General features: G+C 72.4%; 54 protein-coding genes and 7 tRNA genes (2 of these 61 running past the window's edge). 38 read left to right on the forward strand and 23 right to left on the reverse strand.

Annotated features, from left to right (window positions below; all coding sequences use genetic code 11):
• On the forward strand, positions 1-294 hold the 3' portion of the coding sequence (locus ACFYXK_RS16405) for a TrmH family RNA methyltransferase (protein ID WP_389411735.1). The gene continues 552 nt to the left of window position 1, outside the view; only the last 294 of its 846 coding nucleotides appear in the window; the start codon falls outside the window, past its left edge; the stop codon is at positions 292-294.
• A gap of 28 nt (positions 295-322) precedes the next feature.
• Here ACFYXK_RS16405 and ACFYXK_RS16410 read toward each other — a convergent pair whose 3' ends face one another.
• Positions 323-1564, reverse strand: coding sequence for a serine/threonine-protein kinase (locus tag ACFYXK_RS16410; protein WP_389411736.1), 1242 nt, complete (start codon positions 1562-1564; stop codon positions 323-325).
• A gap of 563 nt (positions 1565-2127) precedes the next feature.
• Here ACFYXK_RS16410 and ACFYXK_RS16415 point away from each other — a divergent pair.
• The 3 genes from ACFYXK_RS16415 to ACFYXK_RS16425 all read left to right on the forward strand — a co-directional run bounded on the left by ACFYXK_RS16415 (position 2128) and on the right by ACFYXK_RS16425 (position 3970).
• Entirely contained in the window at positions 2128-2313 is a 186-nt protein-coding gene (locus tag ACFYXK_RS16415; protein WP_030294485.1) for a hypothetical protein, read from the forward strand.
• Positions 2314-2516: 203 nt separating this feature from the next.
• On the forward strand, positions 2517-3599 hold the full coding sequence (locus ACFYXK_RS16420; protein WP_389411737.1) for a phosphotransferase family protein: 1083 nt from the start codon (positions 2517-2519) through the stop codon (positions 3597-3599).
• 65 nt (positions 3600-3664) lie between these two features.
• Positions 3665-3970: a zf-TFIIB domain-containing protein gene (locus tag ACFYXK_RS16425; RefSeq protein ID WP_030157333.1), complete on the forward strand. Its 306-nt coding sequence runs from the start codon at positions 3665-3667 to the stop codon at positions 3968-3970.
• A gap of 54 nt (positions 3971-4024) precedes the next feature.
• On the opposite strand, the gene ACFYXK_RS16430 is transcribed toward ACFYXK_RS16425, so the two are convergent.
• From ACFYXK_RS16430 to ACFYXK_RS16450, 5 genes are all read right to left on the reverse strand, one after another.
• Positions 4025-4099, reverse strand: a tRNA-Val gene (locus ACFYXK_RS16430).
• A gap of 39 nt (positions 4100-4138) precedes the next feature.
• Positions 4139-4210: transfer RNA gene (locus tag ACFYXK_RS16435), tRNA-Val, on the reverse strand.
• A 21-nt stretch (positions 4211-4231) separates the two neighbouring features.
• A tRNA-Val gene (locus tag ACFYXK_RS16440) sits at positions 4232-4303 on the reverse strand.
• 1 nt (position 4304) lies between these two features.
• A tRNA-Cys gene (locus tag ACFYXK_RS16445) sits at positions 4305-4378 on the reverse strand.
• 38 nt (positions 4379-4416) lie between these two features.
• Positions 4417-4489: transfer RNA gene (locus ACFYXK_RS16450), tRNA-Gly, on the reverse strand.
• A 180-nt stretch (positions 4490-4669) separates the two neighbouring features.
• Here ACFYXK_RS16450 and ACFYXK_RS16455 point away from each other — a divergent pair.
• The 3 genes from ACFYXK_RS16455 (at position 4670) to ACFYXK_RS16465 (ending at position 7486) form a co-directional block, all read left to right on the forward strand.
• Complete coding sequence (locus tag ACFYXK_RS16455; RefSeq protein WP_389411738.1) at positions 4670-5725, forward strand: chorismate-binding protein; 1056 nt, start codon at positions 4670-4672, stop codon at positions 5723-5725.
• Between the two features lie 16 nt (positions 5726-5741).
• A complete protein-coding gene (locus ACFYXK_RS16460) occupies positions 5742-6566 on the forward strand; it encodes an aminotransferase class IV (protein WP_389411739.1) in 825 nt (274 codons plus the stop codon).
• Between the two features lie 95 nt (positions 6567-6661).
• The gene (locus ACFYXK_RS16465) at positions 6662-7486 is read left to right on the forward strand and encodes a GNAT family N-acetyltransferase (RefSeq protein ID WP_389411740.1); all 825 of its coding nucleotides are present in this window, start codon (positions 6662-6664) and stop codon (positions 7484-7486) included.
• Here the strand turns inward: ACFYXK_RS16465 and ACFYXK_RS16470 are convergent.
• Positions 7483-7986 carry a DsbA family protein gene (locus ACFYXK_RS16470; RefSeq protein ID WP_389411741.1) on the reverse strand — a complete coding sequence of 168 codons (504 nt, stop codon included), beginning with the start codon at positions 7984-7986 and terminating at the stop codon, positions 7483-7485. The two genes, ACFYXK_RS16465 and ACFYXK_RS16470, sit on opposite strands and share 4 nt — an antisense overlap.
• A 179-nt stretch (positions 7987-8165) precedes the next feature.
• Here ACFYXK_RS16470 and ACFYXK_RS16475 point away from each other — a divergent pair, with 179 nt between their 5' ends.
• Both ACFYXK_RS16475 and ACFYXK_RS16480 read left to right on the forward strand, forming a co-directional pair.
• Positions 8166-8633: a hypothetical protein gene (locus ACFYXK_RS16475; RefSeq protein ID WP_389411742.1), complete on the forward strand. Its 468-nt coding sequence runs from the start codon at positions 8166-8168 to the stop codon at positions 8631-8633.
• A 109-nt stretch (positions 8634-8742) separates the two neighbouring features.
• A complete protein-coding gene (locus ACFYXK_RS16480; RefSeq protein WP_389411743.1) occupies positions 8743-8928 on the forward strand; it encodes a hypothetical protein in 186 nt (61 codons plus the stop codon).
• On the opposite strand, the gene ACFYXK_RS16485 is transcribed toward ACFYXK_RS16480, so the two are convergent.
• Positions 8869-9489: a CGNR zinc finger domain-containing protein gene (locus ACFYXK_RS16485; protein ID WP_383512104.1), complete on the reverse strand. Its 621-nt coding sequence runs from the start codon at positions 9487-9489 to the stop codon at positions 8869-8871. The genes ACFYXK_RS16480 and ACFYXK_RS16485 overlap by 60 nt on opposite strands.
• Positions 9490-9754: 265 nt before the next feature.
• Entirely contained in the window at positions 9755-10168 is a 414-nt protein-coding gene (locus tag ACFYXK_RS16490) for an SsgA family sporulation/cell division regulator (protein ID WP_030011909.1), read from the reverse strand.
• A 177-nt stretch (positions 10169-10345) separates the two neighbouring features.
• Here ACFYXK_RS16490 and ACFYXK_RS16495 point away from each other — a divergent pair, with 177 nt between their 5' ends.
• Positions 10346-10795, forward strand: a complete 450-nt coding sequence (locus tag ACFYXK_RS16495; protein ID WP_389411744.1) for a TIGR02611 family protein — start codon at positions 10346-10348, stop codon at positions 10793-10795.
• 46 nt (positions 10796-10841) lie between these two features.
• Positions 10842-10913, forward strand: a tRNA-Val gene (locus ACFYXK_RS16500).
• A 66-nt stretch (positions 10914-10979) separates the two neighbouring features.
• On the opposite strand, the gene ACFYXK_RS16505 is transcribed toward ACFYXK_RS16500, so the two are convergent.
• A complete protein-coding gene (locus ACFYXK_RS16505; protein ID WP_389411745.1) occupies positions 10980-13331 on the reverse strand; it encodes an SCO7613 C-terminal domain-containing membrane protein in 2352 nt (783 codons plus the stop codon).
• Positions 13332-13463: 132 nt separating this feature from the next.
• Between ACFYXK_RS16505 and ACFYXK_RS16510 the strand changes: the two genes are divergently transcribed.
• Entirely contained in the window at positions 13464-13976 is a 513-nt protein-coding gene (locus ACFYXK_RS16510) for an SRPBCC family protein (RefSeq protein WP_389411746.1), read from the forward strand.
• 39 nt (positions 13977-14015) lie between these two features.
• A tRNA-Val gene (locus ACFYXK_RS16515) sits at positions 14016-14087 on the forward strand.
• A gap of 82 nt (positions 14088-14169) precedes the next feature.
• Here the strand turns inward: ACFYXK_RS16515 and ACFYXK_RS16520 are convergent.
• Entirely contained in the window at positions 14170-14895 is a 726-nt protein-coding gene (locus ACFYXK_RS16520) for a 3'-5' exonuclease (protein ID WP_389411747.1), read from the reverse strand.
• 222 nt (positions 14896-15117) lie between these two features.
• On the opposite strand from ACFYXK_RS16520, the gene ACFYXK_RS16525 reads away from it, so the two are divergent.
• Both ACFYXK_RS16525 and ACFYXK_RS16530 read left to right on the forward strand, forming a co-directional pair.
• Positions 15118-15708 carry a DUF4365 domain-containing protein gene (locus ACFYXK_RS16525; protein ID WP_389411748.1) on the forward strand — a complete coding sequence of 197 codons (591 nt, stop codon included), beginning with the start codon at positions 15118-15120 and terminating at the stop codon, positions 15706-15708.
• Positions 15708-16952: a hypothetical protein gene (locus ACFYXK_RS16530; protein ID WP_389411749.1), complete on the forward strand. Its 1245-nt coding sequence runs from the start codon at positions 15708-15710 to the stop codon at positions 16950-16952. The genes ACFYXK_RS16525 and ACFYXK_RS16530 overlap by 1 nt, the downstream gene beginning before the upstream one ends.
• 131 nt (positions 16953-17083) lie before the next feature.
• Here the strand turns inward: ACFYXK_RS16530 and ACFYXK_RS16535 are convergent, their stop codons facing one another.
• Positions 17084-17578: a GNAT family N-acetyltransferase gene (locus tag ACFYXK_RS16535; protein ID WP_389411750.1), complete on the reverse strand. Its 495-nt coding sequence runs from the start codon at positions 17576-17578 to the stop codon at positions 17084-17086.
• A 186-nt stretch (positions 17579-17764) separates the two neighbouring features.
• Here ACFYXK_RS16535 and thrS point away from each other — a divergent pair, with 186 nt between their 5' ends.
• Entirely contained in the window at positions 17765-19741 is a 1977-nt protein-coding gene (thrS, locus tag ACFYXK_RS16540) for a threonine--tRNA ligase (protein WP_389411751.1), read from the forward strand.
• Positions 19742-19757: 16 nt separating this feature from the next.
• Here thrS and ACFYXK_RS16545 read toward each other — a convergent pair whose 3' ends face one another.
• Positions 19758-20444, reverse strand: coding sequence for a potassium channel family protein (locus ACFYXK_RS16545; RefSeq protein WP_389411752.1), 687 nt, complete (start codon positions 20442-20444; stop codon positions 19758-19760).
• Positions 20445-20511: 67 nt separating this feature from the next.
• Here ACFYXK_RS16545 and ACFYXK_RS16550 point away from each other — a divergent pair, with 67 nt between their 5' ends.
• The gene (locus ACFYXK_RS16550; protein WP_389411753.1) at positions 20512-21072 is read left to right on the forward strand and encodes an HIT family protein; all 561 of its coding nucleotides are present in this window, start codon (positions 20512-20514) and stop codon (positions 21070-21072) included.
• 47 nt (positions 21073-21119) lie between these two features.
• Here the strand turns inward: ACFYXK_RS16550 and ACFYXK_RS16555 are convergent, their stop codons facing one another.
• Together ACFYXK_RS16555 and ACFYXK_RS16560 are read right to left on the reverse strand one after the other, a co-directional pair.
• Positions 21120-22787 (reverse strand): hypothetical protein, encoded by a 1668-nt coding sequence (locus ACFYXK_RS16555; RefSeq protein WP_389411754.1) that lies wholly within the window; start codon positions 22785-22787, stop codon positions 21120-21122.
• Positions 22788-22925: 138 nt separating this feature from the next.
• On the reverse strand, positions 22926-25121 hold the full coding sequence (locus ACFYXK_RS16560) for an elongation factor G-like protein EF-G2 (protein ID WP_389411755.1): 2196 nt from the start codon (positions 25119-25121) through the stop codon (positions 22926-22928).
• Positions 25122-25363: 242 nt separating this feature from the next.
• Here ACFYXK_RS16560 and pgsA point away from each other — a divergent pair, with 242 nt between their 5' ends.
• The 15 genes from pgsA to ACFYXK_RS16635 all read left to right on the forward strand — a co-directional run bounded on the left by pgsA (position 25364) and on the right by ACFYXK_RS16635 (position 40765).
• Positions 25364-26029: a phosphatidylinositol phosphate synthase gene (gene pgsA / locus ACFYXK_RS16565; RefSeq protein WP_030294522.1), complete on the forward strand. Its 666-nt coding sequence runs from the start codon at positions 25364-25366 to the stop codon at positions 26027-26029.
• Positions 26029-26934 carry a phosphatidylinositol mannoside acyltransferase gene (locus ACFYXK_RS16570; protein ID WP_389411756.1) on the forward strand — a complete coding sequence of 302 codons (906 nt, stop codon included), beginning with the start codon at positions 26029-26031 and terminating at the stop codon, positions 26932-26934. The genes pgsA and ACFYXK_RS16570 overlap by 1 nt, the downstream gene beginning before the upstream one ends.
• Complete coding sequence (locus ACFYXK_RS16575) at positions 26931-28100, forward strand: glycosyltransferase family 4 protein (RefSeq protein WP_389411757.1); 1170 nt, start codon at positions 26931-26933, stop codon at positions 28098-28100. The genes ACFYXK_RS16570 and ACFYXK_RS16575 overlap by 4 nt, the downstream gene beginning before the upstream one ends.
• Positions 28101-28194: 94 nt before the next feature.
• On the forward strand, positions 28195-28734 hold the full coding sequence (locus tag ACFYXK_RS16580; RefSeq protein ID WP_266631008.1) for a hypothetical protein: 540 nt from the start codon (positions 28195-28197) through the stop codon (positions 28732-28734).
• A 172-nt stretch (positions 28735-28906) separates the two neighbouring features.
• Positions 28907-29824 (forward strand): pyridoxal 5'-phosphate synthase lyase subunit PdxS, encoded by a 918-nt coding sequence (gene pdxS, locus ACFYXK_RS16585; RefSeq protein WP_030294529.1) that lies wholly within the window; start codon positions 28907-28909, stop codon positions 29822-29824.
• Between the two features lie 5 nt (positions 29825-29829).
• Entirely contained in the window at positions 29830-30420 is a 591-nt protein-coding gene (pdxT, locus tag ACFYXK_RS16590; RefSeq protein ID WP_389411758.1) for a pyridoxal 5'-phosphate synthase glutaminase subunit PdxT, read from the forward strand.
• Between the two features lie 57 nt (positions 30421-30477).
• Positions 30478-31230 (forward strand): YebC/PmpR family DNA-binding transcriptional regulator, encoded by a 753-nt coding sequence (locus ACFYXK_RS16595; protein WP_053786045.1) that lies wholly within the window; start codon positions 30478-30480, stop codon positions 31228-31230.
• 321 nt (positions 31231-31551) lie between these two features.
• A complete protein-coding gene (gene ruvC / locus ACFYXK_RS16600; protein ID WP_389411759.1) occupies positions 31552-32082 on the forward strand; it encodes a crossover junction endodeoxyribonuclease RuvC in 531 nt (176 codons plus the stop codon).
• On the forward strand, positions 32079-32699 hold the full coding sequence (ruvA, locus tag ACFYXK_RS16605; protein ID WP_389411760.1) for a Holliday junction branch migration protein RuvA: 621 nt from the start codon (positions 32079-32081) through the stop codon (positions 32697-32699). Before ruvC ends, ruvA begins: the two co-directional genes overlap by 4 nt.
• 109 nt (positions 32700-32808) lie before the next feature.
• On the forward strand, positions 32809-33870 hold the full coding sequence (gene ruvB, locus ACFYXK_RS16610; protein WP_389411761.1) for a Holliday junction branch migration DNA helicase RuvB: 1062 nt from the start codon (positions 32809-32811) through the stop codon (positions 33868-33870).
• A 164-nt stretch (positions 33871-34034) separates the two neighbouring features.
• Positions 34035-34523, forward strand: a complete 489-nt coding sequence (yajC, locus tag ACFYXK_RS16615) for a preprotein translocase subunit YajC (RefSeq protein WP_389411762.1) — start codon at positions 34035-34037, stop codon at positions 34521-34523.
• A gap of 155 nt (positions 34524-34678) precedes the next feature.
• Positions 34679-36469, forward strand: coding sequence for a protein translocase subunit SecD (gene secD, locus ACFYXK_RS16620; protein ID WP_389411763.1), 1791 nt, complete (start codon positions 34679-34681; stop codon positions 36467-36469).
• Positions 36470-36472: 3 nt separating this feature from the next.
• Positions 36473-37531, forward strand: coding sequence for a protein translocase subunit SecF (gene secF, locus ACFYXK_RS16625; RefSeq protein WP_389411764.1), 1059 nt, complete (start codon positions 36473-36475; stop codon positions 37529-37531).
• Positions 37528-38079, forward strand: coding sequence for an adenine phosphoribosyltransferase (locus tag ACFYXK_RS16630; protein ID WP_389411765.1), 552 nt, complete (start codon positions 37528-37530; stop codon positions 38077-38079). Before secF ends, ACFYXK_RS16630 begins: the two co-directional genes overlap by 4 nt.
• Positions 38080-38326: 247 nt before the next feature.
• Positions 38327-40765, forward strand: coding sequence for a RelA/SpoT family protein (locus ACFYXK_RS16635; RefSeq protein ID WP_389411766.1), 2439 nt, complete (start codon positions 38327-38329; stop codon positions 40763-40765).
• Between the two features lie 68 nt (positions 40766-40833).
• Here ACFYXK_RS16635 and ACFYXK_RS16640 read toward each other — a convergent pair whose 3' ends face one another.
• A complete protein-coding gene (locus tag ACFYXK_RS16640; protein WP_383512079.1) occupies positions 40834-42063 on the reverse strand; it encodes a DUF349 domain-containing protein in 1230 nt (409 codons plus the stop codon).
• Positions 42064-42253: 190 nt separating this feature from the next.
• A complete protein-coding gene (locus tag ACFYXK_RS16645) occupies positions 42254-43036 on the reverse strand; it encodes a peptidylprolyl isomerase (protein WP_389411767.1) in 783 nt (260 codons plus the stop codon).
• Positions 43037-43200: 164 nt separating this feature from the next.
• On the opposite strand from ACFYXK_RS16645, the gene ACFYXK_RS16650 reads away from it, so the two are divergent.
• Positions 43201-43911: an MBL fold metallo-hydrolase gene (locus ACFYXK_RS16650; protein ID WP_383512077.1), complete on the forward strand. Its 711-nt coding sequence runs from the start codon at positions 43201-43203 to the stop codon at positions 43909-43911.
• Between the two features lie 10 nt (positions 43912-43921).
• A complete protein-coding gene (hisS, locus tag ACFYXK_RS16655) occupies positions 43922-45181 on the forward strand; it encodes a histidine--tRNA ligase (protein ID WP_383512076.1) in 1260 nt (419 codons plus the stop codon).
• 63 nt (positions 45182-45244) lie between these two features.
• Here hisS and ACFYXK_RS16660 read toward each other — a convergent pair whose 3' ends face one another.
• Genes ACFYXK_RS16660 through ACFYXK_RS16675 form a run of 4 tightly spaced genes read right to left on the reverse strand, consistent with a single transcriptional unit; the run spans position 45245 to position 48831 of the window.
• The gene (locus ACFYXK_RS16660) at positions 45245-45874 is read right to left on the reverse strand and encodes a response regulator (RefSeq protein ID WP_389411768.1); all 630 of its coding nucleotides are present in this window, start codon (positions 45872-45874) and stop codon (positions 45245-45247) included.
• A 13-nt stretch (positions 45875-45887) separates the two neighbouring features.
• A complete protein-coding gene (locus tag ACFYXK_RS16665; RefSeq protein ID WP_389411769.1) occupies positions 45888-47138 on the reverse strand; it encodes a sensor histidine kinase in 1251 nt (416 codons plus the stop codon).
• Positions 47096-47953, reverse strand: a complete 858-nt coding sequence (locus ACFYXK_RS16670; protein WP_389411770.1) for an ABC transporter permease — start codon at positions 47951-47953, stop codon at positions 47096-47098. Before ACFYXK_RS16670 ends, ACFYXK_RS16665 begins: the two co-directional genes overlap by 43 nt.
• A complete protein-coding gene (locus tag ACFYXK_RS16675) occupies positions 47950-48831 on the reverse strand; it encodes an ABC transporter ATP-binding protein (RefSeq protein ID WP_389411771.1) in 882 nt (293 codons plus the stop codon). Before ACFYXK_RS16675 ends, ACFYXK_RS16670 begins: the two co-directional genes overlap by 4 nt.
• Positions 48832-48967: 136 nt before the next feature.
• On the opposite strand from ACFYXK_RS16675, the gene ACFYXK_RS16680 reads away from it, so the two are divergent.
• Both ACFYXK_RS16680 and ACFYXK_RS16685 read left to right on the forward strand, forming a co-directional pair.
• Positions 48968-49582: a vitamin K epoxide reductase family protein gene (locus tag ACFYXK_RS16680; RefSeq protein WP_383512071.1), complete on the forward strand. Its 615-nt coding sequence runs from the start codon at positions 48968-48970 to the stop codon at positions 49580-49582.
• A gap of 66 nt (positions 49583-49648) precedes the next feature.
• The gene (locus ACFYXK_RS16685) at positions 49649-51013 is read left to right on the forward strand and encodes a replication-associated recombination protein A (protein ID WP_389411772.1); all 1365 of its coding nucleotides are present in this window, start codon (positions 49649-49651) and stop codon (positions 51011-51013) included.
• Between the two features lie 113 nt (positions 51014-51126).
• Here ACFYXK_RS16685 and ACFYXK_RS16690 read toward each other — a convergent pair whose 3' ends face one another.
• On the reverse strand, positions 51127-51777 hold the full coding sequence (locus ACFYXK_RS16690) for a DUF2470 domain-containing protein (protein WP_389411773.1): 651 nt from the start codon (positions 51775-51777) through the stop codon (positions 51127-51129).
• 295 nt (positions 51778-52072) lie between these two features.
• On the opposite strand from ACFYXK_RS16690, the gene rpsD reads away from it, so the two are divergent.
• Positions 52073-52684 carry a 30S ribosomal protein S4 gene (rpsD, locus tag ACFYXK_RS16695; protein WP_030294564.1) on the forward strand — a complete coding sequence of 204 codons (612 nt, stop codon included), beginning with the start codon at positions 52073-52075 and terminating at the stop codon, positions 52682-52684.
• Between the two features lie 27 nt (positions 52685-52711).
• Here rpsD and ACFYXK_RS16700 read toward each other — a convergent pair whose 3' ends face one another.
• A complete protein-coding gene (locus ACFYXK_RS16700) occupies positions 52712-54949 on the reverse strand; it encodes an ATP-binding protein (RefSeq protein WP_389411774.1) in 2238 nt (745 codons plus the stop codon).
• 147 nt (positions 54950-55096) lie between these two features.
• Here ACFYXK_RS16700 and ACFYXK_RS16705 point away from each other — a divergent pair, with 147 nt between their 5' ends.
• A protein-coding gene (locus tag ACFYXK_RS16705) for a DUF948 domain-containing protein (protein ID WP_389411775.1) crosses the window boundary here: on the forward strand, positions 55097-55486 show its 5' portion. The gene runs 42 nt beyond the window's last position; 390 of the gene's 432 nt are visible here — the first part of the coding sequence; the start codon lies at positions 55097-55099; its stop codon lies off the right edge, out of view.

The raw sequence follows: 55486 nt of genomic DNA on the forward strand, positions 1-55486 counted from the left end.
CCCGCCGACCTCGAGAAGGTCCGCGAGGCGGGCTACCGGATCCTGGCCATGACGCCGAGCCCGAAGGCCACGCCGCTGGACCAGGTGCCGCCGGAGCGCTTCGAGCGTTCCGCGATCATGCTCGGGTCCGAGGGGCACGGCCTGTCCACGTACGCACTGCGGGCCGCCGACGAGTGGGTCCGCATCCCCATGGCGGAGGGGATCGACTCGCTGAACGTGGCCGCCGCCTCGGCGGTGGCCTTCTACGCGACCCGCCCGCCCGGGTCCCCGGCGCCCACCGGGCCGGAGCTCTAGGACTCCGGCCCGTCAGGACTCCGGGACCTCAGAACTTCTGGGCCGCGGCGATGCCCAGCGCGACGATCAGCGTCACCACGACGAACACGATCAGCCGCTGCCGCATCAGCCTGGGGTCCGGGCGTGACGACCGCCGCCCCGTGCCCGTCGTACGCGGGGCCGGGCGGCCGCCCGTACGCCCCGCGGTCGGCCGGGAGGACGGCCCGCCCGGGTTCCGCGAGGACGAGGGCCGGGAGGACGCGGGCCGTGCGCCGGAGGGCCGGGAGTGCGGTCCGCTGTCCGGGCCCTGGCCCCGGCCCTGCCCCTGGTTCGGCGCCTGGGGTACGGGCGTGCCGCCCGTACGGCGCTCCGTGCGCTGGTCGGCGTACCCGTCGGACCGCTCCGCCGGCCGCCCGGTGGGCCGCTCGGTCCGCGCACGCTGTACCGGCGGGCGCCCGTCGGACAGCCCCTGCGCCTCGCGCGCCGCGATCTCCTTCAGCCGCATCGACAGCTGCAGCGTGCTGGGCCGCTCCTCGGGATCCTTGGCCAGGCAGGCCTGTACGAGAGGTGCGAGCGCGTCGGGGACCCCGACCAGATGCGGCTCCTCGTGCACCACGCGGTACAGCATGACCTCGGAACTGCCGTGCCCGAAGGGCGAGTCGGCGGTCGCCGCGTAGGCGAGGGTGGCGCCCAGCGCGAAGACGTCGGTGGCCGGGGTGACGGCGGCCCCGCGCACCTGCTCGGGCGCGAGGAAGCCGGGGGAGCCGACGGCCGTGCCCACATGGGTGAGGGTGCTCGCCCCGGTGGCCCAGGCGATCCCGAAGTCGATGATCCGGGGGCCCTTGGGAGACAGAAGAATGTTCGAGGGCTTGAGATCGCGGTGGACGACGCCCGCCTCGTGCACGGCGACCAGTCCCTCGGAGAGGGCGGCGCCGATCGCGGCGATCTGCGCGGCCGTGAGCGGACCCTCCTCGGCCACCTTGTCGTGCAGGGACGGGCCGGGTACGTACTGCGTGGCGAACCACGGCCGCTCCGCCTCCAGGTCCGCGGCCACCAGGCGCGCGGTGCACCCGCCGCGGATCCGCCGCGCGGCGGACACCTCGCGCGCGAAGCGCGAGCGGAACTCCTGGTCCTCGGCCAGATCCGGCCGGATCACCTTGAGCGCGACACGCTGGCCGCGCCGGTCGGATCCCAGGTAGACCACGCCCATACCGCCGGCACCGAGCCGTCGGTGCAGCCTGAATGAGCCGACGACACGCGGGTCCTCGCGCCGGAGCCGCATCATCGCCATGTCCACCCCGCTGACCGGTCGTCCTGTTGACGTGCCACAGCTTACGGACCATCCGCCACGAGCGCTCAGAGGCCGCGCCCTCGCCCGAGGATTCGATTGTCAGTGCGGCACAGCCCACTTGAGGGTTTCTCACCCGCACGGACCCCTGTCCGTACGGCACTTGCCGGTACGGCCAAACGGCCCTGGCGCCAAGGGGATTGAGACACCCGCAGGAGTGGTGCGTGGGGCGCACGGCGGGCGGGGGGCGCGTGCGCGGGGCCGGCGGGCGGGGGGATCTTGTCCGTACCCCGTGGGCGGACACGCATGCGCGGGGAGTGACGGAAGTGAGCGAAGTCACTACCCTCCGGTCATCCCCTCCGGGAAGACCCCCAATGCGGGGGAGCGGTCTCCACCCAGGGGAGTACACGAGAGGTGGCCCCGTCATCCTCCTGGAGGCCTGCCAAAGGGTACGAGGGCAGGAGGCCAGGGGCCGTGCGCCCGCCTAGTGTTGAAGACAAGCGGCGGGTGGCGCACTCGTCCCCCGAGGTCACGAACCCGCCGCTGCAACCGACAGGGAGAGGACCATGGCGGACATCGCACGGCAAGGACGCAAGGCATTCGCGTTCAACGGCCATGAGTCCGGCACGCGCCACCCACTGGTGGCCGCGGCCATGGTGCTCCCCCTGGCCGCCCTCCTGCTCTTCCTCTTCGGAGGATTCGACCAGGTGGCGGTACAGGCGTCGTCCGTGGGCGTGATGCTGGGGCGCTGAGCGGCGCCCCGGGTCCGGGAGAGCGGCCCGGACCGGGACATCGGCCTGTTGCACCCCGTGGGGACGGGGGCGCGACGGACGGCAGGAGAAGGGTGCTGCCCGTCCGACTGGGGAGTCGGACGGGCAGCACCCTTTTTCATGCCGTCCCGCAGTTCCGTAACCTGCTCCCGAGACGCCAGCGCGACGGGAGCCGTGGAGCCGCGATGAACCAGGAGCCACTGCCCGCCGCCCTCGCGGCGTACGCCGGCGCGGGGGAGCAGGGCGCCCCGTACGAACTCCTCGCCGAGCGGGAGGACGGGACCGTCGTGCGCTGCGGCGAGATCGTCGCCAAGGCGCACGCGGGGGACAGCGACCGCGAAGGCCTCGCCGTACGGATGCGGATCGCCGCGGACGAGGCGCTGGCCGGGGTGCTGCTGGCCCCGCTGCGCCCCGAGGTCGGCTACCTCGGGGGCCGGCCCGTGTCCCTGTGGCCGTACGGGGCCCCGGTCGACCCGGAGCGCCCCGAGGACGCCCCCTGGGAGGCGGCAGGCCGGCTGCTGGCGGCCCTGCACCAGGTACCCGTCCACCGGCTGCCGGGCCCGGTCCCGCCGATGCGCGGCCCGGCCAAACTCGCCCGGGCCCTGCGCCGCCTGGCGCGGGCGACGGCTCCCGGCCGGGCTGCCGGCGGTGGCGGCGCCGGTCCCGCAGGGGCGAACGGGCCCGTGGGCGTTCCCGCTGCCGGCGGTGCGGCCGGTTCCGCCGGCCCGGGCGGGTCCCGTACCGGTTCCGCCCTCGTGCCCGGCCCCGCCGAGGGCCGCCCCGCAGGCGACCTCGTACGGGCCGCCGCGCGGACCCTGCCCGCCTGGGTGCGGGGAGAGGCGCCGGCGCCCCGGGGCGGGGCGCTGTGCCACGGGGACCTGCACCTGGGGCAGTTGGTCCGGGGCCCGGGACCCGACGGGGGCTGGCGGCTCATCGACGTCGACGACCTCGGGATCGGGACCCCCGCCTGGGATCTGGCCCGGCCCGCCGCCTGGTACGCCGCCGGGCTCCTCGACACCGGCACCTGGGCCCGCTTCCTCGACTCCTACCGCGCGGCCGGAGGCCCCGCGGCCGGGCCGTCGGGCTCCGACCCCTGGCCGGAACTGGACCTCGCCGCCCGGGCCCTGACCGTGCAGACCGCAGCCTTGGCTCTGGCCAAATCGGTAGAAAACCACCGCCGACTCGACGACGTGGAACGGCTGATGGTGGACTCCTGTGCCCGAATCGCCACCCTCCCGCCCGACTTGGAGCCGCAGGCTCCGTCGTAGGGTGAGCTTCACGCCACCGGGCATGCATCCGGTGACGAAGCAGACGGCGAGGAGTTGATCCGGTCATGCAGTGTCCGAAGTGTCACGCGATGATGCACACCTACAACCGCAACGGTGTCCAGATCGAGCAGTGCAGCAACTGCCGCGGCATCTTCCTCGACTACGGCGAGCTGGAGGCGCTGACCCGCCTGGAGTCCCAGTACACCGGCGGCCAGTACGGCCAGGTCCCGCCGCCCGCCGCGCCCCCGGCCCCCTACCCGGCCGCGCACGCCCCCGCCCCCGCCTGGGGCGCCCCGCACCACGGCGGCCACGGCCACGGTCACCACGGCCACCACAAGGGCGGCTTCGGCCGGATGCTCTTCTCCTCCTGAGCCGTCCCGGCAACGCAGAAGCCCCGGCCGTGGGAACGGCCGGGGCTTCCGGAGTGGTGCGCGATACTGGGATTGAACCAGTGACCTCTTCCGTGTCAGGGAAGCGCTCTCCCGCTGAGCTAATCGCGCGGGACCGCGGTGTAAACCGCAGGTGGTGCGTGTACTGCGTGCGCGATACTGGGATTGAACCAGTGACCTCTTCCGTGTCAGGGAAGCGCTCTCCCGCTGAGCTAATCGCGCGGGGAATCCTTGCGGATCCAGTGGACGATACTGGGATTGAACCAGTGACCTCTTCCGTGTCAGGGAAGCGCTCTCCCGCTGAGCTAATCGTCCTTGGAGGTGGAGACGGGATTTGAACCCGTGTAGACGGCTTTGCAGGCCGTTGCCTCGCCTCTCGGCCACTCCACCCGGAGCTGCAGGGGTTCTCGGGAAGATCCCCCACTTCGAGCGGACGACGAGACTCGAACTCGCGACATCCACCTTGGCAAGGTGGTGCTCTACCAACTGAGCTACGTCCGCAGGTCACCGTGTTCGCTCCGGGGTTTTCCCCCTTCGCTCCCTGGCGACGTGTTGAACTCTAGCGGATTCCCGGGCCAGCTCAAAAACGCGTTTCCGCAGCGTGCTGCCGCTCGATCACCACCGGTCACCCGGCAGTCACCTCACCGGCGCCGCGGCGTCACCGGTCATAGACTCGCAGCCGTGCACGACCTGCTCCCCCTGGCCCGCTTCGGCGGCCTCCTCGCGACCGACCTCCGAGACGTCACCAGCGACCCCTCCGCCCTCGACTCCACCGGCTTCTGGGCGGTGTCCGCAGATTTCGAGGGGCGTCTGGTCTGCGCTCGCTTCGGCGACATACGCCCCGACCCCGTCCCGGCGCCCGTCGCGGGAGCCTGGCGCGGGCCCGCCGCCGACCGGTGGTCCTCCTCCCTGGACCGCGCCGCCTACACGGCCGGCGTACGCCGCATCCGCGAGCACATCGCCGCCGGGGAGGTCTACCAGGCCAACCTCTGCCGCGTGATGTCCGCGCCGCTGCCCGACCCGGACCGCGCCGACGTCGACGCCCTCACGGCGCTGCTCGCGCGCGGCAACCCGGCCCCGTATGCAGGAACGATTCGCCTCCCGGCCCACGGCGTCGAGATCGCCACCGCGTCCCCGGAGCTGTACCTGCGCCGGGCCGGCCGCCACGTGGAGTCCGGCCCCATCAAGGGCACCGGCCGCACCGCCGCCGACCTCCTGCCCAAGGACCACGCCGAGAACGTCATGATCGTGGACCTCGTACGCAACGACCTCGGCCGGGTCTGCGCCACCGGCTCCGTCGCCGTGCCCGAACTGTGCGCCGTCGAGGAGCACCCGGGCCTGGTCCACCTCGTCTCCACCGTCAGCGGCGAACTCGCCGAGGGCGCCGGCTGGCCCGAGCTGCTCGCCGCCACCTTCCCGCCCGGCTCCGTCACCGGCGCCCCCAAGTCCTCCGCGCTGCGGATCATCGAGTCCCTCGAGACCGCCCCCCGGGGCCCCTACTGCGGGGGCATCGGCTGGGTCGACGCCGACCGCGGCACCGCCGAGCTCGCCGTCGGCATCCGCACCTTCTGGATCGACCGCCAGGGCCCGGGCGGGCCGCGCCTGCTCTTCGGCACCGGGGCCGGCATCACCTGGGGCTCCGACCCCGAGCGCGAATGGGCCGAGACCGAACTGAAGGCCGCCCGGCTGCTCCGGGTAGCGTCAGGAGCCCATGAGGTGACTGGTACCCCTGGGTGAGCGGAGGGATCGTACGGTGAGGATCTGGCTCGACGGCGCGCTGCGGGACGCCGACAGCGCACAGGTGTCCGTGTTCGACCACGGGCTGACCGTGGGCGACGGTGTGTTCGAGACGCTGAAGGCGGAGCAGGGCACGGCCTTCGCGCTCACCCGGCATCTGGACCGGCTGACCCGCTCGGCCCGCGGACTCGGGCTGCCCGACCCCGACCTCGACGAGGTGCGCCGGGCCTGCGCGGCCGTCCTGGAGGCCAATCCGATGCCGCTCGGCCGGCTGCGCATCACGTACACCGGCGGCGTCTCGCCGCTCGGCTCCGACCGCGGGGAGTCCGGCCCCACGCTGGTCGTGGCCGTCGGCGAGACCGCCCGCCGGCCGGACACCACCGCCGTGGTCACCGTTCCCTGGGTGCGCAACGAGCGCTCCGCCGTGACCGGCCTGAAGACCACCTCGTACGCGGAGAACGTCGTCGCGCTGGCCGTCGCCCACCGGGCCGGGGCCTCCGAGGCCCTGTTCGCGAACACCGTCGGGCGGCTCTGCGAGGGCACCGGCTCCAACGTGTTCGTCGTACTCGACGGGGAGCTGCACACGCCGCCCGTCGCCTCCGGCTGCCTGGCCGGCATCACCCGCGCCCTCGTCGTGGAGTGGGCGGGAGCCAAGGAGACGGACCTGCCCTTCGAGGCGCTCGAGCAGGCCGAGGAGATCTTCCTGACCTCCACGCTGCGCGATGTGCAGGCCGTCCACCGGGTCGACGACCGTACGACGGCCGCGCAGGTGCCGGGACCCGTCACGGCCGAGGCGATGCGGATCTTCGACGCGCGCTCGGGCGAGGACCTGGACCCGTGAGCTCCGTGCCGCCCGCGGCACCGTGAGGCGGGCGGCGCCCGGACTGTCCCGTCAAAGGCTGTCGCACGGGCCGCAGGGCGGGTAGAACTCGATTGATGACCACCACCCTGCGGCCGAGCGGGCCGCTTCAGCAGAGCACCGGGGGGGCGCGGTCGCGCCCGTACGAGATCCGGGTCAACAGCAGGCGCGTCGGCGCGCTGCTGATCGCCTGTGACACCCCTTTCGGGCCGACCGTCGGGGAGATCCGCGACCTCTCCGTCGACGAACCCGACCGGCGGCGCGGCCGGGCCACGGTCGGGGCGCTCGCCGCCGAGGAGGTGCTGCGCGGCTGGGGGTGCCGCCGTGTGCGGGTCTCCGTGCCCGCCGCCTCGGCGGGCGGCCTGCGGATGGCGCAGGCGCTCGGGTACGCCGAGTACAGCCGCATCATGGCCAAGGAGCTCCCCGCGGAGCCGCCCGAGCTCCGGGAGGGGGTGCTCGGCCGCCCCATGACGGAGGCCGAGTACCGGGTCTGGCTCGTCGACGCGATCGACGGCTACACCGCCGACTGGACCAGCCGGGGCATGCCGGAGGAGGCCGCGCGGGCGAAGTCGGTGGCCGACCACGAGCGCCAGCTGCCCCGCGGGCTGGCCACGGAGGGCACCACCCTCTGCGTCCTGGAGGCGGCGGGGGCCCCGGTCGGCCACCTGTGGGTAGCTCCGGCCGGGGAGGGCGCGTACGTCTTCGACGTCGCGGTCGCCGAGGAGCACCGGGGCCGGGGACACGGCCGCGACCTGATGCTGCTCGCCGAACGCGAGGCCCTCGCGGCGGGCCACCGCAGCCTCGGGCTCCAGGTCTTCGCGGGCAACACGCCGGCCCTGCGGCTCTATGAGTCCCTCGGCTACCGGACGACCGACGTCAACTACGCCAAGGACCTGCTCTAGGGAGTGTCGTCGGCCAGCAGGCGGTCCGCGATCTCCTCGATGCGGGCGCGCAGGCCCTCCTGGCTCTTGCCGCCGTCCAGGCGCTCGCCGCCGATCACGTACGTCGGGGTGCCGGTGACGCCGATCGCCTTGCCCTCGGCCTGGTCGGCGTCGACGATCAGGATGTGCCGGCCGTCGATGAGGGCGGTGTCGAACTCCTCGGCGTCGAGGCCGAGTTCACGCGCCGCGTCCAGCAGTACGGCCTCGCCGCGCTCGCCGAGCTCCGCGGTGCGGGCCAGTACGGCCTCCACGTACGGCCAGGCCCGGCCCTGCTCCGCGGCCTCCTCGGCGGCCTGCGCCGCGGCGAAGGCGTGCTTGTGCTTCTCCAGCGGGAAGTGGCGCAGCCGGATGTCCAGCCGGTCGCCGTAGCGGGCCCGCAGGGCGTGTACGTCGCCCAGGGCGCGGTGGCAGTCCGGGCACTGGAGTTCGCACCAGACGTCGAGGATCACGGAATCGGTCATACGGACAGTCTCCCAGCCGCCGGGCGCCGCCACCGAAACCCACCCCCTGCCGCCCCTGAGGAGGAGGCGCGACCCCGAGATCTCCCGGAGATCGGTCCGGGAACCGCTCGGGACATGGCCGCTGCCGCCGCGCCCGGTGCAGGATGGAAGGGACAGTTCGCCCACCCCTGGAGGACCGCATGCTTGCCGAGACCATATGTTCCGCGGTGTCCGCGGCGGGCCTGGGCGTCGCCGCGGTGACCGCGTACCGCAAGCGCTTCCTCGCCGCCACGCGCATCGCGGCGTACGCGCTGGTGCCGGTCGCCCTGGTGCTGACGGGCTTCGTGGAGTGGGTGTCCGGGATGGTCTTCGATCCGACCGTCTGGGCGGGCTTTGGACTGCTCGGGCTGTCCTGGGTGCTGTTCATGACCACGCGGGCGATCGAGCGCCGCAGCCTCGGTGCCGGGGAGAAGCCGGCCGGGGCCGTCAAGCCGGCGAAGGCCGCCAAGGGGAGGCCCGCGCAGGAGGCCGTGGCCCCGGCCGCGTCCGCCCCCTCGCTCGGAGCGGGCGCCCGTCCGCAGCCGGAGCCCGGCCGCAGCGCCGCCCCCGCCACTCCTGCGGATGACTTCTCCGACATCGAAGCGATTCTGAAGAAGCACGGAATCTGAGGTCCGCGCACGAAAACGCCCCCGGCCTGACGAGAAGGGGTGAACTCCCGGGCGGAGCCTGGCGTGTTGAGGGCCCGGTCGGGGCGCCTTGGTCCATCATCGCCCCGACATGCTCGACACATCGCAGAGTGAGCCGACGGTTCCCGCGCCGACGGCCACGACGGCCCCCGCCCCCGTTGCCGAGGAGCCGCGAGGCTGCCTCTTCGCGCTCTCCCAGCCGCCCCTGATGATCTTCCTAGGGGTGATCGGCACCCTGTTGCTGCTGGCCGCCGTGCATGACCTCTTCCTGCTCTGACGGTCCCGCGTCGGCTTCCTTGCGCCGGGCCCGGTACGCCGCCACGTGCAGCCGGTTCCCGCAGGTCCGGCTGTCGCAGTAGCGCCGCGAGCGGTTCCGCGAGAGGTCCACGAAGGCCCGCCGGCAGTCGGGGGCCTCGCAGCGGCGCAGCCGCTCCTGCTCCCCGGAGACCACGATGAAGGCCAGCGCCATGCCGCCGTCGGCCGCGAGGTGGTCGCCGAGCGAGGCGCCCGGCGCGAAGTAGTGGACGTGCCAGTCGTAGCCGTCGTGGTCGGTCAGCTGCGGGGTGGTGCCGGCGGTCGCCACGAGCTCGTTGATCAGTCCGGCCGCGGTCCGGGGATTGGCGGCTCCGAACACCTGGGCGAATTTGCCGCGGACGGTGCGGACCCCGGCGAGATCGCGGGCGCCGAGCTCGCCGACGTCGCTGATCTCGTACTCGCGCACGAAAGCGCGTAGTGAGCCGACGTCCGCCAGCCCGTCGGGCTGGTCCGTCTCGGCCGCGGTGTTCACCAGCGCGACGACGACGTCGAGCGCGCGACGGGTGTCGTGGGGAATCTGCACGTTGGTCGCTCCCTGGGGGCCGGGCCTGCGGCGACGGACCAGTGCCGCCGCTGGGGGCCGACTCTAGTCGTCCCCGGGCGGCACCGGGAGGTACCTCTGCTGCGACTGCGTCACGCACACCGGCGCCGCCCTCGCGGGTGGCTTCCGCAAGAACAGCGCCGGCACTGCCGTATGGGGTTTTCGTCCAGCCCGCACCGTCGCCCCGAGTCGGACGGTGCGGAGTGGCTCCCGGCGCATGCCGGAAGGTGCTCCCTGCGAGCCTGGTTCAGCTTTCGGCCAGGATGTGGGAGAGCTCTTTGTCGAGGTCGAAGTGCCGGTGTTCGGTCCCGGGTGGAACCGCGGCGTCCGTCCGCTTGAGGAACGACTCGAGTGCGCGGGCGGGTGCTTCGAGCAGTGCTTCTCCCTCCGGTGAGCTCAGGGCGATGCAGACGACGCCCTGACCGTGGCTGCGGGACGGCCAGACGCGGACGTCTCCGGTTCCGGTGGGCCGGTGGAGGCCCTCAGCGAGGAGGTCTCGGGCGAATACCCACTCGACCGTCTCCTCGGCGCCGGTGTGGAAGGTGGCGTGCACGGCGTAGGGATCGGCCGTGTCATACCGCAGGCCCGCCGGGACAGGCAGTGAGGACTCGCTCGACACAACGAGGCGCAGGTGCAGCTCGCAGCTGACCGTGGTGTTCATAAGCGCCAGGGCCTTTCGCTCAGTGTGCGCTCGGGGATTCGCACGTCGGCGAAATCGACATGCCACCTACGGTGCCGTTGTAAACCCCTCTGACCGTTTTGCGGACCTCTGGGTCCCTCGGACGGCGGATCCAAACCACCATTCACGTGTGCTTCCGGCTCCGGTAGATTCGGGCCCATGAATACGGGGAGTGACCGCGGGACGGAAGCGTCCGCAGCCGACGACACCAGCACTCAGCAGACCACGGAAGAACCGCCACACGTATCGAAGGCTCCCGCCTTCATCAAGTCGCGCCGCACCCTGCACCTCAGCTGGCAGGTCGGCGTCTTCGTCGTCGGTCTCGCCGTCATCGGCGCCGGCGTCGCCATGCTCGTCCTGCCCGGCCCCGGCTGGGTCGCGATCTTCGCGGGCCTCGCGATCTGGGCCACCGAGTTCGCCTGGGCTTCGCTCGTGCTCCGCTGGACCAAGCGCAAGGTCACCGAGGCCGCGCAGAAGGCCCTGGACCCGAAGGTCCGCCGCCGCAACATCATCCTGACCAGCGTCGGACTCGTGATCGCAGGCGCGCTGATCGGCTTCTACCTCTGGAAGTACGGCCTCACGCCGCCCTGGGACCTCAAGGACCAGTGATGGTCGGGAACCACCGCTGACATGGGGTAATGTTTGCGGTGCGTCCGGGCGATTAGCTCAGTGGGAGAGCACTTCGTTCACACCGAAGGGGTCACTGGTTCGAACCCAGTATCGCCCACCCGGACCAAGGGCCCGGAGACTTTCACCGTCTCCGGGCCCTTGGCGTTTTTGCCCTTCCCGGCCGTCACCCGAGCCGGCCCAGGGCCGCCCGCAGGCGGCGCGCGTCCCGCAGCCGCTTCTCGTACGTCGCCCCCACCACCAGGAGCAGCAGCCCCGCCAGCGCCGGCGGCAGCCAGCGCGGCAGCGCGTCGACCACCTGGACCACGTACGGGGCCAGCTCGTGCAGGGCCACCGCCGCAAGGGCACCGCCGCCGAGCAGCAGCGGGGCCTGGAGCCGCCGGTGCGCGCCGAGCAGCGTCACCGCGAGCGCCGCGAGGCCCAGCAGCAGTGGCCGCAGCCAGTACGGGTCGCCCCAGGCCGCGACCAGGCTCGGCAGCAGCGTCGCCCCCAGCCCCGGCCCGTACGCCGTCCACGACGAGGCCTGTGCATCCCTCCGGCGGCGCAGCAGGCCCACCGCGAGGGCGAGCACCGTCACCGGCAGCGTGTACGCCTCGGGCGCCGCCACCCCGGACGCCGCGAGCCGGATCCAGGTCGCCGCCACGAACAGGGCCCCGGCCGCCCAGCCGAGCCCGCGCCGGTCCGCCCGCAGCGCCGCGCCCGCGCAGACCACCCCGGCCAGCGCGCACACCAGCGCCGACAGCGCCGACTCCCGCACGGGGAGGAGCAGCGCCGCCGCGCCGACCACGGCCGCAGCGCACTCCGCCGGGATCCGCACCCGGCCCAGGCGCGGGCCGAGCGCCGCCACCGCCGCCGGGACCGCCAGCAGCGGCAGCGCCCACCAGGACACCGCGAGCCCCCACAGCGCCCCCAGCGCCGCCACCGTGCCCGCCGCGTACCCGACGCCCAGCACCGCCCCGCCGGCCCGTGTGGGCGGCGCGGCGGGCCCGTACGCCGCCCCTGCCGCGCAGCCCGCACCCAGCAGCCCGAACACCGCGAAGGTGGCCGTGCGGCCGTCCAGCGCGGCCACCGACAGGTTCAGCGCCCCCAACGCGGCGCACACCGCAGCCGCGTACCCCGGGCCGCGGCCGATCCGCAGTGCGCACACCCCGGCCGCGGCCGTCACCGCCAGCTGGCCCGCGAGCACCGCCGCGACCGGCAGCCCGTACGCCATCGGCGCCGTGAACAGGCCCGCCCAGGCCAGGACCACCGCGATCACGCCCGGCTCCGGGCGGCGCAGCGCCCGCGCCAGCCACCCGGCGGCCGCCGCCGCGACCAGCAGCGTCACCGCAGCCGCCGGGCCCGGCCCGTACGCGCCCCGGGGCGGGGTCGTCGCCGCCCACACCTCGCCCAGCACCCCGATCCGGAACACCAGCGAGCCCACCGCGGGCAGCAGCGCCGACACCGCGGCCAGGGCCGCCACCCCCGCCCCGGCCCGGGCCAGGCCGCGGCGGACCGCCGCCGGGAGCCCGCCCGCCCGTACCGCCGCCAGCAGCGGCAGCGCGAGCAGCAGGAACACCACCACCGTCCACTCCCGCGACAGCGCGGGACGGGCCGGGCCGCCGAGCGCCGCCACCGCCGCCAGCGCGCCGGCGACCGCGGCCGCCATCGCCGAGGGCTCCCGCCAGGCCACCGCCACCCCCAGCGCCGCGCAGGCCGCCAGCAGCAGCGCCGGACCGGCCGCCGCGGCCGCCGAGCCGGCCTGCGCCGACTGCGACAGCCCGGCCAGCAGGGCCCCGGCCGCGAGGACGGCCGCGCTCACCGCCGCCGGACCGAACACCGAGGCCCGCGCGCGGACCCCCGGCGCGAGCAGCACGAGCGCAGCATCCAGCGCCGCCGTCGCCAGCAGCGCCCAGCCGACCCCCACCGGGTCCGCCGCCGAGGCCACCGCCGCCAGCGGCAGCGGGAGCTGCGCCGTCAGCACCGACACCGGCAGCGGGATCAGCAGCCCCGGCAGCGCCCGGGCATACCCCGCCCACAGCGCCGCCAGCACGGCCGCCGCCCCCGCCGCATACGCGACGGCGTCCACCCCCGGGGCCGCGACCACGTACACCGCGTACGCGTCCAGCACCGTCAGCAGCAGCGCCACCGCCGCCACCGACTCGGCCGTCGACCGCAGCCCGCGCCGCAACAGCGGCGCCGGCGCGCCCAGCGCGGCCGCCGTCACCACGGCCAGCACCGCACTGCGCCCGGCGATCCCCATGGACCCCCAACTGACCAGCGTGAACGCGAGGGCAGCCACCGCCAGCAGCACCGCGCCCAAGGTGAGCAGCACGTTCTGCGCACTCGGGGCCGAGGCCTCCCGAGGGCGGGCGGGCACGCCCGGCGCCACCCACCCGCCGGGCGCCGGAAGCCGCAGCAGCCAGTCCCGGCGGGCCAGCAGATATCCGCGCCGCGCGTCGAGTTGGGCCAGTTCACGCTCGATGAGCACGAGCTCCCGGTCGGGCGGGAGGGGGGAGCCGGGTGGTGGAGTCGCCATGTTCCGGAGTGTGGTGCCCGTCACGCCGTCAGGACATGGGCGTGCGTACTCAGATCCGCCCTGAGTACGCACGGAAGGGTGGATGTGCGAGAGCGGGCCCCCGGGGTGGGCCCGCCGGTCCAGACTGGAGCCATGGACCACAGCCGCGCAGGGACCACGAACCGCCGCCCCCTGGGCCGCTGGAACCACTACCGCTTCCGCAGCGTGTGGGACCTCGACGCCCCGCCCGCCCGGGTCTACGCCGTGCTCGAACAGACCGGGGACTACCCGCGCTGGTGGCCCCAGGTCCGCGCCGTCGAGCAGATCGACGGACACAGCGGCACCCTGCACATCCGCTCCGTCCTCCCGTACGAGATCCGCACGACCGCCACCGAACTCCTCCGCGACCCCGGCCGGGGCCTCCTGGAGGCCGCCCTGCACGGCGACATCGAAGGCTGGGCGCGGTGGACCGTACGAGCCCGCCGGGGCGGCGGCGGGCTCGGGACACGGGCCCTGTACGAGCAGGAGGTCGAGGTGCGCAGCCCCCTGCTGCGCCGCCTCGCGGTCCCCGCGCGGCCCGCGTTCCGGCTCAACCACGCCCTGATGATGCGGGCCGGCCGGCACGCCCTCGCGGCCCGTCTGGCGGCCTCGCCGGAAGCGGTTTGAACCAGACCCCGTGCCTCTTGTATGGTTCAACTCGTTCCCGGGCGATTAGCTCAGCGGGAGAGCACTTCGTTCACACCGAAGGGGTCACTGGTTCGATCCCAGTATCGCCCACCGGGTCAGGCCGGTCCGTCGTACGACGGACCGGCCTTCCGCATCTCCGGGCGCCGTTGGCCGCCGGCCGGTCGCCGTCGCGCTACGCCGCCGCCGGCAGCTCCGGCCGCAGCGGCCAGTGCGGATCCACCGACTCCGGCGTCCCCTGGCGCGCGAACCACGCCTGCAGCCCGCGCGCCTGCGCCGCATGCCACACCGCCTGCAGCGTGTGCAGCTCCGCCGGCGTCAGCCGCTCCAGCCGCGCCGCGAACCGGCGCCCCACCGCCCGTACGACCTCCATCGAGGCCAACGCGTCCACCGCCGCGTCGTGCGCCCCCTCCAGCTCTATCCCGTAGTGCGCGCACAGATCCGTCAGCGTCCGGCGGCCCTTGCGGTACCGGTCCAGGTGCTTGTCCAGCACCCGCGGATCCAGCACCGTCAGCGGCCGGTTGTCCAGATAGCGGGCCAGCGTCGACGCCCGGTGCCTGCGCAACTCCCGGTCCAGCAGCGTCAGGTCGAACGGCGCGTTCATCACCACCACCGGCCGGCCCGCCACCTGCTGCTCCCCGAGCGCACGGGCTATCTCCTCCACGACCGGCGCGGGCCACCGCCCGTTGCGCTGGAGGTGGTCATCGGTCAGGCCGTGCACTTCCGTGGCGCCCGGGGGCACCGGAATCCCGGGATTGACCAGCCAGCGGGTGGAGCGGACCCGGCCGCCCGCACACTCCTGCACGACGAGAGCGGCGGACACGATCCGGTCCTGCTCCACGTCCACCCCGGTCGTCTCCGTGTCGAATGCGGCCAGCGGGCCCTCGTACCAGCGCGTCATGGCGAACTCCTCGTTCCCGATCGGCAGTCGGGTGCAACCGGGCGCCGCCGCCTCGGAACGTGCCACCCCTGCCCGCATCGGTGATACCCGGCCCGTTTGCGCCGTACGCCGTTTGCGGGCCCTCTGGTACGGAGACAACTTCCCTGGGGGACCGCACACATGACCGGTCATCACCCCGTCCACCCTCATTCGCCAGAGCCCGGAAGGCATGGGGAGCCGGCCATGGCGCTCGCGCAGCCCGAACCGGGCGGGATGCTGCAGGGGCGGACCGATCCGCGGATCGAGGCGCGGACCGGACCGCTGCGCGGCACGCTCGCCACCACCGCCTGCATGGAGACCCTCCAGGTGGGATACCTGCACGCCGTCGCCGCCGCGGCCGGCTGCTCGCTCTCCCAGCCCTTTCCGGACAACGGCATCGACTGGCAGGTCAACCACGGCGCGCCCGACCACGTCGTCGACGACGAGGTCACCATCAAGGTGCAGCTGAAGGCGACCTACCAGATACCGCCCGGACCGGCCGGGCCCACCTTCGCGTTCACCCTCGACAACGAGCACCTGGTGAAGCTGGCCCGGACGCCGGTCGCCGTCCACAAGATCCTCGTCGTGATGCTCGTCCCGCGAGAACGCGACCAGTGGCTGGCCGCCGGCCACGACGGGCTCGACCTGCGGCACTGCTGCTACTGGACCAACCTCGCCGGGCACCCCGTGACCGGCCGGCGCCGGACCACCGTACGGATCCCCACCACGCGGATCTTCGACGACCGGGCGCTGTGCGAGATCATGACCCGGGTCGGGTCGGGAGGGACACCTTGATGCACTGGCACTCACCGAACCTCGAACCGCTGACGTCCCCGTCCGAGTACGGGGACTTCTCCGACTCGGGGACGCCCGATCCCGCACACGTCGACCCCGCCGTGCTGGGGGCCCTGCTGCACCGGCACGGCTGGCAGCGCCGGGGCGGGGCCGCCGGGCGGTACGGGCGCTGGACGCCGCCGGCGCCCCACGGGCCGGCCGGCGGGGGCACCAGCCTCCTCGTCCCGGAGAGCCGGGCCTTCCCCGACAGCCACGACCTGCTGGAGGAGGCCCTGAGCGCGCTCGCGCACAGCGCGCTGCCGTCCGCGCGGGAGGTGCTGTACGGACTGAGCGTGCCCAGCGACGAGATCCGCTGGGACCGGCGGATCCCGGAGGGCCCCGAAGGACCGTACGGGCCCCGGGGCGCGGCGGCGTGGACCGTGCAGGAACAGCTCCGCTCGGCCGCCCGGCAGCTCCTGCTCGCCGGGGCCCTCGCGGACCGGGCCAGGGCCGGGTACTACGGGGCCCGCCACCGCGGACAGGCCGAACGCGCGCTGGACGGGGTGCTGGTGGGGCCGGCTCCCGGCGGGCGCAGGCTCACCGCGTACGTCCCGGTGGACGGCGGGCGGGGCACCATGACCCGGCTGCACCACGCCCTGCACGCGGCGCGGGAGGCCGTGGACTACCGGCGGGCCACCGGCGGCATGGAGGCCTTCGACGCGGCGGTCGAGGCCGGGGTCAGCCGGGAGCTGGCCGATGCGCTGATCGCACTGGTGCGGGGCTCGGAAGGGGCCCGCATCGCCCTGGCCTGGGCGCCGGCGGCCGGGGTCCCGGCGGGGTGCGCGGCCCGGCCGGAGCCGGTGGAGTTCTCGCCGGGGGACCTGCCGGTCCTCCGGGAGGCGGCGGCGCGCTACACCCGGGACGAACCGGCGGTTCCCGTGCGGGTGGCGGGCGCGGTGGTCCGGATGCGGCGCTCGGCGCCGGGCGGCGGGGGCACGATCCGGCTGCGGGTCCTCGCCGGGGCGGAGATCCCGTACGTACGGGCCGTCCTCGACGAGGAGGCGTACCGGGTGGCGGGCCATGCGCATCTGGTGGGGCTGCCGATCCGGGTCAGCGGGCGGTTGCAGCGCCGGGGCGGGTTCCGGCGGCTGACCGATGCCACGGACGTGACGCCGGTGCCGCTGGACGAGGTCGAACGGGACCGGCTGATGAAGTCGCTGGACGAAGCGCTCGACCCGACGGACGTCCTGCCGTCCGACGAGTAGGTCGTGCCGACGCCGATGCCGACGCCGACACCGGCCTCCTCGGCCACCGCGTCCAGGGGCAGATGGGCGAAACCGTCCGACGCGAGCAGGCGCCGAGCGGCCGGGTGGGCGAGCGGGCCGGGCCCGCACGCCTACGGCGCCCCGGCCTCCGCGGCGCGCGTGAAGGAGGCCATCGTGAGGCCCGGGACGGGGGAGAAGTCCGGGCCGCGGCCGAAGCCCAGGCGGGTGTACAGGGTCAGCGCGGGGGTGTTCGCCGCGCCCGTCGTGACCGTGACCGTGCGGGCGGGGAGGACCTCGGACAGGAGGTGGCGCAGCAGGAGCGAGGCGGCGCCGCGGCGGAACCAGGCCGGGGACACGCAGAGACGGTCGATGCAGGCGCTGCCGTCCGGCTCCTCCTGCCACGCCAGGAAGCCGGCGATCGCGCCGTCCCGGGCGACCGCGCCGAGCCAGTGCAGCGGCTGCTCCCGCATCCGTACGAGGCTCTCGCGCAGCGCCGGGATGCCGTCGAAGCCGATCAGCTCGGCCTCCACGGCGTACGCCGCCCGGCCGATCCGGTGCACCGCCGTCGCCGTGGCGTCCTCGGCCAGGTCCAGCGGCCGGACGTCGAGCGGGCTCGGCACGTTCACGATTCCTCCGGGGCGGCGGGTGGGGGTGCGGCCGCTCCACCGTAACGAACCCGGCTGCGAACCCGGCAGAGCACAACCGTTTCGCGGCGGAGCCTCTCGGCTCGGTACGATTCAGGCGCGCAGCGTTCGCTCGCGCATCCCTCCCCCAGCTGCGCTGGGAGGGACCCCCAGAGTCAGGAGAGACCGGTGTCAGACGTCCGTGTGATCATCCAACGCGATTCCGAGCGGGACGAGCGCGTGGTGGCCACGGGCACTATGGCGGCCGAGCTGTTCGCCGGCGAGCGCACCATCGTCGCCGCGCGGGTCGCGGGCGAGCTCAAGGACCTCGCGTACGTCGTCGGGGACGGGGAGATCGTCGAGCCCGTCGAGATCTCCTCCGAGGACGGCCTGAACATCCTGCGCCACTCGACCGCGCACGTCATGGCGCAGGCCGTGCAGGAGCTGTTCCCCGAGGCCAAGCTGGGCATCGGTCCGCCGGTCCAGAACGGCTTCTACTACGACTTCGACGTGGCCCGGCCCTTCACCCCGGAGGACCTGAAGGCCATCGAGAAGAAGATGCAGGAGATCCAGAAGCGCGGGCAGAAGTTCTCCCGCCGCGTCGTCACCGACGAGGCGGCCCGCGAGGAGCTCGCCGACGAGCCGTACAAGCTCGAGCTCATCGGCATCAAGGGCTCCGCTTCGACCGACGACGGTGCGAACGTCGAGGTGGGCGGCGGCGAGCTGACCATCTACGACAACCTGGACGCCAAGACCGGCGAGCTGTGCTGGAAGGACCTGTGCCGCGGTCCCCACCTGCCCACCACCCGCAACATCCCGGCGTTCAAGCTGATGCGCAACGCGGCCGCCTACTGGCGCGGCAGCGAGAAGAACCCGATGCTCCAGCGCATCTACGGCACCGCGTGGCCGTCGAAGGACGAGCTGAAGGCCCACCTCGACTTCCTGGCCGAGGCCGAGAAGCGCGACCACCGCAAGCTCGGCAACGAGCTGGACCTCTTCTCCATCCCGGACGAGATCGGCTCCGGCCTGGCCGTCTTCCACCCGCGCGGCGGCATCATCCGCCGCACCATGGAGGACTACTCGCGCCGCCGGCACGAGGAGGAGGGCTACGAGTTCGTCTACTCCCCGCACGCCACCAAGGGCGCGCTCTTCGAGAAGAGCGGCCACCTGGACTGGTACGCGGAGGGCATGTACCCCCCCATGCAGCTCGACGGTGGTACCGACTACTACCTCAAGCCCATGAACTGCCCGATGCACAACCTGATCTTCGACGCGCGCGGCCGCTCCTACCGCGAACTGCCGCTGCGCCTGTTCGAGTTCGGCACGGTGTACCGGTACGAGAAGTCGGGCGTGGTCCACGGCCTGACCCGGGCCCGCGGCTTCACCCAGGACGACGCGCACATCTACTGCACCCGTGAGCAGATGGCGGAGGAGCTCGACCGCACGCTCACCTTCGTGCTGAACCTGCTGCGCGACTACGGTCTGACCGACTTCTACCTGGAGCTGTCCACCAAGGACCCGGAGAAGTTCGTCGGCTCGGACGAGGTCTGGGAGGAGGCCACCGCCGTCCTCCAGCAGGTCGCCGAGAAGCAGGGCCTCCCGCTGACCCCCGACCCGGGCGGCGCGGCCTTCTACGGCCCGAAGATCTCGGTGCAGGCGCGCGACGCCATCGGCCGTACCTGGCAGATGTCGACCGTCCAGCTCGACTTCAACCTGCCGGAGCGCTTCAACCTCGAGTACACCGCGCCCGACGGCTCCCGCCAGCGCCCGGTCATGATCCACCGCGCGCTGTTCGGCTCGATCGAGCGGTTCTTCGCCGTGCTGCTGGAGCACTACGCGGGCGCCATGCCGCCGTGGCTGGCCCCGGTCCAGGCGGTCGGCATCCCGATCGGCGACGGGCACGTCGAGTACCTGCAGGAGTTCGCCGCCGAGGCGAAGAAGAAGGGCCTGCGGGTCGAGGTGGACGCCTCCTCCGACCGGATGCAGAAGAAGATCCGCAACCACCAGAAGCTCAAGGTCCCGTTCATGATCATCGTCGGTGACGAGGACATGGCCGCGGGCACCGTCTCCTTCCGCTACCGCGACGGTTCGCAGGAGAACGGCATCGCCAAGGACGAGGCCCTGGCCAAGCTGGCCAAGGTCGTCGAGGACCGCGTCCAGGTCTGACGGGCGCAGCCACGGCTCAGTGAGGGGCCCCCGGGGAGGATTCGTCCCCCGGGGGCCCCTCCTCGTCGTCCCGGCGGAAGATCTGGATCAGCCAGGACGAGAAGGAACCCGTCACCGCCCCCAGCAGGCCCAGGCCGAAGATCATCAAGGTGACCGCGATCAGCCGTCCCAACGGGGTCACGGGGGCCACGTCGCCGTAGCCGACCGTCGTCAGCGTCTGGACCACGCACCACACCGAATCCCAGAACGTCTGGATCGGGGACTGCGGGTCCTGCCGCTCGGCGTCGTACAGGCCGAGCGAGCCGGAGAAGCCGAGCAGCACCGACGAGAGACCGGCGTACGTGATCACGCGGGGGTACAGGCTGCGGTGCGGGCGGGCCCGCTTGGCCATGACCGCGTCGTGGACCTTGACCATGCGCAGCGCTCGCAGCGTCGGCAGGAGGACGATCACGGTGTCCAGCCAGTGCCGGCGGACGAACCGCAGCGGCCGCTGACGGCTCAGGACCAGCCGCACCAGGTAGTCCACGATGAAGCAGAGCCAGGTCAGCAGGACCGTGATCGCGGCGATGTCGCGCCAGACGGAGTGCGCGTGGGCGAGCACGTGGACCGCGTACCCGGCGAGGAAGAGCAGCGAGAGGTAGAACAGGGGGAGCTCGGTACGGTGCTCCCAAGCGACGTCGGGGGTCTCGGCTTCAACGTGCATGGGCCCAGCATCGCGGCCGTACCACCACTCTTCGCCCCGGCGACACGCCCGCCGGGGGCAAGGTCATATGCTGCATCCCATGACGAGTGAGCCGGAGCAGCAGATCGGTGTGGGCACGCAGGACGCGTTCCAGCGTCTGTGGACGCCCCACCGGATGGCGTACATCCAGGGGGAGAACAAGCCGACCGGTCCGGAGGCCGGGGACGGCTGTCCCTTCTGCGGGATTCCGGAGATGTCGGACCAGGACGGCCTGGTCGTGGCCCGGGGCAAGCACGTCTACGCCGTGCTGAACCTGTACCCGTACAACGGCGGCCACCTGATGGTCGTCCCGTACCGGCACGTCGCCGACTACACGGAGCTCGACGCGGCGGAGACGGCCGAGCTGGCCGATCTCACCAAGCGGGCCATGACCGCACTGCGCAAGGCGTCCGGGGCGCACGGGTTCAACATCGGCATGAACCAGGGCGCCGCCGCCGGGGCCGGCATCGCGGCGCACCTGCACCAGCACATCGTGCCCCGCTGGGGCGGGGACACGAACTTCATGCCGGTCGTCGGCCACACCAAGGTGCTGCCCCAACTCCTGGCGGACACCCGCCAGATGCTCGCCGACGCCTGGCCCACCGACTAGGAGGACCAGGCGCCCCGGGGCCGCGGGCCGGCCCCGGGGGCTCCTGCCTAGGCGTCGTACACGTCGGCCTTGCGCGGGGCGGCGTCCTGGACGAGCCCGCTGACGATCATCGAGCGGTTGCTGAAGCGGTCGATGTCGGCGCCGTTCTCTTCGAGGACCCGCATCGCGGCCGCGTGCACCGCCCGCAGGACGGGGGTGGCGGCGCGCAGGGCGTCGTCGGCCATGAAGCGGTGGCGCCAGGGCTGTCCCGCCCAGACGTGGCGCAGGCCGAAGGGCTCCGGCAGGACCAGTTTCCCGCCGAAGAAGTCGAGGATCGGCGGGAACCAGGTCAGCGGGGCGCGGACGGCGAGGCGCACCACTTCGGAGGCGTCCACGAGGGCGAGCGGGCGCTCCACGGTCTCCCAGAACCGGATGGACTTCGGTACCTCGACCTTGGGCGCCGCGGACTTGGTCGTGAACAGGCCGTGCACCGGTCCGAGTGCGTGGCCGGTCACCTCGACGCGCAGGGTCTTGTACAGCACGGTGACCGTCACCAGCATGGTGATCACCAACTGGCCGTCCCAGAGCGGGTACTGGATGCCGAGGTAGTGCCGGTTGCCACCGCTGAACTGCTGCTCGTTGCAGATCCGGGTGATCTCGTGCGGCTTGACGAGGAAGGTGTCCACGTCGGCGCCGGTGGGGCGGGCCACCTCCGCGGCGCCTTCGCCGACCGGGGTGACGATCCAGTGCTGGATGGAGGCGGGCGGCAGGCCGCCGGTGTGCAGGGGGCCGCGCTCCAGCTTGCGCAGTTCGGTGTCGATCGCGCGTATGACGTCCCAGCTGCGGAACGGGTGGATCTCCATGCCCTCCGTCTTGGGGACGAGCTCCTCGGCCATCTGCCAGCTGCCCCAGCGGGTGCCCATGCCGAGGATGCCCTTGGGGCCGGCGTAGAAGACGGAGTTGCTGCGGTCCTCGGCCGTGAGCTTGGCGAGCGAGTGCCGCAGGTCCTCGCGGGCCTTCTCGTCGGGGTTGCCGGGGACCGCCTCCGGAATCTTGGCGCCGATGCCGTCGCCCGCGAGCAGACCGTCCCAGCGGGAGCGCATGTCGGCGGCGGTGGCCTCGCAGATCCGGCGGGCGAGGAGCCAGCCCACGGCGGGGACGATGATCATGCCGCGCAGGTAGAGGCCCAGGAAGCCGGTGAAGGGCAGCCGGAACATGAGCACGGCCGCCACGACGGCGACGCCGACGAGCAGCAGGGTGCCCATCCAGGACGAGCGTTTGCCGTCACCCTTGGCCAGCGACTTGCGGAGCTGGAACAGGCCCAGCCAGAGCAGCAGGCCGGGCAGGAACAGCACCCCGGCGACCAGCATGATCAGGCGCAGCTTGTGGTCGCGCTCCTTGCGGAGGCGGGAGGCGGCCAGGCAGTGTTCCACGACGGTCTGGGGGTCGAGGCCGAAGGACTGGATGAGCGGTTTGCGGCCGGCGGCGAGGGTGCGGGCCTCGACGGCGCGGCAGAAGGCCTCGCCCAGGTTGGGTTCGAAGAGGGAGACCTTGGGGGGTTTGATCGTTGACTTGTGGTACTCGTTGTCGGCTTTGAGTATGTCGGACAGCTTGGTGTCCTTGCCGCCGTCCCGGTACGCGGCCGAGGCGAGGGCGTTGGTCGCCGCGGTCTGGCCGCCGGCCCCCTGCAAGGGGATCTGCGCCCCGGGCCTGAAGTCGAATCCGTCGTCCGCCACCGTTGCCCCCATCGCTGTGCGTCGTGCTCGTTTGCCGCGCAGATGAGCCTATCGGCGTATCTCTTCCCATGGTCATGGGACAGGGAAATGCCGCCCACCGCAAGCGGGTTGGGTGGGCGGCCCCTGGCGCTATATCAATCAGGTTCCCTTCTCGGCCGCTTCACGCACCTTGTCGGCGATCTGGGGCGGCATCGGCTCGTGCCGGGCGTAGGCGCGGGTGAACCTGCCCGTGCCGTGCGAGACCGAGCGCAGTTCGACCGCGTACCGGCCGATCTCGATCTCGGGGATCTCGGCGCGGACGCAGGTGCGGCCGGCGCCTGCCTGTTCGGTGCCGACGACCCGGCCGCGGCGGCCGGCGAGGTCGCTCATGACGGGGCCGACGTACTCGTCGGGGACGAGGACGGCGAGCTGGGCGACCGGTTCGAGGAGGTGGATGCGGGCCTCGGCGGCGGCTTCGCGCAGGGCGAGGGCGCCCGCGGTCTGGAAGGCCGCGTCGGAGGAGTCCACCGAGTGCGCCTTGCCGTCGAGGAGGGTGATCCGTACGTCGACCAGCGGGTAGCCGGCCGCGACCCCGCGGGCGGCCTGGGTGCGTACGCCCTTCTCGACGGACGGGATGAACTGGCGGGGCACGGCGCCGCCCACGACCTTGTCGACGAACTCGATGCCGCTGCCGGGCGGGAGCGGTTCGACCTCGATCTCGCAGATGGCGAACTGGCCGTGCCCGCCGGACTGTTTGACGTGCCGGCCGCGGCCGGCGGCCTTGGCGCCGAACGTCTCGCGCAGGCTCACCTTGTGCGGGACGGGGTCGACCTGGACCCCGTAGCGGGCGCGCAGCCGTTCGAGGGCGACGTCCTGGTGGGCCTCGCCGAGGCACCACAGGACGACCTGATGGGTGTCCGGGTTCTGTTCCAGCCGCATCGTGGGGTCCTCGGCGACGAGCCGGGCCAGGCCCTGGGAGAGCTTGTCCTCGTCGGCCTTGCTGTGGGCCGCGATGGCGAGGGGGAGCAGCGGGTCGGGCATCGGCCAGGGCTCCATGAGCAGGGGCCGGTCCTTGGCCGAGAGGGTGTCGCCGGTCTCGGCGCGGGTGAGTTTGGCCACGCAGGCGAGGTCGCCGGCGATGACCTGGGTGAGGCTGCGCTGCTGTTTGCCGAAGGGGGAGGTGAGGGTGCCGATCCGCTCGTCGACGTCGTGGTCCTCGTGCCCGCGGTCGGCCAGGCCGTGGCCGCTGACGTGCACGGTCTCCTCGGGGCGCAGGGTGCCGGAGAAGACGCGGACGAGGGAGACGCGGCCGACGTAGGGGTCGGAGGAGGTTTTGACGACCTCGGCGACGAGGGGTCCGTCGGGGTCGCAGGTGACGGCCGGGCGTTCGGCGCCGTCCGGGGCGGTCACGGCGACGGCGGCGCGCTCCAGGGGGGTGGGGAAGCCGCCGGTGACCAGTTCCAGGAGCTCGACGGTGCCGAGGCCCTGGCGGGCGCCGTCGGTGGCGGGGGCGGCCATCAGGACGGGGTGGAAGGTACCGCGGGCCACGGCGCGCTCGAGGTCGTCGACGAGTGTCTTGATGTCGATGTCCTCGCCGCCGAGGTAGCGGTCCATGAGGCTCTCGTCCTCGCTCTCCGCGATGATCCCCTCGATGAGGCGGGAGCGGGCGTCGGCGATGCGGGCGAGCTCGTCGGGCGCGGGGTCGCGCTCCACGCGCTCCCCGGAGGTGTAGTCGTACACGCGCTGGGAGAGCAGGCCGAGCAGGCCGGCGACCGGTGCGTGCCCGTCGGGGCCGGGAGGCCCGTACAGGGGCAGGTAGAGCGGGATGACGGCGTCGGGGTCCTCGGCTCCGAAGATCTCGCCGCAGACGGTGGTCATCTGCGCATAGTCGGCCCGGGCGGCCTCCAGATGGGTGACGACGATGGCGCGGGGCATGCCGACGGCCTCGCACTCGTCCCAGACCATGCGGGTGGCGCCGTCGATGCCGTCGGAGGAGGAGACGACGAAAAGGGCCGCGTCCGCGGCGCGCAGACCGGCCCTGAGCTCGCCGACGAAGTCGGCGTATCCGGGGGTGTCCAAGATGTTGATCTTGATGCCGCCCCATTCGACGGGGACGAGGGACAGCTGTACGGACCGCTGCTGCCGGTGTTCGATCTCGTCGTAGTCGGAGACGGCGGTGCCGTCCTCGACCCGGCCGGCCCGGTTGACGGCGCCCGCCGTCAGGGCGAGGGCCTCGACCAGCGTGGTCTTGCCGGCTCCGCTGTGGCCGACCAGCACGACGTTCCGCAACGACGACGGCCGGTCGGCCGTCGGTGCCCTGCCGGCGGCTCCGGCTTGGTGTGATGTGGCTCCCATGGTGCTCGTGCCTCCCGGTGTGACGGTGAGGAGGTTGATCGGGGTCCTTCGAGCTTTGCACTGGCGTCACACTGCGTCCATACGTAGTACCCGGCGCCGTCCGGAGCGTGTCGCGGACATGGACCGGCGATTGTGTGGCGCGAACCGGTGGGTGCGCGGCAGTGGGGGCCCGGGGCGCTGGCTACGATGGGCCAGCCGGTGGCCGATGTGGCCGTGCGGCCCAGCGACCCTCCGGGAAGGCCATGCTGAACAAGTACGCGCGTGCATTCTTCACGCGTGTTCTCACGCCATTCGCCGCTTTTCTCCTCCGGCGGGGGGTGAGCCCGGACGCGGTCACCCTGATCGGCACGGCCGGAGTGGTGGCGGGAGCGCTGGTCTTCTTCCCCCGGGGGGAGTTCTTCTGGGGCACGATCACCATCACCCTGTTCGTGTTCTCCGACCTGGTGGACGGGAACATGGCCCGCCAGGCGGGCGTCTCCAGCCGCTGGGGCGCCTTCCTCGACTCGACGCTCGACCGGGTGGCCGACGCGGCGATCTTCGGCGGCCTCGCGCTCTGGTACGCGGGCAACGGGAACGACAACGTGCTGTGCGCGGTGGCGATCTTCTGCCTGGCCAGCGGCCAGGTGGTCTCGTACACGAAGGCCCGCGGCGAGTCGATCGGGCTGCCGGTCGCCGTCAACGGGCTCATCGAGCGCGCCGAGCGGCTGGTGATCTCGCTGGTCGCGGCCGGTCTGTCCGGGCTGGAGACCTTCGGGGTGCCGTCCTGGATCGGGGTGCTGCTGCCGATCGCCCTGTGGGTCGTGGCCGTGGGCTCGCTGGTCACGCTGATCCAGCGGGTGGTCACCGTACGCCGTGAGGCGGCGGAGGCCGACGCGGAGGCCGCCGTGGCCGAGGGCGGCACGGCCTGATGGGCCGGGCGCAGGACAAGCTGGTCGACGGCCTGTACGGGCTCGGCTGGGCCGGGGTGAAGAAGCTCCCGGAGCCGGCCGCGGTGGCCCTCGGCCGCCGGATCGCCGACTACGCGTGGAAGAAGCGCGGCAAGAGCGTGCTGCGGCTGGAGTCGAACCTGGCTCGAGTCGTGCCGGACGCCGGGCCGGAGCGGCTGCGCGAGCTCTCGCAGGCCGGCATGCGCTCGTACATGCGCTACTGGATGGAATCCTTCCGGCTGCCGACCATGGACCCGAAGCGCTTCGGCACCGACGTCGAGTTCAAGGACGAGCACCTCCTGCGCGAGGCACTCGCCTCCGGGCGCGGGGTCGTCGTCGCGCTGCCGCACCTGGCCAACTGGGACCTCGCCGGCGCATGGGCCATCGGACACATCGGCGTCCCGTTCACCACGGTGGCGGAGCGGCTCAAGCCGGAGAGCCTGTACGACCGCTTCGTGGCCTACCGGGAGAGCCTCGGCATGGAGGTGCTGCCCCACAGCGGCGGCGCGGCCTTCGGGACCCTGGCCCGCCGGCTCCGCTCCGGAGGCCTGGTCTGCCTGGTCGCGGATCGCGACCTGTCGGCCACCGGGGTCGAGGTGGACTTCTTCGGTTCGCCGGCGCGCATGCCGGCCGGACCGGCGCTGCTGGCGCAGCAGACGGGGGCGGTGCTGCTCCCGGCGACCCTGCACTACGGGGACTCGCCGAAGATGTACGGCCGGATCCACCCCGAGGTGGAGGTGCCGAAGACCGGGGACCGGGACGTGAAGACGGCCGTCATGACCCAGGCGGTGGCCGACGCCTTCGCCCAGGGGATCGCCGAGCACCCGGAGGACTGGCACATGCTGCAGCGGCTGTGGCTGGACGACCTGGAGGAGCGCTCCGCGTGAAGATCGGCATTGTCTGCCCGTACTCGTGGGACGTGCCCGGTGGCGTCCAGTTCCACATCCGGGACCTCGCGGAGCACCTGATCCGCCTCGGCCACGAGGTGTCGGTGCTGGCCCCGGCGGACGACGAGACGCCGCTGCCGCCGTACGTGGTCTCGGCGGGGCGGGCGGTGCCGGTGCCGTACAACGGGTCGGTGGCCCGGCTGAACTTCGGCTTCCTGTCGGCGGCCCGGGTGCGCCGCTGGCTGCACGACGGCGTCTTCGACGTGATCCACATCCACGAGCCGACCTCGCCCTCGCTGGGACTGCTGACCTGCTGGGCCGCGCAGGGCCCGATCGTCGCCACGTTCCACACCTCGAACCCGCGCTCGCGCGCCATGATCGCGGCGTACCCGATCCTCCAGCCGGCGCTGGAGAAGATCAGCGCGCGGATCGCGGTGAGCGAGTACGCGCGGCGCACGCTGGTCGAGCACCTGGGCGGCGACGCGGTCGTGATCCCCAACGGCGTCGACGTGGACTTCTTCGCCAAGGCCGAGCCGAACCCCGCCTGGTCCGGGCGGACCCTCGGGTTCATCGGCCGGATCGACGAGCCCCGCAAGGGCCTGCCGGTGCTGATGGCGGCCTTCCCGCGCATCGTGGAGGAGTGCCCGGACGTACGGCTCCTCGTGGCGGGCCGCGGCGACGAGGAGGAGGCCGTCGCCTCCCTGCCCGCCGACCTGCGGGCACGGGTCGAGTTCCTCGGCATGGTCTCCGACGAGGACAAGGCGCGGCTGCTGCGCAGCGTCGACGTGTACGTGGCCCCGAACACCGGTGGCGAGAGCTTCGGCATCATCCTCGTCGAGGCGCTGTCGGCGGGGGCCGCGGTGCTCGCCTCCGACCTGGACGCGTTCGCGCAGGTCCTGGACCAGGGGGCGGCGGGGGAGCTGTTCACCAACGAGGACGCGGACGCGCTGGCCGCCGGCGCGGTGGCCCTGCTGCGCGACCCGGCCCGCCGGGCGGAGCTCAGCGCCCGCGGCTCGGCGCACGTACGCCGCTTCGACTGGTCGACGGTCGGCGCGGACATCCTCGCGGTCTACGAAACGGTGACGGACGGCGCGGCCGCGGTGGCCACGGACGAGCGCGTCCCCCTGCGCACCCGCCTCGGCCTCACCCGGGACCCGTCGGCCTGACGGACCCCTCCCGGGGCCCGGCGGGCCGTGGCCGGGACGGCCGGGGCGAAGCCGTGCAAGGGGCGCGCCGACGGGGAGGGTATTGTCGCGGGCCGTGATCGAAACCCTTGTCTGGACTGCCCTGGCGCTCGGCGTCATCGGGGTCTACCTCAGCTGGACCGCCGGACGGCTGGACCGGCTGCACTCGCGTATGGACGCCGCCCGCGCCGCCCTCGACGCACAGCTCGTGCGGCGCGCCTCGGTGGTGATCGAGGTGGCCGCCTCCGGAGCGCTCGACCCCGCCTCCTCGATCGTCCTGTACGAGGCAGCCCACGCCGCCCGGCAGGCCGAGGAGGAACACCGCGAGGTCGCCGAGAGCGAGCTCAGCCAGGCGCTGCGCGCGGTGTTCTCCGACGCCGCCCAGGTCGAGGTGCTCAAGGCCGCCCCCGGCGGCGAGGCGGCCGCCGAGGAGCTGGCCGCGGCGGTCCGCCGGGTGCCCATGGCACGGCGGTTCCACAACGACGCCGTACGGGCCGCCCGGGCGCTGCGCCGCCACCGCAAGGTCCGCTGGTTCCGGCTGGCCGGGCACGCCCCGTTCCCGCTCGCCTTCGAAATGGACGATGAGCCTCCGGTGGATCTTGCCGACCGGCCCTGAGGGCCCCGGCCGGCCCCAGTTGTACCCAAAGGCCAATTTGAAAGAGGCCACCGGCTCCTCATTGGCCCTTGCGGTGGACTGCTCGGGGGCGGTTTGCTCGGCGGAGTACCGCCGCGGCATCTGCGCGCGGTACCACCGCAGCGCCCGTCTTCCCTTCGAGTGAGGTCAATCCGTGAGCACGCTTCCCTCCACCCCGCAGTCCGCTGAGTCCGCGATCGGCACCTCCCGCGTCAAGCGCGGCATGGCCGAGCAGCTCAAGGGCGGCGTGATCATGGACGTGGTCAACGCCGAGCAGGCGAAGATCGCCGAGGACGCCGGCGCCGTGGCCGTCATGGCCCTCGAGCGGGTCCCCGCCGACATCCGCAAGGACGGCGGCGTCGCGCGCATGTCGGACCCGAACATGATCGAAGAGATCATCGAGGCCGTCTCCATCCCGGTCATGGCCAAGTCCCGCATCGGCCACTTCGTCGAGGCCCAGGTCCTGCAGTCCCTCGGTGTCGACTACATCGACGAGTCCGAGGTCCTGACCCCGGCCGACGAGGTCAACCACTCCGACAAGTGGGCGTTCACCACCCCCTTCGTCTGTGGTGCCACCAACCTGGGCGAGGCCCTGCGCCGCATCGCCGAGGGCGCGGCCATGATCCGCTCGAAGGGCGAGGCCGGCACCGGCAACGTCGTCGAGGCCGTCCGCCACCTGCGCCAGATCAAGAACGAGATCGCCCGCCTGCGCGGCTACGACAACAACGAGCTGTTCGCCGCCGCCAAGGAGCTGCGCGCCCCGTACGAGCTCGTCAAGGAGGTCGCCGAGCTCGGCAAGCTCCCGGTCGTGCTGTTCTCCGCCGGTGGCGTCGCCACCCCGGCCGACGCCGCCCTGATGCGCCAGCTCGGCGCCGAGGGCGTCTTCGTCGGCTCCGGCATCTTCAAGTCGGGCGACCCGGCCAAGCGCGCCGCCGCCATCGTGAAGGCCACCACCTTCTACGACGACCCGAAGATCATCGCGGACGCCTCCCGCAACCTGGGCGAGGCCATGGTCGGCATCAACTGCGACACCCTCCCCGAGTCCGAGCGCTACGCCAACCGCGGCTGGTAATCGCCATGACCAATCCCGTCATCGGTGTCCTGGCCCTCCAGGGCGACGTACGGGAGCACCTGATCGCCCTGGCCGCGGCGGACGCCGTGGCCAGGCCGGTCCGGCGCCCCGAGGAGCTCGCCGAGGTCGACGCCCTGGTGATCCCCGGCGGCGAGTCCACGACGATGTCGAAGCTCGCCGTCCTGTTCGGCATGCTGGAGCCGCTGCGCGAGCGCGTGCGGGCCGGCATGCCGGTCTACGGCACCTGCGCCGGCATGATCATGCTCGCCGACAAGCTGCTCGACGGCCGTGAGGACCAGGAGACGCTGGGCGGCATCGACATGATCGTCCGCCGCAACGCCTTCGGCCGCCAGAACGAGTCCTTCGAAGCGAAGATCGACTTCGCGGGCATAGACGGAGGCCCCGTCGAGGGGGTCTTCATCCGCGCCCCGTGGGTGGAGTCGGTCGGCGCCGCCGCCGAGGTGCTCGCCTCGTACGACGGTCACACGGTCGCCGTGCGCCAGGGCAACGTCCTCGCCACCTCGTTCCACCCCGAGCTGACGGGTGACGACCGGGTCCACGCGTACTTCGTCGACATGGTGCGCGCGGGCCTGTAATCAGGTCCCGGTAGGATCTGAGGTGAACACTGTTGGTTACGCGAAGGAGACAGGCGGATGTCCGGCCACTCTAAATGGGCTACGACGAAGCACAAGAAGGCCGTGATCGATGCCAAGCGCGGCAAGCTCTTCGCGAAGCTGATCAAGAACATCGAGGTCGCGGCCCGTATGGGCGGTGCCGACATCGACGGCAACCCGACCCTCTTCGACGCCATCCAGAAGGCCAAGAAGAGCTCGGTCCCGAACAAGAACATCGACTCCGCGGTCAAGCGCGGCGGCGGCCTCGAGGCCGGCGGCGCCGACTACGAGACGATCATGTACGAGGGCTACGGTCCCAACGGTGTCGCGGTGCTCATCGAGTGCCTCACCGACAACCGCAACCGTGCCGCGTCCGACGTGCGCGTCGCCATGACCCGCAACGGCGGCTCGATGGCCGACCCGGGCTCGGTCTCGTACCTGTTCAACCGCAAGGGTGTCGTCCTGCTGCCCAAGGGCGAGCTCTCCGAGGACGACGTCCTGGAGACGGTGCTCGAGGCGGGTGCCGAAGAGGTCAACGACCTCGGCGACAGCTTCGAAATCATCAGCGAGGCCACCGACATGGTCGCGGTCCGCACCGCGCTCCAGCAGGCGGGCATCGACTACGACTCGGCCGACTCCAACTTCCTGCCGACCATGCAGGTCGAGCTGGACGAGGAGGGCGCGCGCAAGATCTTCAAGCTGATCGACGCGCTGGAGGACAGCGACGACGTGCAGAACGTCTTCGCCAACTTCGACGTCTCGGACGAGGTCATGGAGAAGGTCGACGCCTGATCGGGCATCAGCGGCGGGGGGGGGGGGGGCGCCCCCCCCCCCCCCCCCCCCGGGGGGGGGGCCCCCGCGGGCGGGGGCCCCCCCGGCGGGGGGGGCGGTGGGGGGGGGGGGGGGGGGGAGGCGGGGGCCGGGGTGGGTGCCCCCGCCCCGCGGGCCAACCCCAGGGCCGCGGGCCCCCGGGCGGGCGGGGGGGGGGGGGGGGGGCCCCCGCGGGGGGGGCCCCGGGGGGGGGGGGGGGGGCCCCCCCCCCCGCCCCCCCGCCGCTTTGTCGGTGCCACCGGTTAGCCTGCACGCACTGGCTGTCGAAGGAGAGTGGGGGGCGTGCGCGTACTCGGCGTGGACCCGGGGCTGACCCGGTGCGGTGTCGGCGTGGTCGAGGGCGTCGCCGGCCGTCCGCTGACCATGATCGGCGTGGGGGTCGTGCGGACGCCCGCGGACGCGGAGTTGGGGGACCGGCTCGTCGCGATCGAAGCGGGCATCGAGCAGTGGCTCGACGAGCACCGGCCCGAAGTCGTCGCAGTGGAGCGGGTGTTCAGCCAGCACAACGTCAGGACGGTGATGGGGACCGCCCAGGCGAGCGCCGTTGCCATGCTCTGCGCCGCACGCCGCGGGATACCGGTCGCCCTGCACACCCCCAGCGAGGTCAAAGCCGCCGTCACCGGCTCCGGCCGGGCGGACAAGGCGCAGGTCGGGGCGATGGTGACCCGTCTGCTGCGGCTCTCCGCCCCGCCCAAGCCGGCCGACGCCGCGGACGCCCTCGCGCTCGCCATCTGCCACATCTGGCGGGCCCCCGCCCAAAACCGCCTCCAGCAGGCGGTCGCCCTGCACGCCTCGAAAGGCCGCACCTCATGATCGCCTTCGTCAGCGGCCCGGTCGCCGCGCTCGCCCCCACCCTGGCCGTGATCGAGGTCGGGGGAGTGGGCATGGCCGTGCAGTGCACGCCGAACACCATCGCCGGCCTGCGGATGGGGGAGACGGCCCGGCTGGCCACCTCGCTGGTCGTGCGGGAGGACTCGCTGACGCTGTACGGCTTCGCCGACGACGACGAGCGGCAGGTCTTCGAACTGCTGCAGACCGCGAGCGGGGTGGGGCCGAGGCTCGCGCAGGCGATGCTGGGGGTGCACAGTCCCGATGCGCTGCGGACGGCCGTCTCGACGGGGGACGAGAAGTCGCTGATGGCCGTCCCCGGGATCGGCAAGAAGGGCGCCCAGAAGCTGCTGCTGGAGCTGAAGGACAAGCTGGGCGCGCCCCTGGTCGGCGCGCAGCGCGCCCCGGTGGCGGCGGGTCCGGCGCCGTGGACGGAGCAGCTGGCGGCGGCCCTGATCGGCCTGGGCTACGCCTCCCGGGAGGCGGAGGAGGCCGTCTCGGCGGTCACCCCGCAGGCGGAGGCCGCCATCGCCGCCGGCGGCTCGGCCCCGGTCCCCCAGCTCCTGCGAGCGGCCCTCCAGACCCTGAACCGCGCCCGCTGACCCCCGCCGGCGCCGGGCGGGACACCGCAGCGCGGGGCCCGGCCCCCGCCGGGCGGCAAGCGGCGGGCCGGCACAGACCACCGCACGACCGAGAAGGCAGACTGACAGCGTGAACTGGGATGACGAGAGCGACGACCGGATCGTGGCGGCGGCAGCGGACGGCGAGGACACCGCCGTCGAGGCGGCCCTGCGCCCCAAGGACCTCGGCGAGTTCGTCGGCCAGGAGAAGGTCCGCCAGCAGCTCGATCTGGTGCTGAAGGCGGCCCGCCAGCGCGGCGCCACCGCCGATCACGTCCTGCTCTCCGGCGCGCCCGGCCTCGGCAAGACCACCCTCTCCATGATCATCGCCGCCGAGATGGGCGCGCCCATCCGGATCACCTCCGGCCCCGCCATCCAGCACGCCGGTGACCTCGCCGCGATCCTGTCCTCCCTCCAGGAGGGCGAGGTCCTCTTCCTCGACGAGATCCACCGCATGTCCCGGCCCGCCGAGGAGATGCTGTACATGGCCATGGAGGACTTCCGCGTCGACGTGATCGTCGGCAAGGGGCCCGGGGCCACCGCCATCCCCCTCGAGCTGCCGCCCTTCACCCTCGTCGGGGCGACGACCCGCGCGGGCCTGCTCCCCCCGCCCCTGCGCGACCGCTTCGGATTCACCGGGCACATGGAGTTCTACGCCCCCGAGGAGCTGGAACGCGTCATTCACCGCTCCGCCCGCCTCCTCGACGTGGAGATCGACACCGCCGGCGCCGCCGAGATCGCCGGCCGCTCCCGCGGCACCCCGCGCATCGCCAACCGCCTGCTGCGCCGCGTCCGGGACTACGCGCAGGTCCGCGCCGACGGCGTGATCAACCGCGAGGTGGCCGGCACCGCCCTGCAGGTCTACGAGGTGGACGGGCGCGGGCTCGACCGGCTCGACCGGGCCGTGCTCGAAGCCCTGCTCAAGCTGTTCGGCGGCGGTCCCGTCGGGCTGTCCACCCTCGCCGTCGCCGTCGGCGAGGAGCGCGAGACCGTGGAGGAAGTGGCCGAGCCGTTCCTGGTGCGGGAGGGGCTGCTCGCCCGTACTCCCAGGGGCCGGGTCGCGACCCCCGCCGCATGGGCTCACCTGGGACTCGTCCCGCCGCAGCACGGCGGGAGCGGATCAAGCGGACAACAGGGCTTGTTCGGGGCCTGACGGCGCGGAGGTTCGCCCGCTCAGGAACTGCGGTGCCATGCTGGGCGTTGTTCCATCGGTGCGGACTCGCCTAGACTCCGCCGATGCCGACCCTTCAGGTCGGTATGCCCACCCCCGTAGAAAAAGGCCGTCTCCCGTGCGGTCGTGCGAAGGATCTCCGTCCCGTGAATCTCGTGACACTCCTCCCGTTCATCGTGCTCATCGGGGCGATGTTCCTGATGACCCGCTCCGCGAAGAAGAAGCAGCAGGCGGCCGCGCAGATGCGTGACCACATGGTGCCCGGCACCGGCGTCCGCACCATCGGCGGCATGTACGCCACGGTCAAGGAGATCGGCGACGACACCGTCACCCTCGAGGTGGCCCCCGGTGTTCACGCGATCTACGCGAAGAACGCCATCGGCGCCGTCCTGGAGGACGCGGAGTACAACCGCATCGTCCACGGCACCGGTGATGATCTGACGATCGACACGCCGGTCGTCCCGGACGACGCCTCCTCGCTGACCCTGGACAAGGACGCGGACAAGGACGCGGACAAGCCCGAGGGCGAGGCCCCGAAGCTCGACCTGGGCAAGAAGGACGAGCCCGAGGCCGACGCGTCGGACGACACGGAGCCCAAGGACGGCAAGGCCGACGGCGAGGCCGGCACGAAGTAGCGCGCGGCGGGGGACCGTGAAGGCGCCTGACCGGCGGCCTGCGCGGTCCCCGTCAGTGACACTTCTGCGGGGGGCAGGGGTCCCCACCACACATTTTTCGTGGCCGTCCGCGCGCTGACCCGGCGCAGGGCGGTTGGACAGGGAGATACGACAAGGTGGCAGCACCGAAGAAGGGCCGGCGGCCCACGGGGGCTCAGGGGAGGCCGGGGCGCGCCCTGGCCATCATCCTGATCGCGATGGTGGCGCTCACCGCGGGGATGTTCCTCACGAAGCAGACGACCCCCCGGCTCGGCATCGACCTCGCGGGCGGTACGAGCATCACGCTCAAGGCCAAGAGCGAGCCCGGCAAGCCGGACGCGATCAACGAGACCAACATGAACACGGCGGTCGGCATCATCGAGCGCCGCGTCAACGGTCTCGGCGTGTCGGAGGCCGAGGTCCAGACGCAGGGCCGCGACCACATCATCGTGAACATCCCCAAGGGGACGAACGAGAAGCAGGCGCGCGAGCAGGTCGGTACCACCGCCCAGCTGTACTTCCGCCCGGTCCTGGCCTTCGCCGACGGTGCCCCGGCAGCCCCCCAGGCCACGCCGAGCCCCTCCGCGAGCAGCTCCGGCGCCCCGAAGGCCGAGGGCAGCGGCAAGCCCGGCACCCCGGCCACCCCGTCGTCCAGCGCCACTTCCCAGGGCCGTGTGCTCAGCGAGGCCCTCAAGGCCCCGGGCGCCACCGCCACTCCCTCGCCCTCGGCGAGCGAGTCGAAGAAGGCAGACGACAACAAGGCCCCGTCCCCGGCCCCGACCCCGTCGGGCATCGAGGCGGCCGCCGCCGACCTGCAGGCGAAGTTCGCCGCGCTGGACTGCACCAACGAGGCGCAGCGCGCCGCCGCCGGCAAGGGCGCCAAGCCCGAGGACGCGACGCTGGCCTGTGGCAAGCGCGGCGACACGTGGGGCAAGTGGATCCTCGGCCCCGCCGGTGTCGCCGGTACGGACGTCAAGGACGCCAAGGGCGTCATCGACCCGCAGCGCGGCCAGTGGATCGTCACGATGCAGTTCACCGACAAGGGCGCCGACAAGTTCGCCAAGATCACCGGTGAGCTGGCCACCAAGCAGATGCCGCAGAACCAGTTCGCGATCGTGCTCGACGGCGAGGTCGTCTCCGACCCGTCCGTGAGCCAGGCGCTGACCGGCGGCAACGCCGAGATCTCCGGCGGCTTCAACCAGCAGTCCGCGCAGGACCTGGGCAACATGCTCTCGTACGGCGCCCTGCCGCTCTCCTTCAGCGAGGACAGCGTCACCACCGTCACCGCCGCGCTCGGCGGCGAGCAGCTGAAGGCCGGCCTGATCGCCGGCGCCATCGGCCTCATCCTCGTCGTGATCTACCTGCTCGTGTACTACCGGGGCCTGGCCTTCATCGCCATCGTCAGCCTCCTGGTGTCCGCGATCCTCACGTACTCGATCATGGCGCTGCTCGGAAAGGGCATCGGCTTCGCGCTGAACCTGCCCGCCGTCTGCGGTGCGATCGTCGCGATCGGCATCACGGCGGACTCGTTCATCGTGTACTTCGAGCGCATCCGCGACGAGATCCGCGAGGGCCGCACCCTGCGTCCGGCCGTGGAGCGGGCCTGGCCGCGTGCCCGGCGCACCATCCTGGTGTCCGACTTCGTGTCCTTCCTGGCCGCCGCCGTGCTGTTCATCGTCACCGTCGGCAAGGTGCAGGGCTTCGCCTTCACCCTGGGTCTGACCACCCTGCTCGACGTGGTCGTGGTGTTCCTCTTCACCAAGCCGATCATGACGCTGATGGCCCGTACGAAGTTCTTCTCCAGCGGTCACCCGTGGTCCGGACTGGACCCGAAGCGGCTCGGCGCCAAGCCGCCGCTGCGCCGGTCCCGCCGTACCGGCTCCGGCACCGGTTCCGTCACCGCTCCCGTCGACGCAAAGGAGGCGTGAGAGATGTCGAAGCTGGGAGATCTCGGCGCCAAGCTGTACCGCGGTGAGGTCGGTTACGACTTCGTCGGCAAGCGCTTCATCTGGTACGGCGTTTCCATCCTGATCACCATCACGGCGATCGTGGCCCTGGCCGTTCAGGGCCTCAACATGGGCATCGAGTTCAAGGGCGGTGCCGTCTTCACCACCCCGAAGACGGCCGTCTCCGTCGCCAGGGCGACCGAGGCCGCGGAGAAGGCCTCCGGCCACGACGCGATCGTCCAGGAGCTCGGCACGGGCGGCATGCGCATCCAGATCTCGGGTCTGGACACGAACGACGCGGCCGGCGTCAAGAAGCAGCTCGCCACCGACCTCAAGGTCACCGAGGCCGACATCAACGCGGACCTGGTCGGCCCCAGCTGGGGCGACCAGATCGCGAACAAGGCCTGGACCGGCCTCGGCGTCTTCATGGTCCTCGTGGTGATCTACCTCGCCATCGCCTTCGAGTGGCGCATGGCGGTCGCCGCGCTGATCGCCCTGATCCACGACCTCACCATCACCGTCGGCGTGTACGCGCTGGTCGGCTTCGAGGTCACGCCGGGCACCGTGATCGGTCTGCTGACGATCCTCGGTTACTCCCTCTACGACACCGTCGTCGTCTTCGACGGTCTGAAGGAGGGCTCGAAGGACATCACCAAGCAGACCCGCTACACGTTCAGCGAGGTCGCCAACCGCAGCATCAACGGCACCCTGGTCCGCTCGATCAACACCACGGTCGTCGCGCTGCTCCCCGTCGGGGCGCTGCTCTTCATCGGCGGCGGCTTCCTGGGCGCCGGCATGCTGAACGACATCTCGCTGTCGCTGTTCGTCGGCCTCGCCGCCGGTGCGTACTCCTCGATCTTCATCGCGACCCCGCTGGTCGTGGACCTCAAGGAGCGCGAGCCGGCGATGAAGGCCCTGAAGAAGCGGGTGCTCGCCAAGCGGGCGGCCGCGGCGGCGAAGGGCGAGTCCGCGGACGACGAGGGCAACGAGGCGGGCGACGGCCCGCAGGTCGTGGCCCAGGGCCGGTCGGGACGGCGCCGGTGAGCACGCTGTCCCCCGAGGCCCGCGAGCTCCTGCTCAGCCGGATCAAGGACGTCCCGGACTACCCGAAGCCGGGTGTGATGTTCAAGGACATCACGCCGCTGCTGGCGGACCCGAAGGCCTTCGCGGCGCTGACGGACGCGCTGGTGGAGCTGGCCGGGCAGTACGGCGCGACCAAGATCGTCGGGCTGGAGGCGCGCGGGTTCATCCTCGCGGCGCCGGTGGCGGTCCAGGCGGGCATCGGCTTCGTTCCGGTACGCAAGGCCGGGAAGCTGCCGGGCGCCACGCTCGCCCAGTCCTACGAGCTGGAGTACGGCACCGCGGAGATCGAGGTCCACGCGGAGGACCTGGCGGCCGGCGACCGGGTCATGGTCATCGACGACGTCCTGGCCACCGGCGGTACCGCCGACGCCTCGCTGGCGCTGATCCGGCGGGCCGGGGCGGAGGTCGCCGGGGTGGCGGTCCTGATGGAGCTGTCGTTCCTGCCGGGCCGGGCCAAGCTGAGCGCCGCCCTGGGCGGGGCCCCGCTGGACGCCCTGATCGTCGTCTGACCCTCTTCATCTGCCGAGCGGCGGGCATCCGGGCCATCCCGGGTGCCCGCCGCTTCCGTTCCCGGCTGCGGGCCGGCTGCGGGGGGCCGGGGCGGCGCCCCCGGGAGCGGACCCGCACCGGAGCGGTGGTTGCAGAGCCTCGGGGAACAGGGTCACGCAAGCATCGCTACCATGGGTTATCCGGACCGGACACGGGCACCGGATCCTCCCCCGCACTTCGTCCGGGGGGACCCCCAGAGGAGCGCTCTTGCCAGACGAGGTCCAGCCACTCTCCGCCGCGCAGCCCGACCCGCAGGCCGAGCAGGCCGCGGCGCCCCCCGCCACGCCCCCGCCGGCTCCCCCCGTGAAGCCCGCGCCCGTGAAGCCCGCGCCCGCGAAGTCGGCCGGGTCCTCCAACCGCGTGCGCGCCCGGCTCGCCCGCCTCGGCGTCCAGCGTTCCAACCCGTACAACCCGGTACTGGAGCCGCTGCTCCGCATAGTCCGCAGCAACGACCCCAAGATCGAGACGGCGACGCTGCGCCAGATCGAGCAGGCGTACCAGGTCGCCGAGCGCTGGCACCGCGGTCAGAAGCGCAAGAGCGGCGACCCGTACATCACCCACCCGCTCGCGGTGACGACCATCCTCGCCGAGCTGGGCATGGATCCGGCCACCCTGATGGCCGGCCTGCTGCACGACACCGTCGAGGACACCGAGTACGGGCTGGAGGACCTGCGCCGCGACTTCGGCGACGCCGTGGCCCTCCTCGTCGACGGCGTCACCAAGCTCGACCGGGTCAAGTTCGGCGAGGCCGCCCAGGCCGAGACCGTCCGCAAGATGGTCGTCGCCATGGCCAAGGACCCGCGCGTCCTGGTCATCAAGCTCGCCGACCGCCTGCACAACATGCGCACCATGCGCTACCTCAAGCGGGAGAAGCAGGAGAAGAAGGCCCGCGAGACCCTCGAGATCTACGCCCCGCTGGCGCACCGGCTGGGCATGAACACGATCAAGTGGGAGCTCGAGGACCTCGCCTTCGCGATCCTCTACCCCAAGATGTACGACGAGATCGTCCGCCTCGTCGCAGAGCGGGCGCCCAAGCGCGACGAGTACCTCACCATCGTCACCGACGAGGTGCAGACCGACCTCCGGGCCGCCCGCATCAAGGCCACCGTCACCGGCCGGCCCAAGCACTACTACAGCGTCTACCAGAAGATGATCGTCCGCGGCCGCGACTTCGCGGAGATCTACGACCTGGTCGGCATCCGCGTCCTCGTCGACACCGTACGGGACTGCTACGCCGCCCTCGGCACCGTGCACGCGCGATGGAATCCGGTCCCCGGCCGGTTCAAGGACTACATCGCGATGCCCAAGTTCAACATGTACCAGTCGCTCCACACGACGGTCATCGGACCCAGCGGCAAGCCCGTCGAGCTCCAGATCCGCACGTTCGACATGCACCGCCGCGCCGAGTACGGCATCGCCGCGCACTGGAAGTACAAGCAGCAGACCGTCGCCGGCACCTCTAAGGTCCGCACCGACGTCCCGCAGGCCGCCAAGGGCAGCGCCGGGCAGGACACCGTCAACGACATGGCCTGGCTGCGCCAGCTGCTGGACTGGCAGAAGGAGACCGAGGACCCGGGCGAGTTCCTCGACTCCCTGCGCTTCGACCTCTCCCGCAACGAGGTCTTCGTCTTCACGCCCAAGGGCGACGTCATCGCGCTGCCCGCCGGAGCCACCCCCGTGGACTTCGCGTACGCCGTCCACACCGAGGTCGGCCACCGGACCATAGGCGCACGCGTCAACGGCCGGCTCGTCCCGCTCGAGTCGACCCTCGACAACGGCGACCTCGTCGAGGTCTTCACCTCCAAGGCCGAGGGCGCGGGCCCGTCCCGCGACTGGCTCGGCTTCGTCAAGTCCCCGCGGGCCCGCAACAAGATCCGCGGCTGGTTCTCCAAGGAGCGCCGCGACGAGGCCATCGAGCACGGCAAGGACGCCATCGCGCGGGCCATGCGCAAGCAGAACCTGCCGATCCAGCGCATCCTCACCGGCGACTCGCTCGTCACCCTCGCGCACGAGATGCGCTACCCCGACATCTCCTCCCTGTACGCGGCGATCGGCGAGGGCCACGTGGCCGCGCAGGGCGTCGTGCAGAAGCTGGTGCAGGCCCTCGGCGGCGAGGAAGCCGCCAACGAGGACATCGAGGAGAGCGTCCCGCCGTCCCGCGCCCGCGGAAAGCGGCGCGGCAACGCCGACCCCGGCGTGGTCGTCAAGGGCGTCGACGACGTCTGGGTCAAGCTGGCCCGCTGCTGCACCCCGGTCCCCGGCGACCCGATCATCGGGTTCGTCACCCGCGGCAGTGGCGTATCGGTTCACCGCGCCGACTGCGTCAACGTCGACTCCCTCTCCCAGCAGCCCGAGCGGATGCTGGAAGTCGAATGGGCGCCGACCCAGTCCTCGGTCTTCCTGGTCGCCATCCAGGTCGAGGCGCTGGACCGGTCCCGGCTGCTGTCGGACGTCACCCGGGTCCTGTCGGACCAGCACGTGAACATCCTGTCCGCGGCCGTCCAGACCTCCCGCGACCGGGTGGCCACCTCCCGGTTCACCTTCGAGATGGGCGACCCGAAGCACCTGGGACACGTCCTGAAGGCCGTACGGGGCGTCGAAGGCGTCTACGACGTCTACCGCGTCACCTCGGCCAGGAGGCCCTGACCCCCGCGCGAGAGGGCCCCGGTGGCATGACGCTCACCGGGGCCCTCTTCTTGGGCGCAAAGGGGGGCTCAGCCGCCGAACTCCTCCAGGCCCTTCAGCGCCTGGTCCAGCAGGGCCTGGCGGCCCTCGAGCTCGCGGGCCAGCTTGTCGGCCTTCGCGTTGTTGCCCGCGGCACGAGCCGCGTCGATCTGCTCACGCAGCTTGTCGACCGCCGCCTGCAGCTGACCCGTCAGACCGGCCGCACGGGCCCGCGCCTCCGGGTTCGTACGACGCCACTCGCCCTCCTCGGCCTCCTGGATGGCCCGCTCCACCGCGTGCATCCGGCCCTCGACCTTCGGCCGGGCGTCGCGCGGCACGTGGCCGATGCCCTCCCAGCGCTCGTTGAGGGAGCGGAACGCGGCCCGGGCCGCCTTCAGGTCCGTGATCGGGACGAGCTTCTCGGCCTCGTCGGCCAGCTCCTCCTTCAGCTTCAGGTTCTCCACCTGCTCGGCGTCGCGCTCCGCGAACACCTCGCCGCGCGCCGCGAAGAACACGTCCTGCGCACCGCGGAAGCGGTTCCACAGGTCGTCCTCGGCCTCGCGCTGCGCCCGGCCCGCCGCCTTCCAGTCCGCCATCAGCTCGCGGTAGCGGGCGGCCGTCGGACCCCAGTCGGTCGACTTCGACAGCGACTCGGCCTCCGCGACCAGCTTCTCCTTGACCTTGCGGGCGTCCTCGCGCTGCGCGTCGAGCGAGGCGAAGTGCGCCTTGCGGCGCTTGGAGAAGGCGGAACGGGCGTGCGAGAAGCGGTGCCACAGCTCGTCGTCCGACTTGCGGTCCAGGCGCGGCAGACCCTTCCAGGTGTCCACCAGGGCACGCAGCCGCTCACCCGCACTGCGCCACTGGTCGCTCTGCGCCAGCTGCTCGGCCTCGGCCACCAGCGCGTCCTTGGCCGCACGGGCCTCGTCCGTCTGCTTGGCCTTCTGGACCTTGCGCTCCTCGCGCCGCGAGTCCACGGTCGCGACCAGCTTGTCCAGCCGGACGCGCAGGGCGTCGAGGTCGCCCACGGCGTGGTGCTCCTCCACCTGCGTGCGCAGGTGGTCGATGGCCGTCTGCGCGTCCTTGGCGGACAGATCGGTGGTCCGCACCCGCCGTTCGAGGAGGCCGATCTCGACCACCAGGCCCTCGTACTTGCGCTCGAAGTAGGCCAGGGCCTCCTCAGGGGTGCCCGCCTGCCAAGAGCCGACGACCTTCTCGCCCTCGGCAGTACGCACGTACACGGTGCCCGTCTCGTCGACGCGGCCCCACGGGTCGCTGCTCACAGCGCCTCCTCCACCTGATGCCTGCGAGGGGTTCGCCCCCTGGGCATCGTCCACAGTTTCCTGGGGCGGGCAGCGCCCGCCCTGCACAACGCCAACATAGGCGACCGCCGGGCCGGCTGTCCGCATCCCGCACGACGGAATATCGCCGTAGGGGGCGGACAGCGGCCGGTCCCGAGGCCGCCGGACCCCGTCAGTTCTGGGTGACGGCGCCCTTCTCGATGGTCACCGGGGTCTTCGGGGCCCCGTCCTGCCCGCCGTCGGCGGTACCGGCCTTGGCCACCGCTTCGAGCGCCTTCAGACCCGCCGCGTCGATCTTGCCGAACGGCGTGTACGACGGTGCCAGCGGGCTGTCCTTGTAGACCAGGAAGAACTGGCTGCCGCCGCTGTGCGGCTGGCCGGTATTGGCCATCGCCACCGTGCCCGCCGGGTAGATCACCTGGCCCTGCTCGTTCGGCTTGCCCAGCGAGTCGAGGTTCTCGTCCGCGATGGTGTAGCCGGGGCCGCCCATGCCCGTGCCCTCCGGGTCGCCGCACTGGAGTACGAAGATCCCGGACGTGGTCAGGCGGTGGCACTTGGTGTTGTCGAAGAAGCCCTTGTCCGCGAGCGACTTGAACGAGTTGACGGTCTCCGGCGTCTTCGCCGCGTCCATCTCGAACTTGATCTCGCCCGCGCTGGTCTTCAGCGCGAAGGTGTACTTCGCGTTCTTGTCGATGGCCATCGCCGGCGAGGGTGACTGCTTCGGCGAGGGCGAGGCCGACGGGTTCGCCGCCGGATCCGCCGCCTGGTCCTTCTTGTCCTTGTCGAAGACGCCGCCCACCACGAGGCCGACCAGCGTCGCGACCACCACGGCCACCGCCGCACCGATCACGGCCGCACGCTGGCGCGACTTCCGCCGGGCCTCGGCCCGGCGCTTCTGCTGGCGCTCGTACTTCTCCCTGGCGAGCTGTCGCCGCCGCTGATCGCTCGTGACCACCGGGTCGTCTCCTTGTACGTGTCTGGCACCGCTGTCCGGGCTCGGTTAGGCCGTACCGTATATGGGTTCGCTGTGGAACGAGCGGCGCCGGTAGGCTCTGAGCAGCAGCATTCCGACACACGGCCGCTGCCGAAGCTCCCGCCGGACGACGATTGAGGACGAACGTGCTGATTGCCGGGTTCCCCGCCGGGGCCTGGGGGACCAACTGTTACGTGGTCGCCCCCGCCGCCGGTGAGGAGTGCGTCATCATCGACCCGGGCCACCAGGCCACCCAGGGGGTCGAGGAGACGCTGAAGAAGCATCGACTCAAGCCCGTCGCCGTCGTCCTCACCCACGGCCACATCGACCACGTGGCCTCGGTGGTCCCGGTGTGCGGAGCCCACGACGTTCCCGCCTGGATCCACCCCGAGGACCGCTTCATGATGAGCGACCCGGAGAAGGCGCTGGGCCGCTCCCTGGGGGCGCAGCTGATGGGCGAGCTCACGGTCGGGGAGCCTTCCGACGTCAAGGAGCTCACCGACGGCACGAAGCTGGCGCTGGCGGGCATGGAGCTCACCGTGTCGCACGCGCCCGGGCATACCAGGGGGTCGGTGACCTTCGGGATGCCCGAGGCGGGGGACATCCCTCCGCTGCTGTTCTCGGGCGACCTGCTCTTCGCCGGCTCCATCGGCCGTACCGACTTCCCGGGCGGCAGCCACGCCGACATGCTCGAGTCGCTGGCCCGAGTGTGCCTGCCGCTCGACGACGCGACCGTGGTGCTGCCCGGTCACAACGAGCACACGACCATTGGCCGTGAGCGCGCCACCAACCCGTACCTGCGGCAGGTGGCCGCCGGCCTCGGAGACGGCTTCACGTCTCCACGACGAGGAATGTGACGAAAGTTTCGTGAGCACCTTCAAGGCCCCCAAGGGCACGTACGACCTCATCCCGCCGTACTCGGCGAAGTACCTGGCCGTCCGGGACGCGATCTCCGGTCCCCTGCGGCTGTCCGGATACGGGTACGTCGAGACGCCCGGCTTCGAGGACGTGGACCTGTTCGCCCGCGGTGTCGGCGAGTCCACCGACATCGTGACCAAGGAGATGTACACCCTTACGACGAAGGGCGGGGCCAACCTCGCGCTCCGTCCCGAGGGCACCGCGTCCGTGCTGCGCGCGGCGCTGGAGGCGAACCTGCACAAGGCCGGCGGCCTGCCGGTGAAGCTCTGGTACTCGGGTTCGTACTACCGCTACGAGCGCCCGCAGAAGGGCCGCTACAGGCACTTCTCGCAGGTCGGCGCCGAGGCGATCGGGGCCGAGGACCCGGCGCTGGACGCCGAGCTGATCATCCTGGCCGACCAGGCGTACCGCTCGCTGGGCCTGCGCAACTTCCGGATCCTGCTCAACTCGCTCGGCGACAAGGAGTGCCGCCCGGTGTACCGGGAGGCGCTCCAGGGCTTCCTGCGCGGGCTTGACCTGGACGAGGACACCGTCCGCCGGGCCGAGATCAACCCGCTGCGCGTCCTCGACGACAAGCGGGAGTCCGTTCAGAAGCAGCTGGTCGGCGCCCCGATGCTGCGGGACTACCTGTGCGACGCCTGCAAGGCGTACCACGAGGAGGTGCGGGCGCTGATCACGGCGGCCGGAGTCGCCTTCGAGGACGACGAGAAGCTGGTGCGCGGCCTGGACTACTACACGCGGACGACGTTCGAGTTCGTCCACGACGGTCTGGGCTCGCAGTCCGCGGTCGGCGGCGGCGGCCGCTACGACGGCCTGTCCGAGATGATCGGCGGACCGGCGCTGCCCTCGGTGGGCTGGGCGCTGGGCGTGGACCGTACGGTGCTGGCGCTGGAGGCGGAGGGCGTCGAGCTGGACATCCCGCCGACGACGTCGGTGTTCGCGGTGGCGCTGGGCGAGGCCAAGCCGGTGCTGTTCGGTCTGGTGACCGCACTGCGGCAGGCGGGTGTCGCGGCGGACATCTCGTTCGGCGGCAAGGGCCTCAAGGGCGCCATGAAGGACGCCAACCGTTCCGGCGCCCGCTTCGCGATCGTCGCGGGCGACCGCGACCTCGCCGAGGGCGTGGTCCAGCTCAAGGACATGGAGTCCGGGGAGCAGGGGCCGGTCGCCGTGGCGGACGTGGTCGAGGTCCTGCGGGCCAAGCTGGCCTGACGGCCGTGGTGCCCGGCGGGGCCGCAGTGGCGTCGAGCGCCGCTGCGGCCCCGCCGTGTTTCGTCAGAGCAGGTCGTGCCGCATGGCCGTGGTCACCGCTGCCGTGCGGTCGGTGACCTCCAGCTTTCCGAAGATGCGCAGCAGGTGCGTCTTGACCGTCGACTCCGCCACGAAGAGGCGGCGGCCGATCTCCGCGTTCGTCGCCCCCTCGGAGACGAGGCGCAGGACCGCGACCTCCCGGTCCGACAGGCGCGGACGCTCGGGGCGGGTGCGCAGCCGGTCGACGAGACGGCCCGCCACCGACGGGGCCAGGACCGTCTCGCCGCGCACCGCCGCGCGGATGGCTTCGGCCAGTTCCGCCCGGGCCATGTCCTTCAGCAGGTAGCCCGCGGCCCCGGCCTCCACCGCCCGCAGGATGTCCCGGTCGTTCTCGTACGTCGTCAGGACCACCACCCGCACCGGCAGCCCGGCCGCGGTGATCCGGGCGATGGACTCGACGCCGTCGCCGCCCGGCATCCGCAGGTCCATCAGGATCAGGTCCAGGCCGCCGGGGACCAGCTCCGCGGCCAGCGCCTCGGCCTGCGGGCCGTTCGAGGCCTCGGCGACGACCTCCAGGTCGGGCTCCGCGCTGAGCATGCCGCGCAGGCCCTCCCGTACCACCGGGTGGTCGTCGGCCAACAGGATGCGGATCATGTCGTACGGCTCCTCAGCGGATCGGGAGTGTCACGGTGACGGTGGTGCCGGTGGCGGCGCCGGCCCCCGCGGCGCTGTCGACGGCCGCCGCGCCGCCGACCTCCGCCGCGCGGGCGCGCAGTCCCCGCAGGCCGTAGCCGGACGCGGGGGCCGCCGGGTCGAAGCCCTGCCCGGTGTCCCGGACCGTGACGGTCAGTTCGCCGCCACCGTAGGCCAGGGCCACCGCACAGCGCGCCCCGGGCCCGGCGTGCTTCGCGGCGTTCGACAGGGCTTCCTGGCAGGACCGCAGGGCCACCACCTCCAGCGCCGCGGCCAGGGGCCGGACCTCCCCGGTCACCGACACCGCCGCCGGCGGCACCTGCCGGGCCGCGAGGCGGCGTACCGCGTCCGGCAGCGAGCCGGCGTCCAGGTCGGCGGGGGCGCCGCCCGAGACGAGGGCCCGCGCCTCGGCCAGGTTCTGCCGGGCGGTGGCGGCCATCAGCTCCAGGTGCCGGTGGGCCTGCTCCGGATCCGTGTCCATCTCCGACTGCACGGCCTGGACCAGCATCAGCAGACTCGTGAAGCCCTGGGCGAGGGTGTCGTGGATCTCGCGGGACATGCGTTCCCTTTCGGCATGGGCGCCCTGCGCGGCGGACAGCCGGGCCACCTCCTCCCGGCTGGCGTCGAGTTCGGAGATCAGTGAGGCCCGCTCCTGGCTCTGCTCGATGATCCGGATGATCCAGACGCCGAAGAAGGCGGAGAAGGCGAAGGTGACGAACGAGCCGACCGCGTTGACGAAGACGATGTGGCCGGCCGGCCGCCACAGCAGCGACCACCCGGCCACCGGCAGCAGGGCCACCACCGCCATCGCGCCGATCGCCCGGCGCAGCGGCAGCAGCATGAAGCAGTGCGGGGCGAGCGCGAAGGTGATCAGCCGGGTCTCGCCGACCAGGAAGGCGGCGGGCAGGAACAGGGCCAGCATCACCGCCAGGTAGCGCAGGGACAGCCCCGGTTCGGCGCCGGGATCCATCAGGAGCAGCGGCCGGCCGGCCCACGCGTACCAGGGGACCAGCAGCGCGAGCAGGGCGACGGCGGCGATCCGGTAGGAGAGCGCAGGGAAGTCCGCGCCCAGGACGAAGGCCGCGGTCGCGACCCACACGACGCCGAAGTACAGGTCCCAGGGTCCGAACCCGCGGTCCCAGACGTGGGATTCGCGCGCTCCGGCCGTCCCGGTGAACCCGTTCAGCCGTCGCGGCGGTTCTTCCACTTGAAGGTCAGCAGACACAGGACCAATCCTCCGACGACCCAGGCCCCCAGGACCAGGGCGACCTTTCCGTACTCCCAGCCGCCCGCCTGCTCCAGGACGGCCGCGGACTCCGGCAGGAACACCCCGCGCAGCCCCTGGCACATCCACTTGAGCGGGAAGAGCGCGCCGACGTTCAGCAGCCAGTCCGGGATCGCGTTGACCGGGATGAACACGCCGGAGATGAACTGCAGGATCAGGAACGGCAGGACGACCACCGAGCTGGCGCTCTTGCCGGACTTGGGCAGGCTGCTGATGGCGATGCCGAGCAGGGCGCACCCGGTCAGGCCGAGGACGAAGATCCAGCCGAACGTGAGCCACTTGGCCGCGGACGCCGGCAGGTCGAGGCCGAACAGGGTGGAGCCGACGAGCAGCAGGATCACGGTCTCGGCGAGTCCGGTGGCCAGCACCATCCAGACCTTGCCGAGGAAGTACGCGGCCGGCGGCATCGGCGTCCCGCGCAGCCGGCGCAGCACCTTCTCGTCCCGTTCGACCGCGATCGAGATCCCGAGCGACTGGAAGCTGGTGGACATGATGCCCGCGGCGACCATGCCGGCCGCGTACAGCTGGGAGGCGGTGACCCCGCTGTTCTCCACGCTGTCGCGGAAGATCGAGGCGAACAGGGCGAGGAAGACGATGGGGAAGGCGAAGGTGAAGATCATCGCGTCGCGCTGGCGGACGAACTGCCTGATCTCCAGGGCCCCGCGGCTCAGGCCCAGGGTCCAGGCACCGGGCAGCGCCTTCGCGCCCGCGGCGGCCCGGCCGCCGCTCGTCGCGGTCGTGGCGGTCGTGGTCATCGTGCGTCCTCCGGCTGCTGCGCGGTCGTGGGTACGAGCTGGCCCGTGAGGCGCAGGTACACGTCCTCCAGGGTGGGCCGGCCGATCTTCAGCCCCGGGATCTCGCCCTCGAAGCGGGCCATGAGCTCGGCGACCGTACGGGTGGGGGTCTCGGTGGCGATGCTGCGCGGGCTGCCGTCGGCCTCGGTCCACTCGACGGTGGCGCCGGTGCCGAAGCGGGAGCGCAGCGCGGCCGGTTCGCCCTCGGCGACGACCTTGCCGCTCGCGATGACCGCGAGGCGGTCGGCGAGGGCCTCGGCCTCCTCCAGGTAGTGCGTGGTGAGCACGATGGTGGTGCCCTCGGCGGCGAGCAGCCGGATCAGGTCCCAGAACTGGCGCCGAGCGGCCGGGTCGAAGCCCGTGGTCGGCTCGTCGAGGAGCAGCAGCTCGGGATCGCCGATGACGCCGAGCGCCACGTCGAGCCGGCGCCGCTGGCCGCCCGAGAGGCCCTTCACCCGCTGGTCCCGCTTCTGCTCCAGGCCGACCAGGGCGATGACCTCGGCCGGGTCGCGCGGGGCCGGGTAGTAGCGGGCGAAGTGCTCGACGGTCTCCCGTACCGTCAGTTCCGCGGGCGCCGACTCGTCCTGCCAGACGATCCCGACGCGCGAGCGCCAGGCCCGCCCGGCGGTGGCCGGGTCCGCGCCCAGTACGGCGACCTCGCCGCCGTCCCGTTCCCGGTGGCCCTGCAGGATCTCCACCGTCGTGCTCTTGCCTGCTCCGTTGGGCCCGAGGAGGCCGAAGACCTCGCCCTGCCGGATCGTCAGATCGAGTCCGTCCACTGCGGTGACTTCGCCGTACTGCTTGCGAAGCCCCCGTACTTCCACCGCATTCCGTGTCATGTCCCAAATGGTGTGGCGGAACCCGCTCCACCGGTCCCCCCGTGCGTACGTCCTTATGTCCACCGAACGGTGGACACCGCCTCAGTACGGCACAATGGCCGGTGCTTGTTGACCTTGCAGATGTGGAGCGGGCGGTATGACGACACGAGGTACGGACGCAGACACCGCCCCGCGGACGGTCGGCGCCAGCCGGGCACTCGCCCTGCTGCTGGTGATCACGGGCGCCGCGGGACTGCTCGCGGCCTGGGTGATCACGATCGACAAGTTCAAGCTGCTCGAGGACCCGAACTTCACGCCGGGCTGCAGCCTGAACCCGATCGTCTCCTGCGGCAACATCATGAAGAGCGACCAGGCCTCCGCGTTCGGCTTCCCGAACCCGATGCTGGGGCTGGTCGCGTACGGGATCGTGATCTGCGTCGGCATGAGCGTGCTGGCCGGGGCCCGCTTCCGCCCCTGGTACTGGCTGACCCTCAACGCGGGCATGCTGTTCGGCGTCGTGTTCTGCGCCTGGCTGATGTACCAGTCGCTGTACAACATCAACTCGCTGTGCCTGTGGTGCTCGCTGGCGTGGGTCGCCACGATCTTCATGTTCTGGTACGTCACCGCGCACAACGTGCGGGAGGGCCTGCTGCCCGCGCCGGGCTGGCTGCGTTCCTTCCTCGACGAGTTCACGTGGGTGCTGCCGGTCCTGCACGTCGGGATCATCGGCATGCTGATCCTGACGCGCTGGTGGGACTTCTGGACCTCCTGAGGGCCCGAGGCCGCCGGCCTCCCCGGCGCGGGGCCCGCTGTCGGCGGGCTCGCATAGGCTTCCCGTGTGGAACCAGACCTGTTCACCGCCGCTGCCGAAGACCGCCGGGAGAAGGATCCGGCGAGCTCCCCGCTCGCCGTCCGGATGCGTCCGCGCACCCTGGACGAGGTCGTGGGCCAGCAGCACCTGCTGAAGCCCGGATCACCGCTGCGGCGGCTGGTCGGGGACGGGGCGGGAGGGCCGGCCGGCGCCTCGTCGGTGATCCTGTGGGGCCCGCCGGGCATCGGCAAGACGACCCTCGCGTACGTGGTGAGCCAGGCGACGCAGAAGCGGTTCGTCGAGCTGTCGGCGATCACCGCGGGCGTGAAGGAGGTACGCGCCGTCATCGAGGGCGCCAAGCGGGCGGCCGGCGGGTACGGCAAGGACACGGTCCTCTTCCTCGACGAGATCCACCGCTTCAGCAAGGCCCAGCAGGACTCGCTGCTCCCGGCCGTGGAGAACCGCTGGGTGACGCTGATCGCCGCGACCACGGAGAACCCGTACTTCTCGATCATCTCCCCGCTGCTGTCGCGCTCGCTCCTGCTCACGCTGGAGCCGCTGACGGACGAGGACCTGAGCGCGCTGATGCGGCGGGCGCTGACGGAGGAGCGGGGCCTGGGCGGGGCGGTGACCTTGCCGGCCGACGCGGAGGCGCACCTGCTGCGGATCGCCGGCGGCGATGCCCGGCGGGCGCTGACGGCGCTGGAGGCGGGTGCCGGTTCGGCGATCGCCAAGGGGGAGTCCGAGATCAGCCTCCGGACGGTGGAGGAGGCGGTCGACCGGGCGGCGGTGAAGTACGACCGGGACGGGGACCAGCACTACGACGTGGCGAGCGCGCTGATCAAGTCGATCCGCGGCTCGGACGTGGACGCGGCGCTGCACTATCTGGCGCGGATGATCGAGGCGGGGGAGGACCCCCGCTTCATCGCGCGCCGCCTGATGATCTCGGCGAGCGAGGACATCGGGCTCGCGGACCCGACGGCCCTGCCGCTCGCGGTGGCCGCGGCGCAGGCGGTGGCGATGATCGGCTTCCCGGAGGCGGCCCTGACGCTGTCGCACGCGACGATCGCCCTGGCCCTGGCCCCGAAGTCGAACACCGCGACGACGGCGATCGGCGCGGCCCTGGCGGACGTCCGGGCGGGGCTGGCGGGCCCGGTACCGACGCATCTGCGGGACGGGCACTACAAGGGCGCGGCGAAGCTGGGCCACGCGGTGGGCTACGTGTACCCGCACGACGTGCCGGGCGCGATCGCCGCGCAGCAGTACGCCCCCGATGCGGTGCACGGGAAGCGGTACTACGAGCCGACGCGGTACGGCGCGGAGGCGCGCTACGCGGACGTGGTGGAAAAGGTCCGCGAACGCCTGCGGGGTTCCGGCCCGTCCGGCGCCTGAGGACCGGGGTCCGGGGCGGAGCCCGCCGAAGCCACGGCGTGCGGGTGCGCCGGCCGGACCGTACGCTCCCGGCCTGGGGCCCCGGCCCGGGCTGCCTGATCCACAAGACACCCCTAGCGGCCGGCCGCCGCGAACAGGTGGTGCATCGCCCGGCGCAGCTCGCAGACGTCGCGTACCGGCGCAGGGAAGTCGAAGCGGGCGTCGAAGGGGGAGCCGTCGCCCGTGAAGCGGACCCGCAGGCCCAGCCGGTCCAGGGCCAGGGGGACCGCGGTCATGCCGGCGCTCTCCCGCGGGCCCAGCAGCGCGCACAGGTCCGCGATCCGCTCGCGGTGCGCGGCGGCCAGGTGCTGGAGGAGCTCGGCCTCGTGGTTCACCATCGGGTCCGGTTCCACCGTGGCCAGGTCCTCCGGATCCACGTGCTCCGCACCCCACAGGTCCTCCACCGAGATCTCGCCGACCTCCAGGCGCAGCATCACGAAGGACGGACGGCCGTGCAGCCCGAGGAGTTCGCCCACCGGCCGGCGCTCCGCCAGCAGCGCCGCACAGGCCGCGCGGTCGTCCCCGCGCACCTGCGTCAGCCAGCCGGCCAGCCGCGCACGGCCTCGGATACGATGGGGCACGGACACCGGCGCCACGTCCGTGATCTCGATCACGGCGGTGAGGTCGTCGTCCTGGGCGTAAGCGGCTGCCCTGGCAGCCGCGGATTCCCCTGACACCAGGAGAATCACGTCCCCGTCCGGGGTGACGGTCCGAGCGGCCGGCATCCCTGTCCCGAACTCCGCCTGGTCAAGAGACCGCAGCTGGTCAACAGCACCCGGCAGCGTGAGGGATACTGAGGCGTTGGACTCTACGAGGGTTCGTACGCGTTCGGCTCCGGTGAGCTGCCGAACGCCTTCCCTGGGACGCGGCTGACCTTGCCTATCGTCGTCGAAAGCGGATTCCGTGTCGTTGGAATCCGAACTTCGGTGCGCACTGGGCAGGGGGATCCCATGTGGTCGAGACATTACGTCCTCCTCGATAAGGTAAGCCTCACCTAACTTACATGGAGGTAGGTTCCCCGTGAACCAGAAGCGACCCAAGGTCAAGAAGTCGCGTGCCCTCGGCATTGCGCTGACCCCGAAGGCCGTCAAGTACTTCGAGGCTCGTCCCTACCCGCCGGGCGAGCACGGCCGTGGCCGCAAGCAGAACTCGGACTACAAGGTTCGCCTGCTCGAGAAGCAGCGTCTGCGCGCTCAGTACGACATCTCTGAGCGTCAGATGGCCCGCGCGTACGACCGCGCCAAGAAGGCCGAAGGCAAGACGGGCGAGGCGCTGGTCGTCGAGCTCGAGCGTCGCCTCGACGCCCTGGTCCTGCGTTCGGGCATCGCCCGGACCATCTACCAGGCCCGCCAGATGGTCGTTCACGGCCACATCGAGGTCAACGGTGGCAAGGTCGACAAGCCGTCGTTCCGTGTCCGCCCGGACGACGTCATCACCGTGCGCGAGCGCAGCCGCGAGAAGGTTCCGTTCCAGGTTGCCCGTGAGGGTGGCTACGCAGGCGAGGGCGAGACCCCGCGCTACCTGCAGGTCAACCTGAAGGCCCTGGCCTTCCGCCTGGACCGCGACCCGAACCGCAAGGAAATCCCGGTCATCTGCGACGAGCAGCTCGTCGTCGAGTACTACGCCCGCTGATCCAGCGGCCGTAGCCTCACAGGCTGGTCAGCCCGTCGGTTCCCCCTTGGGGGAGCCGACGGGCTTCCTGTTTTTCGGACCGCCCGCCGTCCCCGCCGCCTCCCCGGCCCGCGGCCGCGGCAGCGATTCCGGCGCCGCCGGGGCCGACTCCGGCGGCGCCGGCGGACGCAGCGCCCGCTCGACCGCCTCCTGCGGCGACAGGCTCCGGCCGTGCTGCGCACACGCCTCGTAGCGCTCCGCCCCCAGCAGCTCGCCCGCCCGCTCCCGGCACATCAGCCGCGGCGCGTTGAAGTAGCCCGAGCCGAACAGCTGCAGGCCCACCCCGTCCCACATCGGCTCCGCCGCGCCCTGGAGCACCGCCGCCTCGGCCGGACGGCCCTCGACCGCCGTGACCAGGGCCAGCAGCTCCACCGCCAGCACCAGCCCGATCAGGTCGCGGAAGGTGTGGTTGATCGACACGCACTCGGTCAGCAGCCGCCGGGCCTCGGCCGTGCCCCCCGCGTCCAGGGCCGCGTACGCCAGGACGTACAGGGCGTACGCCTTCGTCCAGCGCTCCCCGCGCTCCTCGCAGATGTCCCGGACCTCCCGGCAGAGCGACAGCGCGCCCGCCAGATCCCCCTGGAAGGCCAGCGTCATCGCCAGCTCCACCTGGCACATCAGCACGTTGCTGTTCAGCTCCCCGGCGTCCCGGTACCGCTCCAGGGCCGTGCCCAGCAGCTCCCCGGCCCGCGTCATGTCGTCGGAGACCAGCGCCAGGCAGCCCAGCCGGTGCACCGCGTACGCCGCCGCCACCGGGTTCCCGGTGCGCGCCGCCCCGTCCCGGCACTCGTACAGGGCGCTCATCGAGGCCACCGCGTCGCCCTGCAGGGCCGCCACGTAGCCCAGCACCCACAGCGCCTTCAGCCGCGACCCGGCGTGCTCCGACTCCGCCGGGCCGGGCTCCAGCGTCCGGTCCAGCCAGTACCGGCCCTCGGTGAGCCGGCCGCAGCCGGCCCAGTAGAACCACAGCGTCCCCGCCAGGTACTGCCCCAGATGGGCCTCGTCCGGATCCCCCAGACAGCACTCCAGAGCCAGCCGCAGATTCGCCAGCTCCGCCTCCACCAGCGCGGCCACCTCCTGCTGGCGCGGGCTGAACCAGTCCAGCTCGCACCAGGTGACCAGCCCCACGTACCAGTCCCGGTGGCGCCGGCGCAGCCGGGCGGCATCGCCCAGCGACTCCAGCCACCCCGCCCCGTACGCCCGTACGGTCTCCAGCATCCGGTAGCGAACCCTCCCCCTGACTCCGTCGGGGGGACCCCCGGCCGCCGTCTCCTCCCGGGCCAGCAGCGACTGGGCGAGGAGCTCCCCGAGCACGTCCAGCACGGACTCCACCGGCAGGTCCGCCCCCGCGCACACGTACTCGACGGCATCGAGGTCGAAGTGCCCGGCGAACACCGACAGCCGCGCCCACAGCAGCCGCTCCTGCGCGGTGCACAGCTCGTGGCTCCAGCCGATCGCCGTACGCAGCGCCCGGTGCCGCGGCAGGGCCCCGCGCGCCCCGCCCGTCAGCAGTGCGAACCGGTCCTCCAGCCGGGTCAGCACCCCCTCCGGCGACAGCGCCCGCAGCCGCCCCGCCGCAAGCTCCAGCGCCAGCGGGATCCCGTCGAGCCGGGTGCACAGCTCCACCAGCGCGGCCCGGTTGGCCGCGGTCACCGCGAAGCCCGGATCGGCGGCCGCCGCCCGCTCGGCCAGCAGCTCCAGCGCCTCCTCGGGGGCCGGCGGGGCCAGCGGGAAGACCTGCTCCCCCTCGAGGTCCAGCGGCCGCCGCCCGGCGGCGAGCACCTGCAGGCCGGGGGAGCGGCGCAGCAGCTCCCGCACCAGCTCGGCCGTTTCGTCGACCAGCTGCTCGAACCCGTCCAGGACCAGCAGCAGCCGCCGCTCGGCCAGGTGCTCGGCCAGGACCGTCCGGGGCGGCCGCGTGGTGTGGTCGGTGAGCCCGAGCGACTCCGCCAGCGTGAGTTCGAGCAGCGCCGTGTCCCGTACACAGGACAGCTCGGCCAGCCATACCCCGTCGCGATGGCGTTCCTGCGCCGCCTCGGCGGCCTCCCGGGCCGCCGCCAGGGCCAGCCGGGACTTGCCGACCCCGCCCACGCCGGTCACGGTGACCAGCCGCGAGGCCTCCAGCAGCCTCCCCACCTCGGTGAGTTCCGCACCCCGCCCGACGAAGCGGCTCAGCTCCGAGGGAAGATTGCCGCAGGTCCTCTGTCGCTCGGGCCTCTGTCGCATGGGACACGGAGGGTACTGGTCCGGATGCGCTGCGTACAAGACGGATCCGCCGGACCGTGAATTCCGGTACGGCGGTGGATCTCCGGCGCGATAGGGTCGGAGAACGACTTTTCTACGTAGCGATCAACAGGCAGAGAGCGGTGCAACGTGTCCGGTGGAGAGGTGGCCGGGATCCTCGTGGCCGTCTTCTGGGCCATTCTGGTCTCCTTCCTCGCCGTGGTGCTGGTGAGGCTGGCCCAGGTGCTCAAGGCGACGACCAGGCTGGTGGCCGACGTGACCGACCAGGCCGTCCCGCTGCTGGCGGACGCCTCCACCACCGTCCGCTCCGCGCGCACCCAGCTCGACCGGGTCGACGCCATTGCGAGCGACGTCCAGGAAGTCACCTCGAACGCGTCCGCGCTGTCCTCCACCGTCGCCTCCACCTTCGGCGGCCCGCTGGTCAAGGTGGCTGCCTTCGGCTACGGGGTCCGCAAGGCACTGGGCAAATCCACGCAAGACGCGCCGCAGAAGGCGCCCCGACGCACCGTGATCGTCGGC

Source organism: Streptomyces sp. NPDC002209 (assembly GCF_042890265.1).
Classification (GTDB): domain Bacteria; phylum Actinomycetota; class Actinomycetes; order Streptomycetales; family Streptomycetaceae; genus Streptomyces.

What these genes read in the sequence shown, in the direction of transcription:
- ACFYXK_RS16410 (WP_389411736.1), bottom strand. Translation starts at nt 1,564, where the DNA reads ATGGCGATGATGCGGCTCCGGCGCGAGGACCCGCGTGTCGTCGGCTCA.
- ACFYXK_RS16415 (WP_030294485.1), top strand. Translation starts at nt 2,128, where the DNA reads ATGGCGGACATCGCACGGCAAGGACGCAAGGCATTCGCGTTCAACGGC.
- ACFYXK_RS16420 (WP_389411737.1), top strand. Translation starts at nt 2,517, where the DNA reads ATGAACCAGGAGCCACTGCCCGCCGCCCTCGCGGCGTACGCCGGCGCG.
- ACFYXK_RS16425 (WP_030157333.1), top strand. Translation starts at nt 3,665, where the DNA reads ATGCAGTGTCCGAAGTGTCACGCGATGATGCACACCTACAACCGCAAC.
- ACFYXK_RS16465 (WP_389411740.1), top strand. Translation starts at nt 6,662, where the DNA reads ATGACCACCACCCTGCGGCCGAGCGGGCCGCTTCAGCAGAGCACCGGG.
- ACFYXK_RS16470 (WP_389411741.1), bottom strand. Translation starts at nt 7,986, where the DNA reads ATGACCGATTCCGTGATCCTCGACGTCTGGTGCGAACTCCAGTGCCCG.
- ACFYXK_RS16475 (WP_389411742.1), top strand. Translation starts at nt 8,166, where the DNA reads ATGCTTGCCGAGACCATATGTTCCGCGGTGTCCGCGGCGGGCCTGGGC.
- ACFYXK_RS16480 (WP_389411743.1), top strand. Translation starts at nt 8,743, where the DNA reads ATGCTCGACACATCGCAGAGTGAGCCGACGGTTCCCGCGCCGACGGCC.
- ACFYXK_RS16490 (WP_030011909.1), bottom strand. Translation starts at nt 10,168, where the DNA reads ATGAACACCACGGTCAGCTGCGAGCTGCACCTGCGCCTCGTTGTGTCG.
- ACFYXK_RS16495 (WP_389411744.1), top strand. Translation starts at nt 10,346, where the DNA reads ATGAATACGGGGAGTGACCGCGGGACGGAAGCGTCCGCAGCCGACGAC.
- ACFYXK_RS16505 (WP_389411745.1), bottom strand. Translation starts at nt 13,331, where the DNA reads ATGGCGACTCCACCACCCGGCTCCCCCCTCCCGCCCGACCGGGAGCTC.
- ACFYXK_RS16510 (WP_389411746.1), top strand. Translation starts at nt 13,464, where the DNA reads ATGGACCACAGCCGCGCAGGGACCACGAACCGCCGCCCCCTGGGCCGC.
- ACFYXK_RS16520 (WP_389411747.1), bottom strand. Translation starts at nt 14,895, where the DNA reads ATGACGCGCTGGTACGAGGGCCCGCTGGCCGCATTCGACACGGAGACG.
- ACFYXK_RS16525 (WP_389411748.1), top strand. Translation starts at nt 15,118, where the DNA reads ATGGCGCTCGCGCAGCCCGAACCGGGCGGGATGCTGCAGGGGCGGACC.
- ACFYXK_RS16530 (WP_389411749.1), top strand. Translation starts at nt 15,708, where the DNA reads ATGCACTGGCACTCACCGAACCTCGAACCGCTGACGTCCCCGTCCGAG.
- ACFYXK_RS16545 (WP_389411752.1), bottom strand. Translation starts at nt 20,444, where the DNA reads ATGCACGTTGAAGCCGAGACCCCCGACGTCGCTTGGGAGCACCGTACC.
- ACFYXK_RS16550 (WP_389411753.1), top strand. Translation starts at nt 20,512, where the DNA reads ATGCTGCATCCCATGACGAGTGAGCCGGAGCAGCAGATCGGTGTGGGC.
- ACFYXK_RS16560 (WP_389411755.1), bottom strand. Translation starts at nt 25,121, where the DNA reads ATGGGAGCCACATCACACCAAGCCGGAGCCGCCGGCAGGGCACCGACG.
- pgsA (WP_030294522.1), top strand. Translation starts at nt 25,364, where the DNA reads ATGCTGAACAAGTACGCGCGTGCATTCTTCACGCGTGTTCTCACGCCA.
- ACFYXK_RS16570 (WP_389411756.1), top strand. Translation starts at nt 26,029, where the DNA reads ATGGGCCGGGCGCAGGACAAGCTGGTCGACGGCCTGTACGGGCTCGGC.
- pdxT (WP_389411758.1), top strand. Translation starts at nt 29,830, where the DNA reads ATGACCAATCCCGTCATCGGTGTCCTGGCCCTCCAGGGCGACGTACGG.
- ACFYXK_RS16595 (WP_053786045.1), top strand. Translation starts at nt 30,478, where the DNA reads ATGTCCGGCCACTCTAAATGGGCTACGACGAAGCACAAGAAGGCCGTG.
- ruvA (WP_389411760.1), top strand. Translation starts at nt 32,079, where the DNA reads ATGATCGCCTTCGTCAGCGGCCCGGTCGCCGCGCTCGCCCCCACCCTG.
- secF (WP_389411764.1), top strand. Translation starts at nt 36,473, where the DNA reads ATGTCGAAGCTGGGAGATCTCGGCGCCAAGCTGTACCGCGGTGAGGTC.
- ACFYXK_RS16660 (WP_389411768.1), bottom strand. Translation starts at nt 45,874, where the DNA reads ATGATCCGCATCCTGTTGGCCGACGACCACCCGGTGGTACGGGAGGGC.
- ACFYXK_RS16670 (WP_389411770.1), bottom strand. Translation starts at nt 47,953, where the DNA reads ATGACCACGACCGCCACGACCGCGACGAGCGGCGGCCGGGCCGCCGCG.
- ACFYXK_RS16675 (WP_389411771.1), bottom strand. Translation starts at nt 48,831, where the DNA reads ATGACACGGAATGCGGTGGAAGTACGGGGGCTTCGCAAGCAGTACGGC.
- ACFYXK_RS16680 (WP_383512071.1), top strand. Translation starts at nt 48,968, where the DNA reads ATGACGACACGAGGTACGGACGCAGACACCGCCCCGCGGACGGTCGGC.
- ACFYXK_RS16690 (WP_389411773.1), bottom strand. Translation starts at nt 51,777, where the DNA reads ATGCCGGCCGCTCGGACCGTCACCCCGGACGGGGACGTGATTCTCCTG.
- ACFYXK_RS16700 (WP_389411774.1), bottom strand. Translation starts at nt 54,949, where the DNA reads ATGCGACAGAGGCCCGAGCGACAGAGGACCTGCGGCAATCTTCCCTCG.